This is a genomic window from Massilia rubra, assembly GCF_011682065.1.
GTDB lineage: Bacteria > Pseudomonadota > Gammaproteobacteria > Burkholderiales > Burkholderiaceae_D > Telluria_A > Telluria_A rubra.
In genome coordinates, this window is the sequence record NZ_VUYU01000038.1 from 1 (window position 1) to 56,524 (window position 56,524).

Annotated in this window: 52 protein-coding genes and 1 pseudogene (1 of these 53 cut by a window edge); 27 read left to right on the forward strand and 26 right to left on the reverse strand. The window is 65.5% G+C overall.

The window, feature by feature from the left end; all coding sequences use genetic code 11:
* Positions 1-143: 143 nt before the first annotated feature.
* On the reverse strand, positions 144-914 hold the full coding sequence (gene yaaA / locus F0185_RS31250) for a peroxide stress protein YaaA (RefSeq protein WP_167232161.1): 771 nt from the start codon (positions 912-914) through the stop codon (positions 144-146).
* Positions 915-951: 37 nt separating this feature from the next.
* Between yaaA and F0185_RS31255 the strand changes: the two genes are divergently transcribed.
* Positions 952-1,404 carry a putative toxin-antitoxin system toxin component, PIN family gene (locus F0185_RS31255; protein ID WP_167232163.1) on the forward strand — a complete coding sequence of 151 codons (453 nt, stop codon included), beginning with the start codon at positions 952-954 and terminating at the stop codon, positions 1,402-1,404.
* Between the two features lie 81 nt (positions 1,405-1,485).
* Here F0185_RS31255 and F0185_RS31260 read toward each other — a convergent pair whose 3' ends face one another.
* Entirely contained in the window at positions 1,486-2,553 is a 1,068-nt protein-coding gene (locus tag F0185_RS31260) for an NAD(P)/FAD-dependent oxidoreductase (protein WP_167232165.1), read from the reverse strand.
* Positions 2,554-2,586: 33 nt separating this feature from the next.
* A complete protein-coding gene (locus F0185_RS31265) occupies positions 2,587-3,618 on the reverse strand; it encodes a WD40/YVTN/BNR-like repeat-containing protein (RefSeq protein WP_167232167.1) in 1,032 nt (343 codons plus the stop codon).
* A gap of 145 nt (positions 3,619-3,763) precedes the next feature.
* Between F0185_RS31265 and F0185_RS31270 the strand changes: the two genes are divergently transcribed.
* From F0185_RS31270 to F0185_RS31285, 4 genes are all read left to right on the forward strand, one after another.
* Positions 3,764-4,921 (forward strand): pyridoxal phosphate-dependent aminotransferase, encoded by a 1,158-nt coding sequence (locus F0185_RS31270; RefSeq protein ID WP_167232169.1) that lies wholly within the window; start codon positions 3,764-3,766, stop codon positions 4,919-4,921.
* 111 nt (positions 4,922-5,032) lie between these two features.
* Entirely contained in the window at positions 5,033-5,479 is a 447-nt protein-coding gene (locus tag F0185_RS31275; RefSeq protein WP_167232171.1) for a hypothetical protein, read from the forward strand.
* Between the two features lie 20 nt (positions 5,480-5,499).
* Positions 5,500-6,039 (forward strand): pyridoxal phosphate-dependent aspartate aminotransferase family protein, encoded by a 540-nt coding sequence (locus F0185_RS35540; RefSeq protein ID WP_167232173.1) that lies wholly within the window; start codon positions 5,500-5,502, stop codon positions 6,037-6,039.
* Positions 5,964-7,040 (forward strand): HD-GYP domain-containing protein, encoded by a 1,077-nt coding sequence (locus F0185_RS31285; RefSeq protein ID WP_229477288.1) that lies wholly within the window; start codon positions 5,964-5,966, stop codon positions 7,038-7,040. The genes F0185_RS35540 and F0185_RS31285 overlap by 76 nt, the downstream gene beginning before the upstream one ends.
* Positions 7,041-7,061: 21 nt before the next feature.
* On the opposite strand, the gene F0185_RS31290 is transcribed toward F0185_RS31285, so the two are convergent.
* On the reverse strand, positions 7,062-7,979 hold the full coding sequence (locus F0185_RS31290) for a LysR substrate-binding domain-containing protein (protein ID WP_167232177.1): 918 nt from the start codon (positions 7,977-7,979) through the stop codon (positions 7,062-7,064).
* A 136-nt stretch (positions 7,980-8,115) separates the two neighbouring features.
* Here F0185_RS31290 and F0185_RS31295 point away from each other — a divergent pair, with 136 nt between their 5' ends.
* Positions 8,116-8,511: a RidA family protein gene (locus F0185_RS31295; RefSeq protein ID WP_167232179.1), complete on the forward strand. Its 396-nt coding sequence runs from the start codon at positions 8,116-8,118 to the stop codon at positions 8,509-8,511.
* Between the two features lie 41 nt (positions 8,512-8,552).
* Here F0185_RS31295 and F0185_RS35255 read toward each other — a convergent pair whose 3' ends face one another.
* The 16 genes from F0185_RS35255 to F0185_RS31375 form a co-directional block, all read right to left on the reverse strand.
* Positions 8,553-9,602, reverse strand: coding sequence for a tetratricopeptide repeat protein (locus tag F0185_RS35255; protein WP_167232181.1), 1,050 nt, complete (start codon positions 9,600-9,602; stop codon positions 8,553-8,555).
* Positions 9,599-10,489, reverse strand: a complete 891-nt coding sequence (locus F0185_RS31305) for an ExeA family protein (protein ID WP_167232183.1) — start codon at positions 10,487-10,489, stop codon at positions 9,599-9,601. The genes F0185_RS35255 and F0185_RS31305 overlap by 4 nt, the downstream gene beginning before the upstream one ends.
* A 1-nt stretch (position 10,490) precedes the next feature.
* Positions 10,491-12,284 (reverse strand): pilus (MSHA type) biogenesis protein MshL, encoded by a 1,794-nt coding sequence (gene mshL / locus F0185_RS31310; protein ID WP_441295237.1) that lies wholly within the window; start codon positions 12,282-12,284, stop codon positions 10,491-10,493.
* Positions 12,285-12,322: 38 nt separating this feature from the next.
* On the reverse strand, positions 12,323-12,691 hold the full coding sequence (locus F0185_RS31315) for a hypothetical protein (RefSeq protein ID WP_229477286.1): 369 nt from the start codon (positions 12,689-12,691) through the stop codon (positions 12,323-12,325).
* Positions 12,692-12,704: 13 nt separating this feature from the next.
* The gene (locus F0185_RS31320; RefSeq protein WP_167232185.1) at positions 12,705-13,391 is read right to left on the reverse strand and encodes a type II secretion system protein M; all 687 of its coding nucleotides are present in this window, start codon (positions 13,389-13,391) and stop codon (positions 12,705-12,707) included.
* Positions 13,388-14,113: a PilN domain-containing protein gene (locus F0185_RS31325; protein WP_187362701.1), complete on the reverse strand. Its 726-nt coding sequence runs from the start codon at positions 14,111-14,113 to the stop codon at positions 13,388-13,390. The genes F0185_RS31320 and F0185_RS31325 overlap by 4 nt, the downstream gene beginning before the upstream one ends.
* A complete protein-coding gene (locus F0185_RS31330; RefSeq protein WP_167232187.1) occupies positions 14,110-15,051 on the reverse strand; it encodes a type IV pilus biogenesis protein PilM in 942 nt (313 codons plus the stop codon). The genes F0185_RS31325 and F0185_RS31330 overlap by 4 nt, the downstream gene beginning before the upstream one ends.
* Positions 15,052-15,225: 174 nt before the next feature.
* Positions 15,226-18,363, reverse strand: a complete 3,138-nt coding sequence (locus tag F0185_RS31335; protein ID WP_167232189.1) for a DUF11 domain-containing protein — start codon at positions 18,361-18,363, stop codon at positions 15,226-15,228.
* Positions 18,360-18,833: a pilus assembly PilX N-terminal domain-containing protein gene (locus tag F0185_RS31340; protein ID WP_167232191.1), complete on the reverse strand. Its 474-nt coding sequence runs from the start codon at positions 18,831-18,833 to the stop codon at positions 18,360-18,362. Before F0185_RS31340 ends, F0185_RS31335 begins: the two co-directional genes overlap by 4 nt.
* The gene (locus F0185_RS31345; RefSeq protein WP_167232193.1) at positions 18,830-19,678 is read right to left on the reverse strand and encodes a type II secretion system protein; all 849 of its coding nucleotides are present in this window, start codon (positions 19,676-19,678) and stop codon (positions 18,830-18,832) included. Before F0185_RS31345 ends, F0185_RS31340 begins: the two co-directional genes overlap by 4 nt.
* A complete protein-coding gene (locus F0185_RS31350) occupies positions 19,675-20,289 on the reverse strand; it encodes a prepilin-type N-terminal cleavage/methylation domain-containing protein (RefSeq protein WP_167232195.1) in 615 nt (204 codons plus the stop codon). Before F0185_RS31350 ends, F0185_RS31345 begins: the two co-directional genes overlap by 4 nt.
* On the reverse strand, positions 20,279-20,821 hold the full coding sequence (locus F0185_RS31355; protein ID WP_167232197.1) for a pilus assembly FimT family protein: 543 nt from the start codon (positions 20,819-20,821) through the stop codon (positions 20,279-20,281). The genes F0185_RS31350 and F0185_RS31355 overlap by 11 nt, the downstream gene beginning before the upstream one ends.
* 97 nt (positions 20,822-20,918) lie before the next feature.
* A complete protein-coding gene (locus F0185_RS35370) occupies positions 20,919-21,443 on the reverse strand; it encodes a type II secretion system protein (protein WP_308624904.1) in 525 nt (174 codons plus the stop codon).
* Positions 21,444-21,522: 79 nt separating this feature from the next.
* Positions 21,523-22,044: a type II secretion system protein gene (locus F0185_RS31365; RefSeq protein ID WP_167232199.1), complete on the reverse strand. Its 522-nt coding sequence runs from the start codon at positions 22,042-22,044 to the stop codon at positions 21,523-21,525.
* A complete protein-coding gene (locus F0185_RS31370) occupies positions 22,041-23,273 on the reverse strand; it encodes a type II secretion system F family protein (RefSeq protein ID WP_167232201.1) in 1,233 nt (410 codons plus the stop codon). Before F0185_RS31370 ends, F0185_RS31365 begins: the two co-directional genes overlap by 4 nt.
* Before the next feature lie 3 nt (positions 23,274-23,276).
* Entirely contained in the window at positions 23,277-24,980 is a 1,704-nt protein-coding gene (locus F0185_RS31375; RefSeq protein ID WP_167232203.1) for a GspE/PulE family protein, read from the reverse strand.
* A 347-nt stretch (positions 24,981-25,327) separates the two neighbouring features.
* On the opposite strand from F0185_RS31375, the gene F0185_RS31380 reads away from it, so the two are divergent.
* The 18 genes from F0185_RS31380 (at position 25,328) to F0185_RS31465 (ending at position 47,935) form a co-directional block, all read left to right on the forward strand.
* Positions 25,328-26,044 carry an ABC transporter ATP-binding protein gene (locus F0185_RS31380; protein ID WP_167232205.1) on the forward strand — a complete coding sequence of 239 codons (717 nt, stop codon included), beginning with the start codon at positions 25,328-25,330 and terminating at the stop codon, positions 26,042-26,044.
* Positions 26,045-26,064: 20 nt separating this feature from the next.
* Complete coding sequence (locus F0185_RS31385) at positions 26,065-26,973, forward strand: ExeA family protein (protein ID WP_167232207.1); 909 nt, start codon at positions 26,065-26,067, stop codon at positions 26,971-26,973.
* Between the two features lie 67 nt (positions 26,974-27,040).
* On the forward strand, positions 27,041-28,921 hold the full coding sequence (gene mshL / locus F0185_RS31390) for a pilus (MSHA type) biogenesis protein MshL (RefSeq protein WP_167232209.1): 1,881 nt from the start codon (positions 27,041-27,043) through the stop codon (positions 28,919-28,921).
* Between the two features lies 1 nt (position 28,922).
* Positions 28,923-30,305, forward strand: coding sequence for a tetratricopeptide repeat protein (locus F0185_RS31395; protein WP_167232211.1), 1,383 nt, complete (start codon positions 28,923-28,925; stop codon positions 30,303-30,305).
* 4 nt (positions 30,306-30,309) lie between these two features.
* Complete coding sequence (locus tag F0185_RS31400; protein ID WP_167232213.1) at positions 30,310-32,013, forward strand: GspE/PulE family protein; 1,704 nt, start codon at positions 30,310-30,312, stop codon at positions 32,011-32,013.
* Entirely contained in the window at positions 32,013-33,218 is a 1,206-nt protein-coding gene (locus F0185_RS31405) for a type II secretion system F family protein (RefSeq protein WP_167232215.1), read from the forward strand. Before F0185_RS31400 ends, F0185_RS31405 begins: the two co-directional genes overlap by 1 nt.
* Positions 33,219-33,250: 32 nt before the next feature.
* Positions 33,251-34,807, forward strand: a complete 1,557-nt coding sequence (locus tag F0185_RS31410) for a hypothetical protein (RefSeq protein WP_167232217.1) — start codon at positions 33,251-33,253, stop codon at positions 34,805-34,807.
* Positions 34,807-35,448, forward strand: coding sequence for a hypothetical protein (locus tag F0185_RS31415; protein ID WP_167232219.1), 642 nt, complete (start codon positions 34,807-34,809; stop codon positions 35,446-35,448). Before F0185_RS31410 ends, F0185_RS31415 begins: the two co-directional genes overlap by 1 nt.
* Positions 35,445-35,834, forward strand: coding sequence for a hypothetical protein (locus F0185_RS31420; RefSeq protein ID WP_167232221.1), 390 nt, complete (start codon positions 35,445-35,447; stop codon positions 35,832-35,834). The genes F0185_RS31415 and F0185_RS31420 overlap by 4 nt, the downstream gene beginning before the upstream one ends.
* Positions 35,831-36,538 carry a prepilin-type N-terminal cleavage/methylation domain-containing protein gene (locus F0185_RS31425; RefSeq protein WP_167232223.1) on the forward strand — a complete coding sequence of 236 codons (708 nt, stop codon included), beginning with the start codon at positions 35,831-35,833 and terminating at the stop codon, positions 36,536-36,538. The genes F0185_RS31420 and F0185_RS31425 overlap by 4 nt, the downstream gene beginning before the upstream one ends.
* A gap of 3 nt (positions 36,539-36,541) precedes the next feature.
* Entirely contained in the window at positions 36,542-37,279 is a 738-nt protein-coding gene (locus F0185_RS31430; protein WP_167232225.1) for an ABC transporter permease, read from the forward strand.
* Complete coding sequence (locus F0185_RS31435; RefSeq protein ID WP_167232227.1) at positions 37,279-37,974, forward strand: hypothetical protein; 696 nt, start codon at positions 37,279-37,281, stop codon at positions 37,972-37,974. The genes F0185_RS31430 and F0185_RS31435 overlap by 1 nt, the downstream gene beginning before the upstream one ends.
* A 66-nt stretch (positions 37,975-38,040) precedes the next feature.
* A complete protein-coding gene (locus F0185_RS31440) occupies positions 38,041-38,592 on the forward strand; it encodes a prepilin-type N-terminal cleavage/methylation domain-containing protein (protein WP_167232229.1) in 552 nt (183 codons plus the stop codon).
* Between the two features lie 17 nt (positions 38,593-38,609).
* The gene (locus tag F0185_RS31445) at positions 38,610-39,311 is read left to right on the forward strand and encodes a histidine phosphatase family protein (protein WP_229477287.1); all 702 of its coding nucleotides are present in this window, start codon (positions 38,610-38,612) and stop codon (positions 39,309-39,311) included.
* A gap of 385 nt (positions 39,312-39,696) precedes the next feature.
* Positions 39,697-40,779 (forward strand): phosphotransferase, encoded by a 1,083-nt coding sequence (locus tag F0185_RS31450; protein WP_167232231.1) that lies wholly within the window; start codon positions 39,697-39,699, stop codon positions 40,777-40,779.
* A complete protein-coding gene (locus F0185_RS31455) occupies positions 40,779-42,038 on the forward strand; it encodes an acyl-CoA dehydrogenase family protein (protein WP_166885303.1) in 1,260 nt (419 codons plus the stop codon). Before F0185_RS31450 ends, F0185_RS31455 begins: the two co-directional genes overlap by 1 nt.
* Before the next feature lie 393 nt (positions 42,039-42,431).
* Positions 42,432-46,997, forward strand: coding sequence for a response regulator (locus F0185_RS31460; RefSeq protein WP_167232233.1), 4,566 nt, complete (start codon positions 42,432-42,434; stop codon positions 46,995-46,997).
* Positions 46,994-47,935, forward strand: a complete 942-nt coding sequence (locus F0185_RS31465) for a diguanylate cyclase (RefSeq protein WP_167232235.1) — start codon at positions 46,994-46,996, stop codon at positions 47,933-47,935. The genes F0185_RS31460 and F0185_RS31465 overlap by 4 nt, the downstream gene beginning before the upstream one ends.
* 7 nt (positions 47,936-47,942) lie before the next feature.
* Here the strand turns inward: F0185_RS31465 and F0185_RS31470 are convergent, their stop codons facing one another.
* The 6 genes from F0185_RS31470 to F0185_RS31495 form a co-directional block, all read right to left on the reverse strand.
* A complete protein-coding gene (locus F0185_RS31470; protein WP_167232237.1) occupies positions 47,943-49,580 on the reverse strand; it encodes a methyl-accepting chemotaxis protein in 1,638 nt (545 codons plus the stop codon).
* 248 nt (positions 49,581-49,828) lie between these two features.
* A complete protein-coding gene (locus F0185_RS31475; RefSeq protein ID WP_167232239.1) occupies positions 49,829-51,520 on the reverse strand; it encodes a methyl-accepting chemotaxis protein in 1,692 nt (563 codons plus the stop codon).
* Positions 51,521-51,681: 161 nt separating this feature from the next.
* Positions 51,682-52,134 carry a MaoC family dehydratase gene (locus F0185_RS31480; protein WP_167232241.1) on the reverse strand — a complete coding sequence of 151 codons (453 nt, stop codon included), beginning with the start codon at positions 52,132-52,134 and terminating at the stop codon, positions 51,682-51,684.
* On the reverse strand, positions 52,127-52,597 hold the full coding sequence (locus F0185_RS31485; RefSeq protein ID WP_167232243.1) for a MaoC family dehydratase: 471 nt from the start codon (positions 52,595-52,597) through the stop codon (positions 52,127-52,129). The genes F0185_RS31480 and F0185_RS31485 overlap by 8 nt, the downstream gene beginning before the upstream one ends.
* Positions 52,594-53,739: an acyl-CoA dehydrogenase family protein gene (locus tag F0185_RS31490; protein WP_167232245.1), complete on the reverse strand. Its 1,146-nt coding sequence runs from the start codon at positions 53,737-53,739 to the stop codon at positions 52,594-52,596. The genes F0185_RS31485 and F0185_RS31490 overlap by 4 nt, the downstream gene beginning before the upstream one ends.
* A 10-nt stretch (positions 53,740-53,749) precedes the next feature.
* Positions 53,750-54,940 carry an acyl-CoA dehydrogenase family protein gene (locus tag F0185_RS31495; protein WP_167232247.1) on the reverse strand — a complete coding sequence of 397 codons (1,191 nt, stop codon included), beginning with the start codon at positions 54,938-54,940 and terminating at the stop codon, positions 53,750-53,752.
* A 168-nt stretch (positions 54,941-55,108) separates the two neighbouring features.
* Here F0185_RS31495 and F0185_RS31500 point away from each other — a divergent pair, with 168 nt between their 5' ends.
* The 3 genes and pseudogenes from F0185_RS31500 to F0185_RS31510 form a co-directional block, all read left to right on the forward strand.
* The gene (locus F0185_RS31500) at positions 55,109-55,591 is read left to right on the forward strand and encodes an Rrf2 family transcriptional regulator (RefSeq protein WP_167232248.1); all 483 of its coding nucleotides are present in this window, start codon (positions 55,109-55,111) and stop codon (positions 55,589-55,591) included.
* A gap of 141 nt (positions 55,592-55,732) precedes the next feature.
* Positions 55,733-56,188, forward strand: coding sequence for a hypothetical protein (locus F0185_RS31505; protein ID WP_167232250.1), 456 nt, complete (start codon positions 55,733-55,735; stop codon positions 56,186-56,188).
* Positions 56,189-56,284: 96 nt separating this feature from the next.
* Positions 56,285-56,524 (forward strand): annotated as a pseudogene (locus F0185_RS31510) (IS5 family transposase); it runs 565 nt beyond the window's last position.

Below are 56,524 nucleotides of genomic sequence, written 5' to 3' on the forward strand. Positions count from 1 at the left end.
CGCCTGCTACGCAATCTTGCAAAACGCGCGGAACAGTTGGGCATGACACTTACCCCGGCTACCGCATGAACAACACCATGGCCGGGAGGGGGCGGCGGTGTTGTTTCTTAAGAGACCTGACACCGGCCGGCGGGAGAAGTTTGTTACTCCTCCACCTTGCGCCGGAAAATCCAGGTCCGCTCGTCCGAATCCTTCTTGTCGAACGCATATCCGTCCACCTTGAAGCCCTTGAGCTTGTCGGCGTCCACGATGCCCTTGACCGCCGCATAGCGCGCCATCAAGCCGCGCGCCCGCTTGGCGTAGAACGAAATGATCTTGTACTTGCCGCCTTTCCAGTCCTCGAACACGGGCGTGATCACCGGCACCGTCAACAACTTGGGCTTGACCGACTTGAAGTATTCTTCCGACGCCAGGTTGACCAGTACCCTGGCCTCCTTGTCGGCAATGGCGGCATTGAGCGCGCCCGTGACCGTCTCGCCCCAAAAAGCGTACAGGTCCTTGCCCGCCCCGGTGGCCAGCTTGGTGCCCATCTCCAGCCGGTGCGGGTGGATCAGGTCGAGCGGACGCAGCACGCCGTACAGGCCGGATAGAATACGCACGCTGCGTTGCGCATAGTCGAGCTGGCCCGGTTTGAGCGAACGGGCGTCGAAACCGGCGTACACGTCGCCATTGAAGGCCATGATCGCCTGGCGCGCTTCCTTGGTGTCAACGCTCCAGCTGGCATAACGGCCGACGTTGAGCACGGCCAGCGCGTCGGAAATGTGCATCAGGCTGCCCAACTCGGCCGGCGAATAGTGGCGCAGCACCTCGATCAGGGCGCTGGATCGGTCCAGGAAAGCGGGTGTACTGTGGAGTTTGGTGGTCGGGGGCGTGTCCAGGTCCAGCGATTTGGCGGGCGACAAAACAATCAGCATAAGATTCAATCAACTTACTACGAATAAACAGACCAATATGATACCCGCTCCAGCCAAACGCATCGTGCTCGACACCAATGTCTGCCTCGACCTGTTCGTCTTCCACGATCCCCGCTGGGCCAGCCTGCTGGCCGCCATCGACAGCGGCTCGGTCGAGGCCGTCACGCGCGCCGATTGTCGCGAAGAATACCTGGTGGTGCTGCACTACAAGCACCTGCCGCTCGACGAGGCCAGCCGCCCGCTAGCAGCCGCGCGCTTCGACGCCCTCATCACCGTGGTCGCGCCCGACGCCAAACCGGTGCGCCTGCCGGTGTGCACCGACCGCGACGACCAGAAATTCCTCGAGCTGGCGCGCGACGCCGGCGCCGACATTCTCATCACTAAGGACAAGGCCCTGCTGAAACTGGCGCGCAAGACGGCCCAGGCCGGCATGTTCCGCATCATGCTGCCGGAAGCCTGGGTCAAGCTGGCCGCTGCCGAGGCCGTCTGAACCGTGTGCAGATGCGCCTGTTTTGTACTGCGCACGATGCCAAAATCACACGCCCGCCGACAGCGCGCCGGGCTGGCAATGTCAGGTCGCCGGACTGGCCAGAAAACGTTCCGGACCGCATGGGCCGAGGGCTGCCGATCGCTCGCCATCCATGATCTCCTCGCTCGCAAGGCGGCCAGCGATCGCCGCCAAGGTCACTCCCGGATGCATCGTGCAAACATACAGGCCTGCGACAGCGGGCAGATAGCCAATGATGGGAATCCCATCGGCCGGCATGGGGCGCAGGCCAACGCAGGCCCATGCCGGCTTGATCTCGCCAGCCCCGTCGAGTTCATTGCCGATTGCGCCAGCAGTGCGTAGCGCCATGGCCAATGGCTGGTTGCCGACAGTATCATCGAGAAAATCCTCGGCCGCGAACAAGGTCCCATCCGCGCCTTGCCGCACCTCCATTGCAGCGCTGGAGATGATGGTGCGAACAAGACCGGGCCGGGATGTGTAGCGCATGAATACCGCCGGGGAAGATACGATTGGAAGCGAGACATGCAATTTGTCGGTCAGTCGTCCGATGCCGGTGCCGGCTGCCAGCACCACCGTGTCTGCGTCGATCGTGCCGCTGCCCGTCTCGATCCCCGTCACCCGCGCGCCCTCGACTGCAAGGGCGAGAACCGGCGTCTGCGTGAGTATCGTCGCCCCATGCTCCCTGGCGCCTGCGATCAATGCCTGCGTCGCCACCACCGCATCGAGCGCGCCCTGCCTTGGCGCGTAGGCGGCCTGGCTGGGCGGGTTCCTGAGATGCGGTTCCAGCCGGGCTATGCGAAACCGGTCCACCAGTACCGTGCCAGGCGGCATGGCTTCCCCTGCGTCGAGGCCATACGACAGGGCGCCCGTCCATTGAATCTTCAGTCCAGGCAGCTGCGTTTCCAGGTGGCGGTACGCATCGATGGCGGCACCGCGCAATTGCGCAATGGGATCGGGACTCATGGCGGACGTATTAATCCATGCGAATGATCGCCCGGTCACGCCGGAGGCGATGGCGCCGGCCTCGACGACCGTGACCTGCGCGCCCTTGCGCGCCAGGTGGTACGCGAGCGATGCCCCGACAATGCCCGCGCCGACGATAACGATACGTTTCTGTTCATGGTGATTCATATAACGGCCTCGATCTTCCTGTCAGTGTTCAATTCAGCTCGCATGGCGCAGTGGAGGATTATCCGGAAACGCCACACGCGTCCATGTCGTTCCATCGAAGCACGCCAGGTCCTTGAATCCGAACGACCACAGCACGCCATCGTGCACGTCCAGCACGTTGGCGTCGGCAATGTCCGGAACCAGGCCGGTGCGCAAGCGCTCGATGTGTTCACCGTTGAAGGTGAACAGGCCGCTTTCCGAAGCGAGATAGACGGTATCGCCAAACACGGCGACGCTGGAAAAGATCTCATCGGCATCGCCAGCACCGACTGCGGCGAAGCCCTCTTTCCAATTGCCGTGCAGCAGGGTGCCATGATAGCCGCACACCCACACCGCGTCCGCGCTGGCGCAGCAGACGGCGAGCAGTATGGCATCCGTATCGCACCGGACCGGACGCCAGGCCGTTCCGTCATGGTGAAAAATCCTGCCTGAATCGCCGACCGTGTAGATATCCGCCTCACTGATACCGTTGATATCGCTGAGCATCATGGTGTCCGCGAACAAGTTGTCGATGTCGCTGAGATCGCCCGCGTGCAGTCGGGCCAGCATGGCATCGACGCTGCTGGACGACTGCAGCAAACCGTGGTCGGCATGCACCCAGGTGTCATGCTCGCGGCGATACACCTGCCCCATGCCGCCGCACACGTACAGCCGCTGGCCGATTTCACGAATGGCGCTAACATAGCCGTACTTGTCCGCCTCGGGCGTGCTCAAGCCGGCGTCGGCAATCTGCTCGATGATCTCGCCGCCCACGTATTCGAGGCGCACCTGCCCTTCGCTGGACAGGGTGCAATACATACGGCGCGGGCCGGCCCTGGCAACGCACACCGAAACACCTGTCCAACCGGGTAAGTCGAGGTGAACCCATTGATCCTGCGCTTGTTGATTGTCGAAGAAGAGGACACGGGAATACCGGTCTTCGGGGTCGAGACTGTCTAGCTCTGCGCACAGATAGATATAGTCCTTCTCGATCACGCATCCGGTCATGAAAGTGAGCGCTGCGTCGTATTTCTGCTTTTTCGCCATCCGTTTTCCTGTTTTTCTTTGCTAACAACCGGAATGAACCCTCCGGTGAGCCACCATACCAGCCCTCCGCTGGTTCCCATCCGGCCGGCGGGTGGCAACGCGCGCCTGCGCTAGAATAGCTGTCCGCTTAACTTTCCGATCGCCCATGTCCACTCCCGTCCTGCACACCCGCCTGCCCGCCGTCGGCACCACCGTTTTTTCGCTGATGTCGGCGCTGGCCAGCGAGCATGGGGCGGTCAACCTGGGCCAGGGCTTTCCCGACTTTGCCTGCGAGCCGGCCCTGCTCGATCATGTCGACGCCGCCATGCGCGCCGGCCACAACCAGTATCCGATGATGACCGGCGTGCCCGCCCTGCGCGCCGCCATCGCGGCCAAGATCGCGACCGTGTACGGCGCGCGCTACGATGCCGCCAGCGAAATCACCGTCACCGCCGGCGCCACCCAGGCCCTGACCACCGCCATCTTCTGCTGCGTGCATCCGGGCGACGAGGTGATCGTCATCGAACCGGCCTACGACAGCTATTTGCCGGCCATCGCCCTGGCCGGCGGCGTGCCGGTGCCGGTCGCGATGGAGCTCGGCGAGCAAGGCTACACCGTGCCGTGGGACCGGCTCGCAGCAGCGGTCACGCCGCGCACGCGCCTGATCGTCATCAACACTCCGCACAACCCGACCGGCTCGGTGCTGCGCGCGGCCGACCTGCAAGCGCTGGCCGACATCGTGCGCGGCAGCGACATACTGATCCTGTCGGACGAGGTGTACGAGCACATGGTCTACGACGGCGCGCGCCACGAGTCGGTGAGCCGTTATCCGGAGCTGGCCGAACGCAGCTTCGTGGTATCGAGCTTTGGCAAGACGTATCACGTCACTGGCTGGAAAATCGGCTACGTCGCCGCCCCGGCCAGCCTGATGGCGGAATTTCGCAAGGTACATCAATACAATGTCTTCAGCGTCAACACGCCGATGCAGCATGGCCTGGCGAGCTACATGGCCGACCCCGCGCCTTACCTGGACTTGCCGGCGTTTTACCAGCGCAAGCGCGACCTGTTCCGCGATGGCTTGAAGGGCTCCCGCTTCACCTTGTTGCCAGCCGACGGCACCTATTTTCAGTGTGTCCGGTACGACGCGATGTCGCCGATGCCGGAGTCCGAATTTGCACAATGGCTCACCACCGAGATCAAGGTCGCCGCCATTCCCGTGTCCGCGTTTTACAGCAAGGGCCAGGAATCGGGCATCGTGCGCTTTTGCTTCGCCAAGCAAGACGACACCTTGCGCCTGGCGCTGGAGCGCCTCGCCAGGCTGTGATGGAGCGCGGACCCCAGGTCCCCGCTCCCGAACAACATTGTACAAAAATACATTCAACGCTAAAATGCAACAAGCGCGTCGATCGTTCACGACGCTCATCTGGCGCGCGGCTTGGAAAGCTTTCACACAGTTCACACCTTCGTCGGAAGGAACGCTTTCACTCAATTAACGGGAGATCAAAAAGTGCCATTCCATAACACGCGACATTTTATACAACGAGTTTATGGCGACCGCATCGTCTGGACCGCCAATCATCGCGAGGTTTCCGCTCAAGACGTCGAAAAGGTGGTTGAGCAATACCGCCATGAAGGCAGATTGACGATCTACAGCGGGACCCATGGCGACCCGGAGGGCAACTTCAGCGGTATCGACTATGCTGTTCGTGATTTTGCCATTGAGGACAGGGAAACGTCCAATTCGAATCCGAGGATACGTGTTGTTAATGTCGGCAGAGTCAAAATCAACATCCCCGACACGATTGCCAATGCCACTACCGATATCATGTTCGCGTGGTGCTTCAGCCACGCTTCAATTACCCACAAATCCCCGTACGTCTGAACCGCCCGTGCAAGCGGTGGGTGTGGCACGTCCTGCGCTGCGCCGTCGCGGCCAGGATCGCCAATGTGTGCGGCGCGCGCGGTCATGCCGCGCACGCGCCTGATCGTCATCATGCCCCGCACGACCCGACCGCCCCGGTACTGCGCGCGGCCGACATGCAGGACTTTTACCGGCGCAAGCGTGACCTGTTCCGCGAGGGCCTGACAGGCTCGCGCTGCACGTTGTTGCCATCCGACGCGACCTATTTTCAATGTGTCATGGTCGAGGCAATTTCGCCTATACTGGAGTCGGAATTCGCACAATGGCTGACCACCGTGATCAAGGTCGCCGCCCTTCCCGTGTCCGCGTTGTACAGCAATGGCCGGGCATCGGACATTGTGCGTTTTTGCTTCGCCAAGCAAGACGACACCTGGCGCTGGAGCGTCTGGCCAGATTGTGATCTACCGGAGCTGGAACCAACATCATGGCAATCAGGCGCATCACCATGGCAGACCTGGCGTTCGGCGAACCCTTGCGCTGGGATGTTTTCAGCACGCCGTCGGCCGCCCGTCCGCTGCTGAAAAAGGGCCAGGTGCTCGCGCCCGGCGAATTGGACGACTGGCTCGCGGCCGGCCTGTACGCCGAAGCGTCGGCGCCGGTGTCGGTGCTGCAATCGCTCAACCAGATCAACCGCGGCCTCGAACGCACCCTGATGGACTTGCGCGACCAGGGCGGCGCCGACCGCGAACTGCGCGCCGCCGCCGCCGAGCTGATCGCCACCGTCGAACGCGGCGGCGACGTGGCGCTGGCCGCCATTTTCCTGAACCAGATTGCCGGTGCCTACGCGGTGCGCCATTGCACCGAGGCGGCCGTGATCGCCTGCCTGATCGCGCGCGCGATGGGCAAGTCGCCGGCCGAAGTGCTGGTGGTCACGGCGGCCGCGCTGAGCATGAACGTGGGCATGGTGCGCCAGGCCGAACTGTTCCAGAACAAGGATGGCGCGCTGTCGCATGAAGAACGGGCGCTGGTGCGGCGCCATCCGTCGGCCAGCGTCGAGATGCTGCGCTGGGCCGGCGTGCACGACGAGGCATGGCTCGACCTGGTGTTGCTGCATCATGAAAATGATGACGGCAGCGGCTATCCGGCCGGCAAACTCGGCGATGAGATTTCGCAGAACGCCAAGCTGATCGGGCTGGCCGACCGCTACTGCGCCTTCGTTTCAGCGCGCAATTACCGGCGCTCCCTGCTGCCGCCGCAGGCGCTGGAACGGCTGGGGGCGGGCAACGAGATGCCGTACGACCAGATCGTGCTGGGCCACTTCGCCACGCAGATCGGGGCCTATCCTCCGGGGACGCTGGTACGGCTCGAGAATGCCGAACTGGGCGTGGTGTCGCACCGCGCCCAAGATGGCGCGGGAGTCGGCGTGCATGTGCTGCGCACGGCCGATGGCAAGAGCCCGGGCGAGGCGCGCGAGCGTGTCACCAGCGAGCCGGGCTGCGCGATTACGGAAGCCTTGCATGAGGATCATGCGAAGTTAAGGTTTCCGATGAAGCAGATTTGGGGAGAGTTGGCGAGTTTGTAGCTAACGCGTCGTTCCCCTGCCTCACCCGGTGGGTCCGGGCAGCGCGACAGGGCTGGTCGGTGCATCGGCCTGGCTGCGCAACCATTCCCATGCCGCGTCGACATGTGGCCCGTGCCGCTGTCCCGCACTGCGGACCAGATGATACGCATGCCCCGCCATGCTCGGGCCGAACGGCTGCGCCAGGCGCCCTGCCGCGATGTCGGCGGCCACCAGTTCCAGGCTCAGAAGCGCAATTCCCTGGCCGGCCAGCGCCGCCTGGATCGCATGGTCTTCACCAGAAAAAAGTAGCTGGCCGTGATGTGACTTCCACGGCAAGCCCGCTTGTGCGAACCAGTTCTTCCAGGTCGGGTTGAGCGGATGCGCGTGGCTCCACTTGAAATCGATCAACGGGACCTGGTCCAGGTCCGCCAGTGTCAACAGGCCAAGCTGGGGGCCGGACACCGGCGCGAAGCGGTCGGCGAACAGCGGCTGCGCGACCATGCCCGAATACGGCCCGCGCCCGTAGCGAATCGCTATGTCGGCACGGTCGGACCCGAGCTCGACTGCCTGATCGGATGCATGCAGCTCCAGATCGATGTCCGGGTACATCTGTCGAAAGTGCGCCACCCGGGGCGCGAGCCAGCGCGCCATGAACGCATTGGTCGCCGAGATGACGACCCGGCGCCGCGCCTGCGCCGTCTCGAGGCGCTGCAAGACCGTTTCGAATGCGTTGAAACCGTCACGCAGCACCGGATACAGCTCCACCCCGGCGTCGGTCAGGACGACTTTGCGCACCTGCCGCTCGAACAGGGTCAATCCGGTCAATTCCTCGAGAGCGCGAATCTGATGGCTGATCGCGGTCGGCGTGACGGCGAGTTCATTGGCGGCTTGCTTGAAGCTGCCATGCCGGGCTGCCGCTTCGAACGCGCGTAGTGCCGAAAGTGGGGGAAGTCGCCGCATTGCGCCTACAGGTGAAATGAACTCATCTTATGCCTGACAAATGAGCGTTTGTCAACGTCACGGCGCACGCCTATCTTCTCCCTGCGGCACCGCTGGCGCCGCACCCGCATCCCCTACCGTGACCAAGGAGTCAACCATGCTCGAACGAATCATCACCCAGCCGGACAATTACGAACCCTTCCTGCTTTCCCAAGCGATCAAATGGGGCGACCTGCTCTTCGTCTCCGGGCAGGCGGGCGCCGGCGACGATGGGAAAATCGTCGACGGCGGTTTCCGCGCCCAGGGCGAACAGGCTTTCGCCAACCTCAAGCGCGTGCTCGACGCCGGCGGCTCGGGCCTCGACGCCGTCGTCAAGGTCACGATCTTCGTGACCGACATGGGCAACTTCAAGGAGGTGGTGGAACTGCGTCGCCGGTTCTTCACGGCGCCCTACCCGGCCGATACCATCGCCGAAGTCAAGGCCCTGTACGATCCGGCGGCCATGATAGAAATCGAGGCCATCGCCGCGGTGCGTCCAAACACCGGGAATTGATCGGCCGACTGGGCGGGGAGCCGGGCGTGCCTGGGAACCGGTCAGCGTCCCAGCGCCCCCACCTTGCGCTCGACAAAGCCTTGCAGCTCCGGCGACAGGTTGCCCGCCGCCCTGGCGCGCTGGAACGCCGCCAGCGCCTCCGGCAGGCGCTTCTCGGCCTCCAGCGACATCCCCAGCCCCATCCACCAGACGCCATTGTCCGGCGCACTGCGCAGCGCCGCCTGATACTGCTCCACCGCCTCCTGGTGGCGCCGTTCGCGCTGCAAGGCGCCGGCCAGGAAGGCGCGGTACTCGCCATTGCCGCCGGCCGCCGGCAAACTTGCCATCAAGGTATCCACGCCGGACGCGCCGCCGTCGATCTGCATGCGCGCCAGCAGCATGGCCATGGCCGGCTGCCTGGCGTCGAGCGCCAGGCCGGCTTGCAGCAAACGCATCGCCTCGACCGTGCGGCCCTGTTCGATCTGGATCCCGACCAGGGTCTGGCGCGCCGCCTCATGGCGCGGATCGGCCGCCAGCGCCTGCTCCAGCTGCGCCACCGCGTCGCTCACGCGCCCGTCCTGCAGGCTGGCCAGGCTGCGCCGGTAGACACCCTCCGCGCCCTGCCCGCCCGCCGCCTGGCGGCCGGCCTGCGGCGCGGTCGCCTCATCGCTCGCAACCGTCCTGGCGCGGCGGGCCGGCTTGTCCGCTTGCGGCGCCGGCTTCTCCACCTGCGCTGCCGCAACGCGCTCGCGTGGCGGCGCGGCTGGCGTCGGTTCCACCGGCAGCGCCGGCTTGGGCTGCGCCAGCGGCGCCGTGGCCACGGCCGCCACCTGCGGCGCCGGCAACGGTTGCGGCGGAGTGATCACAGCCTGTTGAATCGGCGTGGCCGGCGTCACCAGCGCCACCGGCGCCACGGCCGGCTGGTGCAGCACGCGCCAGCCATACACGCCGCCCACCGAGAGGATCAGCACGCCGGCCAGCGCCCCCATCACCAGCGGGGCCGGCACGGCGCGTTCGCCACGCCCGACCGGGCGCACTTCGGACTGCGCCGCATCACCGCCCTGCGAGCCGCGCGCGTCGAGGTCTTGCAGCATCTTGTTGATCAGACTCATGTGTTCAAGGCCCAGGTAAGTCCGCCGCCCGCCGCCAGGGCCAGCGCCAGCGCGGCGAGCCAGGGCCACCGACGGCGCCTGGCGGAAATCGTATCGCGCACCGCCGCGCTCACGTGGCGCCGGCTCACTTGCTGCTTGCCTTGCCCGTAGCACAGCATCAGCGCCTTGTGCGCGAGAATGTTAACCAGCCGCGGAATGCCGCCGCTGGCCGCGTACAAGGCGCCCACGGCCGGCCGGCTGAACAGCCGCGCACCGCTAAATCCGGCCACGCGCAGCCGGTGCGCCAGGTAATACTCGACGTCGTCGCGCGTCAACGGCCCCAGATGGTAGTGAAAGGTGATGCGCTGGGCCAGCTGGCGGATCGATTGCAGCGCCAGGTTGCGGTTCAGCTCGGGCTGGCCGAACAGCACGATCTGCAACAGCTTGCGCTTTTCGGTTTCCAGGTTGGTCAAGAGGCGCAGCGCTTCCAGGCTCTCGATCGGAATCGCCTGCGCTTCGTCCAGGCACAGCAGCACGCGCTTGCCCTCGCTCGCCAGCGCCATCAGCCTCTGGGTGATGGCCTTGAGCAGCTGGTGCTGGTCGACATCTTTGTCGAGCACCAGTGCCAGTTCGTCGGCCAGCGCCAGCATCAGGGTGCGCGGTTCAAGGTAGGGATTGGGAATGTAGGCGGTGACGAAGCCGTCGCCCAGGGTCGCCATGAACTTGCGGCACAGCAGCGTCTTGCCGGTGCCGACTTCGCCCGTGATCTTGATGAAACCTTCGCCATTCCTGGCCGCCACCAGCAGGGTGTTGAGCGCTTCCTGCGAATGCGGGCTGGTGAAAAAGAAACTCGTGTCCGGCGTGATGCCGAACGGGACTTCGCGCAGGCCGAAGTGCGAGGTGTACATGCTAGCGTTGTCCCGCCGCGCGCGGATCGAGTTCGTCGAAGCGGCGGCTGGTGTCGATCAGGTCCTGGTTCCAGCTGTTGGCGCCGTCGACGATGGTCGGCTTGATCAGCACCACCAGTTCGCGCTTCTGGTTGACGTTGCTCTTGTTGCGAAACAGGTTGCCGAGCACCGGGATATTGCCCGCGCCCGGGATCTGGTTGCCGTCGGCGGTCGAGGACTGGCGCATCAGGCCGCCAATGGCCACCACCCGCCCATCCTGCCCGCGCACCATGCTGTCGATTTCCGACGTGGACGAGGCCGCCAGCGGCAGGCTCAGGTTGCCGGCACTGCCCAGGTTGACCGACTTGCTGACCGTGCTGACCTGGCTGACCGACGGGTGCACGTGCAGCAAAATATTGCCCTTCTCATCGATCTGCGGGGTCACGTCGAGCACCACGCCCGAAAAGAACGGTTGCAGGGTCACGCTCGGGCTGACGGTATTGTTGTTGTCGCCGGTGCTGGTCGTGGTCGAGACGCCGGTCACGTAAAACTCGTCGGTGCCGATCTTGAGCACGGCTTTCTGGTTGTTGATCGTGGCAATGCGCGGGCTCGACAGCACGTGCACGGTGCCCTGCGATTCCAGGAATGAAATCAGGGCGGCGAAATTGCTGGTCTGGAAAGCCAGGCCGAACATCGATCCGGCCGAGGCCGCCGCATTCGAGAGCAGGAAACCGGTGCTGGCCGTCAGGGACTTCGCGTCGCCGATGACCGCCGGCTGGCCGCCGTTATACGGCAGCGGCGCCAGCGAGGTGCCCGGCTGCAGGAAACCGGTCGAGACGCGGTTGCCGTGCGCGCCTCGGAACGAGGCGAACGAGGCCCAGTTGATGCCGCTCTGGAAGCTGTCGTTCAGTTCCACCTCGAGGATCTTGGCTTCCAGGATGACCTGGCGCCCGACCGAGAGCTGGGTCGCCTTGAGGAACATGTCGACATTGCGCAGTTCCTCCGGCATGGCGCGGATCACCACCACGCCCGATTGCGGATTGACCACCACGCTGCGCCCCAGCTCCTTGGAGCCGACGATCGCCGCGAGCGAGGTCTTCAGTTCGAGCCAGAAGTCGCTGTCCGAGGTGGTGCTGACGTTGGTGCTGTCGCTTGGCCCGTTGTTGCCGCTATTGTTGTTGCCACCCTCCTGGCCATTGTTGTTGCCGCCGTTGTTGCCGCCGTTGTTGTTGCCGCCGCTGTTATTGCCGCCGTTATTGCCGCCACTGTTGCCGCCGTTGTTCTGGCTGTTGCTGGCGCTGTTGGTGACCGAGGTGGAGGTCACGCGCAGGTTCGACTTGCCCCTGCGGTTGCCGACCAGGTAATTCACCTGGAAGATGCGGGTCTGCATCGTGAGCGGCTTGACCGAGACCCGGTTGCCCTCGATCCGGAAATCGTAGCCGTACATTTCGCGCACGGCGTCGAGCGCTTCGGCCAGGGTCACGTCCTTCAGGTTGGCGGTGATGTTGCCGCTCACCTCGGGATGGACCAGCATGTTGTAGCGCGTGCCGGTGGCGATCGAGTGGAAGAACTGCTGCGCCGGCACATTGTTGAAGCTGACGTTGAAGCGTTCTTCCAGCGCCTGGCGCGACTTGGGCAGTTGCCCGGCCAGCGCCGCGACCGGCGGCAGCAGGGCCGCGCTGACCGCTTCGTCGAGCGGCGGCGGCGTGCGCCTGGCGGCCACCGCCATCGCGGCGGTGATGTTGTCGTACGTGTCGCGCTTGGGCGCGCTGTTGCAGCCGGCCAGGGTCAGGGCGCTTGCGATCATTGATGCCATCACGAGGTGGTCCACACGGTGTTTGTGCATGCTCTTTGTCAGTCTCTCTCGTTAAGCCGCTGAGGGGATGGCGTGCGCGGGAACAGGCGCAAGACGCGCTGCTCCCTGCCTTTCACCAGTACAACTTCATTGTCCGTCATCCGGGCCACGCGCGCACCCCGGAATTGCTCGCCCAGGCGCACCGTCTGGCCGTCGATCACGGCCACGTGGCGCCCGCCCGCATGACGCGCGATCAGCACCGACTGCAACTGCGGCTCCATGCTCTGCGGCGCCGCCGCAGCGTCGTCGGCCGGGGTGTACAGGCGCGCCGGCGGGCGGGTCGGGTCGGGCAGCGGCCCGGCGGCGCCGGCCGGCCCCACCCACACCAGCGCCAGCGACACCGCGCTCAGCCATCGGCGCGCGCTCATAAAGTGATCCCGCTCATAAGGTGATCCATTTCTTGTCCAGGCTCAAGGTGTACAAGGTCAGGCTCAGGCGCGCGTCGGGATAGGTCTCGACCTCGAGCTGGGCCTTGCCCCAGAACAGCTGGACCGGCATGCTTTCGAGCGCGTCCATGTAGTTGACCATATCCAGGTAATTGCCGCGCACCGTCACTTCGACGCCGTGCGCGTAGATGGCGCGGCCCGCGCCGGGCGCCGGCGCTGCGGCCTCCTCCAGGCCCGGCTCGGGGTCGAACGAGCCGGCGAACGGAATCGCCGGCAAGCTTTTCACGCCCACCAGGCGCAGCCGGCCGTTGGCCTTGAGAATGCGTTCGAGCAGCGGCGCGATGCTTTCGGGCGTGACCAGGCTGTTGTGCGCGGTGCGCAGGCTGTCCGACAACCTGGCGCTGGCGCCCTTGATCACCGCCAGCCGCGCGCGGTTGTCGCGGTCGGGGTCGACCGCGTTCGATTGCGCCATGGCCGTGATTTCGGCATCGATGCCGAGCATATTGTTTTGCTGCTGGCTGATCTGGTTGCGCAACGTCTTCTGGCGCGCGAACAGGGGATCGAACAGGAGGGCGAACAGCACGAACACGACCACGCCGACCGTGGCGCCGAACACCATGGCGCGCTCGCGCACGCTCATGGCGTCGATTTTCATTTGCAGCTTGAGCAGGCGCGCTTTCATTTGGCGGCCTCCGCTTTGATGCTGGCCGCCACCTGCTTCATGTCGGGCGGCGTGGCGTCGGCGGCGCGCGGCGCGGCGGCCACGCGGGCCGGCGCCACGTCCTGCAGGGTGAAATCGATATACGGCGCCATCTGGCCCGGGTCTGGCGCATCCTTGCCGTCAAGCCGCAGGCGCGCCCGGCTCATTTGCAAGCTGGAAAAATTCTTGCCCTGCATGGCCGGTTCGCGCGCCAGGCGGGTGACGAAGGCCGGCACCAGGCTGGCGTCGAGCGCCCTGCCCTGCAAGCCGATATGGTGGCCATCGCCGCCGATGCGCACCCCGGTCAGCCACAGGTCGCCGCCGCCCTGGCGCGCCAGCGCCTTGAAGTAGCGCGCATACCCCTTGCGCGCCACGACCAGGGTTTGTCCGCCCAGCACCTTCGAGACATCGTGCAAGGAAGCGAGGTCGGCTTCGGCGCGGGCGATCTCCAGCTCGAGCTCGCGGCTTTTCTGGCGCGGGGCGAATTCGGCGATGACCCTGGCCTGGCGCTCCTTTTTCAACGCCAGCTGGTCGGCGCCGGCGGCCGCTTCGGCTTCCAGCCGGCCGATGCTGTGGCGGCCCACCATCACCATGGCCAGCGCGCCGGCCACCAGCACGCCGAGCGCGAGCAGCATGTTGCTGGACGTAAAAATCTTCTTCTGCTTGAGAAACTCCGGGTTGAACAGATTGATTTGCTGGCTCAAGAGGCAACCTCCTCTTGCCGCAGGGCCGCGCCCAGGGTCAGGAAAAAGCGCTGCTGCTGCGCGGCGGCGGCCAGTTCCGGCACCGCGTCCAGGTCCAGCACGCTGGCCAGGTCGAGCGACTCGACCTTGGTGTACAGGTTGCTGGACAGGTATTCGTCGAGCCCGCTCGCGCCGGTCGGCGCCAGCACCAGTTTCGAGACGTTGATGAAGTTGTACTGGCGGTCGAAATGGTCGAGCGAACGTTGCAATTCAAGCGTGATCTTGTCGTAGCACACGTGCTTGCGATCATGGTCGCTGTCGAGCAATTGTTCGAGTGTCACGTCGATCCGGCGCGCCAGGTACAGCTCGGCGTTGTAGGTGACAGTCAGCAAGCCGCCCTCGCTGCCGAACGAGAGCACGGCCACGCCGCGCCCTTCCGGTTCGAGCAGGGCCGAGATATTCCGTTGCGCCATTTCGGGAATGTCGATCACCGCCAGCGGCACGCCGGCGTTGACGAAGCGGTTCTGGCGGCTTTCGATCAGGCTGTTGCGCGCGGCCACCGCGAACAGCGATTGGCTGCGGCCCTGGGCCTTGTCGGTGGGAATGTCGAGCACGTCGATGCCGGCCTGGTCGGGCGGGAAATCGAGCATGTCTTTCAGGCGCCAGCGCACGGCGGTGCGCAGCTCGTCGGCCGGCACGTTGGGCGCCTCGACCGAAAGCAACTGGTATTCACCGGCGCCGAGCACGGTTGAGCAGCGAAAACTGTTCGCGTGCAAGTCCTTGCCGGTCTTTTCCAGCATGTCCGGACCGGCGCTTTTGTCGGCCGCATAAAACGCGGCCAGGGTGACGCGCGGCTTGCCCCCGGCCTGGTGCTTGACGCGCGCCGCGAACACGCCCTCGCCATGCAGGGCGATGACCAGCAAACCATCCTTCTTCTTTGATCTCGAGAAAAATCCCATGCCCGCAATCTATATCAATACCGCGCGCGAAGGTCGTGCGGTAGCTTCTTGATTATATTCAAGTTTCATCGCGATTTAACACGAAATTTGCGATCAGCAACTGAAAGCGTCGGATTTCCACCGCATAGTGATAGCAGTATGGAATGTTCCTTAGCTGTTCCCCCGGCGCGCCCATCAGAAAATCTCGCGGATGTAGATCAGCGGCGTGGTTTTGTACACGCCGAAGGTGAGCCTGCCGGGCGTGGACGGCAGCCACGCGGGCAGGTTGAGGGCGGCGTCGACGCTGCCGGTCTTGCCGGTCGGCGCCAGCTTGAACTTGAGCACGCCCTCCTTCATGTACGCCGTGCCGAGCGTGGCCTTGGGGTCCGGAAAGGGCGCGAGGCCATTACAGCTCGTCATATTGCCCTTGCATTGGGTGTAACTGAGCCGCAATTGGGCGCCGGCGACGCTGTGCGGCAAGGTCACCTGGCCGGAGCCGGCTTCCGGTGGCGGCGGGATGCTGATGGCGTCGCTGGCGCTGCCGACCCAGCGGCCATTGGTGGCGGTGGTGCCGGTCCAGTATTGGGCGCGCATGGTCACCGCCAGCGGCAGCAGTTCCGAACCGAAGGCGTTTTCGACCAGCATCCGGCCGCGCACGATTTTCGTGCCGCCCTCGACCGACAAGCCCGCGCGGCCCGAGGTGACCAGGTCGGCGTCGCTGGCGCGCAGGTAGATGTCGAGCGGCTCGTAGGTGATGGCGGCATAGTCGTAGCTCGGCCAGGTGGTGGCCACGCCCTGGATGAATACCGTCTGCGCATCGGTGATCGCACTGGGCGTGAGCGTGCCCTTGGTGGCCTGGGCCCCACCGCCCATCGTGGTGAACGGCAGCAGCTTGGGCGACTTGACGAACTTGCCCTGGTAGAACTTGGTGATTTGTCCGACGGCATTAAAAGCGCGCACGACGGTCTGGATCGGTTGCTTCGAATAATGCAAGCCAATATTGTTGCAGGCGAGCGGATGCGGCGCGGCGCAATACATGATGATCGGCACTTCGGTCTGGAAGTAGCTCGGGTAAAAGCGGCCCAGCGCGATACCGTTGCTGGTGACGTCGGCTGTATCGAGATAGGCCGAACCTTGCATGTGCGCGCGCACATTGACGATGCCGGCGTCGGCGAAGGTAAAGTTGGCGCCGGTGGCGGTCCCGCCGCTGAACGGCGCAAACTCCCCTTCCACCTGGGGAAACGGATCGCCGTTGAAAACCTCCATGTCGGCGAACGCCAGCGTTTCCGAGGTGGGGTCGCCCGGCTCGGCGAAGTTTTGCGAATCGATGGCGACCGTGGTGATCAGGTCGACCATCTGCGGCGTGGTTTCCCTGCCAAAATTGGGGGTCGGAAGGCCGTCGAAGTTTTGCGCGATCACATCGAGGGTGAAGCCGGCGCCGGCCTTCCAGAAGCGGCCGATATCGGCCGTCATCTTGGTCTGCTCGACCAGGCCGGCCGGATTGGCCAGCGGCGTGCTCAAGGCGAATTTGTACGGCCGCACGACGAACTGGCCGCTGGTGCTCACCTGCGCCAGCGCCGAGGCGGTCTCGGCCATCAGCAGTTCGACCTGGCCGACGTCCGAGTACACGAACGACACCGGCAGCGAGGTGGCCGAATTCGGATCGAAGGTCAGCGCAATGGCTTGCCACTGGGTCGCGCTTTGCGGCGCGGACGCCCCGATGCACGCTTTCAGGGCAATGTTCTTGAGCTTGGCGACGCCGCCGGCGCCCGTGGTCGGGTTGACGCACTTCATCGAAAACTGCAGGGTCGGCGTGGTGGTGGGCGGCACCACGGTCTTGAAATTGAGGTCGAGCGCGGTGTTGTCGATCGCCGTGATGTACACCGTGCCGTTCACCGCGGCCTGCTGGGTCGGCATGCTCAGGTAATTGCACTGGCCGACGCTGCCGGGCGTGATGCCGGTCCGGCACGGTCCGTCGGTAAACACATACCTGGCGCTGGAAAAGCTGATGGTCTTGCTGGCGCTGTTGTTGGCCAGGTCGTTATCGAACTGCAAGCCGCCGACGCTGGCGTTGGCGGTCATGCTGCCCGGCGCGGTCAAGGCGATCCGGGTGCTGATGGTCAGGGCCGGCGCCACCTCGCCCACCGCCAGCTGCTCGGGCGAGACGCAGGTGACCACCTGGCCCGAGCGCGAGCAGGTCCAGTCGGTGCCGCCGGCCGAGATGAAATCTAGCCCGGTCGGCAAGGTGTGCTTGACGGTGATCGGGCCGGCGTCCGGCAAGGGGCCGTTGTTGCTCACCGCGTGGATCAGGTTCATGACGCTGCCGCGCGCCGGCGTGCCGCTGGACGTGATCGCCAGCGACAGGTCGGCCACGTCGACGTTCGGCACCGAGACGATTTCGGCGTTGAGCAAGACCATGTCCTGGCCCGACTCGTACAGCATGTTGGCGGTGGTCTGGCCGGCGAACAGCTTGGGGCTGGCCAGCACGTAGGAATCGAAGTCGATGCCGTAGGAAGCGTTGTCGACGGAGGCGCCGATATTGCTGGTCGAATTGAACTGGTTGCCGGACGGATTGGCCGAATCGACCATCTCGGCGCCGTTGAACTTGAGGTTTTCGCCGCCGCCCGAGAGCGTGGTGTCGCCCTCCCAGGTCACGTGGGCGATGCGCCCGGTGGCCGTGCCGAGCGGCGATGGCGTCTTGAAGTTGCTCAGGTTCAGGTTGACTTTGATGTTGTCGGCGCCGTAGGTGCGGATGTACTGGAAACCCTCGTACAGATTAAGCACACGAAACGTTTCTCCGGGCGCTGGCACGGAGTAGATCGCCAGCAGCGAAAACCCGCCCAGCACGCCCTCCACCCCGCAATAGGTGCTGCCGTTGTCGATCGACAGGCCGCCGAAGGTATACGTGGCGTTGCGCTTGGCCGTGACCTGGGCGGTGACGTCGGCCGCGCCCGAAAAATAGTTGTAGCCGATGGTGGCGGTGGTAAAGCGCCGGTTGCTCGCCGCGCTGACCGAGGCGCCGTCCATCAGCACCGTGTAGTCGGGGGTGGAGCCCGAACCGGCCCAGTACAGGTGGGCGCTGACGATCTTGGCGGTCGATGGAATGCCGGCCAGGGTGGCGCTCAGCGTGCCGGTATTGATGGCGCACGGATTGTTGCCGTTCGAGCCAGTGCGCATGGTCTTCTGGACGCCGGTAAAGTTCAAGCGTCCGGCGTAACTCTTGAACAGCGAAATCGGCGTATCGGCGCGCGCCGGCAGGCTCGCCAGCAGCAGGCCGGCCGCGCACAGGGCGCCCAGCGCGGCGTTCCACGATGATGGAAAACGCGGCGTCATGGTTCCTCCGTCGACGCGCTGAATTCGACGTGCACCACGCGCTGCACGTAATCGACGCTGTTGCCGAAATTCGGACAGCCGCTTGCGCCCGGACTGTTGCAGGCGGTGCTGCGCACGGTATAGCGGGCTTGCTGGGTCGCGCTGTCGATGGTGCGCAGGCACACCACCGTCACCGTCATGCGCGCCAGGCCGCCGTCGCCCGGCAGCGCGAAGGTGCTGATGCTGGCCTCGCCCGAGGCCGCGGTGGTGCACGCCCCTTTCGCGCGCGTGACCTGGTACACGCCCCACTCGGTGCCGGCGCGCGCGGCCAGGTAGGCGCGCGTGCCCTGCACGTCCAGCATGGAACTGGTGTGCGCGGTGGTGGACAGGGTCACCATCGCCACCGCCAGGCCGGATAGCACCACCAGCAGGAAGATGGCGGTGACCAGGCTCACGCCGCGCATATGGCGCAAGGTCGGGCGGGCGATCATGGATTATTGTCCACGTGGACTTGCTGCGTCATGCTGATCGGTCCATCGCGCCCGTCCGGCCGGCGCAAGGTCAAGCTCAGCCGCACCAGCGCCGCGCGCGTGTTGCCGATCAGGGTGTAATTGAATTCGCAGGACGCGACATTGGCCGCCAGCAGCGCCGGCGCGGCGCTCGGATAGCTGTTCTGGGTCGCATTGAAACCGTAGTTGGCATGGCGCACCAGCACGCCGTTGGCGCAACTGTAGGTGACCGGCTGGCCGGTCACCTGGAAGCGGTGCATCGGATGGGCCATCGGCGGGTTCTGGACGGCGAAGGGATTGGCCTTGAGCGTGATCACCTTGCTGGCGGCGTCGACCGCCGCCACTTCGGCGCGGTTGGTGGGCACGGCCGCGTATACGTTGGCGGCGTCGCCGCTGATCATCAGGTTGTTGACCACCACCAGGTCGCCGGCGGCGATTTGCTGGGGGCCTTCCTGCAGCGGCCCGAGCACGCGGAAAGTCAGGTCGGCCGGGTCGACGAAGTTCAGGTGGTCGCCGGCCGGATTGTTGGCCGGCACCAGCGTATCTTCGGCCGCCAGGTAGCGCCCGCCGGTCTTGGTCGGCACGAATTCGATGGCGTTGCCCGACACCCGCACCGTGTTCGGCAGGGCCAGGCGGATTTCGCGCACCATGCGCCGCACCGCCGTATCGGCCGTGTCGGCCAGTTCGGCGCGCCCGGCGCTGTCGACATAATTTTGCACCGGCAGGCGCAGGAAGGTGGCGACGATGGCGCCCAGGATGCCGGTGATGACGATCACCACGATCGCTTCGATCAGGGTAAAGCCGTGCTGGCGGGCGCGCGCGCTCATGGCGGCGCATTCGGTGCGTAGCGCACGCGGTAGCCTTCCAGCACCACGCTTTCCACGTTGTTGAAATAGACGGCGATGCGGATCGCCAGCGCTTCGGTCTGCGGCACTTGCCGCCCCACCGGGCCGAGGGCGCCGGTGGGCGTGACGGTCAGCATGACCGTATAGCCGGGCAAGGCGATTTCCTGGCCGGCGGCGTCGCTCAGCCTGCCCGCATTGAGGAAGGCGGCGCTCGGGGCGCCGTAGGCGGCCACGTAATCGTTGACGTTGTCGAAGGGACGCGTGGCGCCGGCCTCGTTGCCGACGTTCTCGACCAGGCTGGCGCAGTTCTCGCCGCCCAGGGCCGGCGCCTTGGCCTCCTCGACCCTGGCGTCGGTCGCGTCGCAAAAGGTGAAGCGGGCCAGCTGGACTTCTTCCATCAAGCCTTCGGCCAGCATCAGCGCCTGCTTGCGCACCAGCGGATCGGCGCTGGTGCGGGTGGTCAGGTTCATGGCGCTGAGGATGCCGGCCAGACCGACCCCGATGATCACCATGAAGATGATCAGTTCGACAAAGCTGATGCCGCGCTGGCGCGCCAGCGTGGGGCGATGCAGGCGTGGGGGCTCAATGTACATAGCCGGTCTCGGCTTCGACCACCAGGCTGGCGCTGTTGGCGCCGGCCTTGACCGTCATGGTCATTTTTGAAAAACCGGCCCCGCCCACGCCCGGACGGCCCAGCGAATCGAAAGAAAACATGGCGGTGGCGGGACTGGTGACGTAGCTAACGCCGCCCAAGGTGCCTTCGCAAGCCCAGATTGCGGACTGGTCGCAGCGGTTCAGGGTGGTTTTTTCGCCGCTGTTGCTGCCGGAAGCGGCCGGCACGCGTCGGTTGACCGGACACGCGGCGGCGTCGGCGAAGCACAGCGCCACGCTGGCGCCGTCGAGGCGCACGAAGACGGAACGGTTCTGGGCCACGGCCACTTTCTGGCCATAGCGGATCAGGGCTTTTGCCTGCTCGGTGAAGGCGGGTGCGTCATACCCGGCGCGGTCGAACCAGCGGGTCGCCGCGGCGGCGCCGAGGATGCCGACGATCACCATCACGGTGATCAGCTCGACCAGCGTAAAGCCTTGCTGGCCGCTGCGCTGGCGTGGGACCTGCTTGCTCATGGGGGTGTTGCAGGATGGACTGGCGCGATGGGGTGCGGCCGTGGCCGCGCTACCCATGCTGCGATGCGCCAGTCGGTCAGTCACGCTCGGCGACTGCTTAGCAGGACGTGATCTTGACGGTGATCACAGGCGGCGTTGCATCGGTGGCAGGCGCCACTGCGGCAACGGCTGGTTTGTAGTGCACGTAGCAGTTCAGGCCCTTGACGGTGCCCTTCACGCTCAGCGGCACGATGGCCACTTCGCCAGCCGCGGTGGTCGGCGCGTTGGTGCCGCCGCCGGCGGTGGTGATGAGTTCGTAGTCGGTGTCTTTCAGGCCGGCAGCTTCGAGCAGCGCGGCGTTACCGGTAGGATAGCCGTTGGTCACGCCCACCTGGGTGCCTTCGAGCGACACGGTGGCCGTCGGGGCGATCAGGAACTTGCCGTGCACCATGGCCGACACCGCTTCCAGCGAACCCTTGCCCGCCTTCATGGTGGCGCCGCGGGCGTCGCCGCCGAGATCGGCGAATTTCGGCAAGGCGGTGGCCGCCAAGATGCCGAGGATGACGATGACGACGATCAGTTCGATCAGGGTGAAACCAGCTTGGGTGGCGTGGCGGAACTTACCGATGGATTGCATTTTCATGTGAATCTCCAATTCGTTTTAAGCAGTGAACAATGAGGTGCGTAACAGAAACACGAGTACCGTATTCTTTAACGGCGGTTTATCTATTAACTTGAGTAAGGGCAACGGTCCGTGCTTCTGGCGTACCACTCTGCTTGGCGGGGATTGTGGGCAAGCGAGATAATTCTACCTTGAAACTTATGCGTTTCGCGGTGCCTTGTGGAAATTTCTTTTCCCTGCTTATCAAGTACACCAGCGTTTTCGTCTTGCGGTCGAAATACCAGTTGCCGGGAGCGACCTGCTCCGGGGTGGGCGTGAAGTATTCGCCGGCATAATTGCGCGGTTTTTCGGCGAGCAAGTCGATCGGGTTTTTCCCGGCGAGCGAGGCGATTTCCGCCTCTTTGCCACGCACCTGCAACTGGCCGACCTTCAACACCAGCGCGGTGCGCAGCACCCCGGCGAGCTGCTCGACGGCGGCCAGTTCGGCCCGTTCGCGGTAGTCCAGCAAGCGTTGTAAAAGCACCCCCGTGAGTATCGCCACCACCACCGCGCACACCGCCAGTTCCAGCAGCGAAAAGCCACGCGCACCTGACAACGTTGATGGGGTGGCAATCTGTCTCATTTATGCAAAGCGGCTTTGCCCAGGTCCCAGATCGGCAAGAAAATGCCGAGCGCCAGCACCAGCACCATCGCCCCCAGGAACACGATCATGATCGGCTCGATCTGGGCCGACAAGGTTTTCAGTTCGTAATCGACCTCGCGCTCGTACATTTGACCGATTTCATCCATCAGGTCGTCGAGCGAGCCGGTTTCTTCGCCCACGGCGATCATCTGCAGCACGATCGGCGTAAATACCCCGGCCGCCACCGCCGTGCGCAAGATGCTCTCGCCGCGTTCGACGCCATCGCGCATCGATTCCACGCGCGAGGACAAGTAGGCGTTGTCGACCGTTTGCGAGACCACCGTGAGCGCCTGCACCATCGGCACCCCGCTCTTCATCGACAGCGCGAAACTGCGCGCAAAGCGCGCCATGGTGCCTTTCAGGATGATCTTGCCGGCGATCGGGAGGCGCAGGCGCACCCGGTCCCACCACATGCGCCCTTCCACCGAGTTGATATACGTGCGCCAGCCGAAGAAACCCATCAGCGAGCCCACCAGCAGCGCCGGCCAGAAACGCACCATGAAGTTCGAGCTGCCGATCAGGATGCGGGTCATCAGCGGCAGTTGCGAATTGAAGCTTTCGAACACCTTCACGAACTGAGGAATGACGAAAATGTTCACCACGATCATCGCCAGCAGCATCGCGATCATGACAAAGGTCGGGTAGCGGGTGGCGGTCTTGACCCGTTCGCGCATGTCGCGGTCGAATTCCAGATGGTCGAACAGGCGCAGGAACACGTCTTCCAGGCGCCCGGTCATCTCGCCCACGCGCACCATCGACAGGTAAAAGTTCGAAAACACGGTCGGATGGCGGCGCATCGCGGCCGACAGTTCGCGCCCGGAGTCGAGCGACTCGCGCAAGTCCTTGATGACCTTGCCGAACGACTTGCTGATGGCCGATTCCTGCAACCCGGCCAGGCCGCGCATGATCGGCACGCCCGACTTGAGCAGGGTGTAGAGTTGACGGCTGAACAACTGGACGTCCATCGAGGTGACTTTTTTCTCGAACAGGCGCTCGAAAAAGCCTTCCTCGACGCCGGTCGTGACCGCGCGGCTGGTCTGGGTGATATCGAGCGGGGTGACGCCGTTGCCGAACAACTGGTCGGCCACGGCCCCGCTGTCGGCGCCTTCCAGCACGCCTTGCATCAGCTCGCCTTTGGCATTACGTCCCTTGTAGGCGAAAAACGGCACGGTTTATTCCTCGATCTGATTACTGATGCGCATCGCTTCGGACACCGTGGTGCGGCCCTGGACCGCCAGTTGCACAGCGTGGCGGCGCAAGGTTTCGCCCTGCATTTCGGCGTGCGCGGCCTTGAGGAAGTGGGCCGGGTCGGGATGGTTGGCGGCGTCCACCACGGCGGACGTCATTTCCAGCAGTTCGTACACGCCGGTCCGGCCGCGGTAGCCCATGCCGTTGCAATGCGAGCAACCTTTGCCGTGATAGAACTGGGTGGTCTCGGCCAGCTCGCGCAGTTCGGCGCGCAGCCATTGGCGCTCGGTCGGCGTGGTTTGATAGGTGGTGCTGCAACTTTCGCAGATCACCCGCACCAGGCGCTGCGCCAGCACCGCTTGCAGGGAACTGCCCACCATGTAGCGCGGCACGCCCATGTCCATCAGGCGCAGCGGGGTGCTGGCGGCGTCGTTGGTGTGCAGGGTCGAGAGCACCAGGTGACCCGTCATCGCGGCGCGCAGGCCGATCTGGGCAGTTTCCTGGTCGCGCATCTCGCCCACCAGGACGATGTCGGGATCCTGGCGCAGCGCCGAGCGCAGCACGCGCGCGAACGTGAGCTCGATCTTGTCGTTGACCTGCACCTGGTTAATGCCGGGCAAGCGGTACTCGACCGGATCTTCGACCGTGATCAGCTTTTTCTCGACGGAATTGAGTTCCGACAAGGCGCTGTACAGGGTGGTGGTCTTGCCGCTACCGGTCGGGCCGGTGACCAGCACCAGGCCGTTGGGGCGCTGCACGATGGCGCGGAATTTTTCCACCAGGCGCGCCGGCATGCCGATCGCGTCCAGGCGCAGGGTGGTGCCGCCCTGGTTCAAGAGCCGCATGACCACCGATTCGCCGTACTGGGTCGGCATGGTCGAAATCCGCACGTCGATGCGCTGCTGCTTGACCTTGACGGCGAAGCGGCCATCCTGCGGCAAGCGCTTTTCGGAAATGTCGAGGTCGGACATGAGTTTCAGGCGCAGCGCCAGCGGCGTGGCGATCTTGATATCGGCCTCGGTTTGCAGGTGCAGCACGCCGTCGATGCGGAAACGGATTTGCAGCCGCGTTTCCTGCGGTTCGATGTGGATATCCGAGGCGCGCACCTGGGTGGCGTCGTCGAACACCGATTGCAGCAGCTTGACGATGGGCGCTTCTTCCAGGCCCGGATTGGCGGCCAGGGTGCCGAAGTCGACGAAGGTGTCGCCCAGGTCCTGTTCGAGTTCGCGCGCGAAGTCGGTGATCTCGTCGGTGCGGCGGTAGATGCGGTCGATCGCGGCCAGCACTTCGGTCTCGTTGACCACGGCCAGTTCGATATTGCGTTTGACCAGGCGCGCGATCTCGTCGTAGGCGAACAGGTCGGTCGGGTCGGACATGCCGATCAGCAGGACGCCGCGGCGGTCTTCCAGGGCGATGGCGCGGAAGCGCCGGGCCTGGGTTTCCGGCAACTGGCGCACGATGTCCGGATTGGTGTTGTAGAACTTGAGGTTAATGTAGGGAATATCGAGCTGCTTGGCGAGCGCGCCCGAGATCTGTTCCTCGGTGACGAAACCGTTTTCGATGAACACGCGGCCGAGTTTGCGGCCGGTGCGCTTTTGGTCTTGCAACGCCGCACCCAATTGCTCTTCGGATAACAGCTTTTGCTGGACGAGGATTTCGCCGAGGCGGACTTTTTCTGGCCGTGCCATGAAGACCCTTGTTGAATGCTTGTCGAGAGAATAAGACGGCGGCTGCGCCTGACGCCCACCGCACTTAGCGCCGTCATTCCCGCGCAGGCGGGAATCCAAGCGCTGCTCGCTAAGCGAAGATGCCTTGGATTCCCGCCTGCGCGGGAATGACGGTTTTAGAGTTAGCGGCATTTGCATTCGCGCGCGCAAGACCGTCGAACTATTCTATTCCAGAAACACTCGTTTTTTACAATCGCAATGATTTTGTGTCGTACTAACGTGCAAGCATTGTGCAAGCGATACTGAATAGGCTACAGTCGGAGCCTCATCCCCTGCTCAACCTTGCCAAACTCGCCAACATTGCCAACATGAGCACACCCGCGCTGCGCTTTCGCCAGCTAGTCAAACGCTACGCCGGCACGCCGGTGCTGGAAGGTATCGACCTCGACATCGCGCCCGGCGAATGCGTGGGCCTGGTCGGCGTCAACGGCGCCGGAAAAACCAGCCTGCTCAAATGCCTGTTCGATTTCGTGCGCGTCGACAGCGGCAGCATCGACATCTTTGGCCGCAGCCACCGCGAACCCGGCGCGCGCCGCCCGCTGGCCTTCCTGCCCGAACGCTTCATGCCGCCCTATTACCTCAGCGGCGCCGAATTCCTCGCCTACATGGCCAAACTGCACGGCAACCGCTACGACAGCGCCGAGGCCCACGCCATGCTTGACGCCCTGGACCTCGACCACGCGGCCCTCGCCATGCCCGCACGCAAGCAATCGAAAGGCATGACCCAAAAGCTCGGCCTGGCCGCCTGCTTCCTGGCCAACAAACAAGCCTACGTGCTCGACGAACCCATGAGCGGCCTCGATCCCAAGGCGCGCGCCCGCCTGAAAGAGCGCCTGCAACACGCGCGCGCCCAGGGCGCCACCGTGTTTTTCAGCTCGCACGCGCTGGCCGACATCGAGGAACTGTGCGACCGCATGGCCATCCTGCACGGCGGCCGGCTGCGCTTCATCGGCACCCCGGCGGCCTGCCGCGCCGCCTACGATGCGGCCACGCTGGAACAGGCCTTCCTCGCATGCGTGCACTGAATCCCCGGAATCAACAACTTATGTATCACCAACATTTCGGCCTGCACCAGTCGCCCTTCGGCATCACGCCCAACCCGGCCTTCTTCTACGCGGGCAACACGCGCGGCGAGATCCTCGACGCCCTGCTCTACGCGGTCGAGCACGGCGAAGGCATTGTCAAGGTGACCGGTGAAGTAGGCAGCGGCAAAACCATGCTGTGCCGCATGCTGGAAAACCAGTTGCCGAAGCACATAGACGTGATCTACCTGGCCAACCCGACCCTGAAAAACACCGAAGTCGCCTACGCCATCGCCGGCGAACTCGAACTCGATGTGAGCGGCAAGCGCATCGATGAAGTCACGCGCATGCTGCAAGCGGACCTGATCGCCCGCCACAGCGCCGGCAAGCAGGTGGTGCTGCTGGTCGAGGAAGCCCAGGCCATGCCCCTGGAAACGCTGGAAGAAGTGCGCCTGTTCTCTAACCTGGAAACGGCGCGCCACAAGCTGCTGCAGATCGTGCTGTTCGGACAACCCGAGCTCGACGCGCACCTGAACCTGGCCAGCATGCGCCAGTTCAAGGAGCGCATCACCCACAACTTCGTGGTGCCGGCCATGCCGCCCGATGTGATTCCCGACTTCCTGGCATTCCGCCTGCATGCGGCCGGCTACAACGGCCCGGCCGTGTTCAGCGCCGCCGCCACCAGGCACATCGCGCGCGTGTCGCAAGGGATCGTGCGCCGCATCAACATCCTGGCCGACAAAGCCCTGATGGCGGCCTACATCGACGAGTCCGGCCGGGTCGAAGCGCGCCACGCCAGGGCGGCAATCGCCGACTGCGCCTTTGCCAGCCCACGCAGGGCCGCCGGCAAGACGCTGGCAATGGCCGTTGTCGGCATGACCACGCTATCGTTGCTGGCGTGGCTTGTTTCGCGCAGCATCTTCTTCCATTAGACGTGCGGCAATTGCCCCAGGCTTACTTTTCCGCCATTATTGTGCCTTGGCACTCAAGAGCGCACCAATGACCCTGAAAAAACCTGTTTTTCCGCTGAGCACTGCCGGCAGCGCCATTGCCTGCGTCGTCTTGAGCGCGTGCGCCACGCCCACCATGACCGGTTCGCCCTCGCATGTGACGGAAACGCCGCGCGCCGCCGGCCGCATTCCCGATCCGGTGCTGCACAGTGCGCCGCTGCCGCCGCCCAAAGCCACGCCCAAGGTCGAGACCTACAGCGTGACGGTGCACAAGGTGCCGGTGCAGTCGCTGCTGTTCGCGCTGGCGCGCGACGCCCGCCTGAACGTGGACATCCACCCCGGCATTGAAGGCACGGTCACCCTGAACGCGCTCGACCAGACCCTGCCGCAATTGCTGACCCGCATCGCGCGCCAGGTCGACATGCGCTACGAGATCGACGGCGCCACCCTGACCGTGCTGCCGGACACGCCGGTGTGGCGTAATTACAAGGTCGATTATGTGAACATGGCGCGCAGCACCAATAGCAGCGTCAACATCGCCACCCAGATTTCGACCGCCGGCGGCGGGTCGAGTTCCCCGACCCTGACCAACGCCAACGGCTCCACCAGCGGCGGCGCGGCGGCGGGCAATACCGGGTCGGGCAATAACAATTCAACCACCTCGGTCACCAACCGCTCGGAAAACAACTTCTGGGGCAGCCTGGAAAAGAATATCCGCGACATGCTGCGCGAAACGACGCTGGGCGACGCGCCGAGCACGATCTCGTCGGCGCCGCCGGCAGCGGTGCAGGCGGCGCCAGGCGCGGCCCCGGTCGCGCCCAATCAACCAGCGCAGGCGACCCAGCCCGTGCCCGTGCCCGACAACGTGCTGGCCGCCTTCAACGCCTCATCGGGCGAGCGCCAGCGCAACGCGCCCTCGGTGATCGTCAACGCCGAAGCGGGTTTACTGGCCGTGCGCGCCAGCGGCCGCCAGCACGAAAAAATCCAGCAATTCCTCGACATCGTGCTCGGCAGCGCCAAGCGCCAGGTGCTGATCGAAGCGACCATCATCGAAGTGCGCCTGTCCGACCAGTATCAGCAAGGCATCAACTGGAGCCGCGTGCGCGACGGCGTCTCGGGCGGCCTGTCGCTGACGCAAAGACAGGTCGGCACCGCGCCGCTATCGTCGAACGTGGTGGTGGGCGCCACGCCCGGCATCTTCGCCCTCAATTACGTCAATCCGACCTCGGCGCTGGGCAACATCACCGCCGCGATCCAGTTGCTCGAATCGTTCGGCAAGGTCAAGGTGTTGTCCAGCCCCAAGATCAGCGTGCTGAACAACCAGACCGCGATGCTGAAGGTGGTCGACAACAACGTCTTCTTCACCATCAAGGTCACGCCCGCCGTGATCGGCGTGAACGGCAACGTCACCACCCCGGCCACCTACGAATCGCGGCTCGAGACGGTGCCGGTCGGCTTTGTCATGAGCGTCACGCCGCAGATTGCCGACAACGACGAAGTCACGCTCAACGTGCGCCCGACCATCACCCGCATCGTCGACTACGTGCAAGACCCGAATCCGGCCCTGGCCGCCGAAAAAGTGACCAGCCGGGTGCCGGTGATCCAGGCGCGCGAAATCGAATCCATCCTCAAGGTCTACAGCGGCGATATTTCCGTGCTGGGCGGGCTGATGCAGGACTCGGTCGACAACGCCAAGGACGCCGTGCCGGGCGCGGGCCAGGTGCCGATCTTCGGCAACCTGTTCTCGTACCGTAACGAAAAAGTCAGCAAGACCGAACTGGTGATCTTCATCCGTCCGGTGGTGGTCAAGAACGCCAGCGTGAATGGCGACTACAAGGATTACCGTTACCTGCTGCCGGACAGCACCGGCGCAGCTTCGGCGCCATACGCCGAGCCGTACTCCGAACCCGTGCGCGTAAAGGTGAACTGACATGAGCCTGTTGATGCAGGCGCTCAAGAAAGCCGAGCGCGCCAAGCAAAACCATGTGCCGGACGAGGAACTGGCCAAGCCCTCCGAAGCCTACGACGAGGTGCTGGCGCTCTCACCGCAGGAGGACGCCAGGGCCGCCGAGCCGCTGACCCTGTCGCCGCTGGACGCCGCGCCGGCCGAAGCTTCGGCTAGCGCGTCGGCTGCCGCGCCGGCTGGCGCGCGCACCGGGCCGGCCATCGACTTCGCCCCCGAGGCGCCGCGCATGGCCACGCCCGATCCGCAGGCCGAACCGCCGCGCCGCTCGCGCAACGCCCCGCCGCCAGCGCCGCCCCGGGTCAAGGCCCAGAAGCGCGCCATGGCGGCGCGCATCGACGCGCGCACCATCCGCATCGCCGTGCTCGGCAGCATCGCCGTGCTGATAGCCGCCGTGTTCGGCTATATCTACTGGCACGCCGTGTACGGCCCCGGTTCCAGCCGCGGCTTGCCGATGGTGCCGATGCCGGGCCAGAACCAGCCGCTGGCAAGCGCTCCCGACGCCGGCGTGGCCGGGGTGCAAGTGGTTGCCGCCCAAGCCGGCATGGAAGCGCCGGCGTCGCAGCCGGTCCAGGCGTATGCGCCGTCAACGCCGGCGCCCTCCTCGCGCGAGCAGATGCCGCCGGATGAAGCGATGCGCCTGGCGCAGCTGCAACAGCAGGCGCCGCCGCAAGCGGCCGCACCCGCGCCCGTGCCAAACAGCGCCAGTGCCCGCACCGTGGCGGCGGCCGATACGAGCGGCATCCGCGTGGCCCGGGTCGCCAAGCCGGAGCAAGTGAACCCCTCGCTCCAGAACGGCTTTACGGCCTACAACAACGGCGACCTGCCGGCCGCGCGCCAGAGCTACCAGTCGGTGCTGCGGCAAGACCCGAACAACCGCGACGCCCTGCTCGGCATGGCCGCGCTCGCCGCGCGCGACAACCAGGCCGAGCAAGCCGCCGGCATCTACGCGCGCCTGCTCGAGCTCGATCCGAACGACAACGACGCGCTGGCCGGCCTGTCCAGCGTGCGCCAGGGCGACCCCGGCCAGTCCGAAGGGCGCCTGCGCCGCATGGCCGAGCGCAATCCCGAATCCGGCCCCTTGCTGTTCGCGCTGGGCAACCTGTACGCGCGCCAGGGCCGCTGGCCGGAAGCCCAGCAGCACTACTTCCGCGCCTATTCGGCCAACCCGAACAACGCCGACTACGCCTTCAACCTGGCCATTGGCCTGGACCGCCTGAACCAGGGCAAGCTGGCATTGACGTACTACCAGCGCGCGCTGGAGCTGGCGCCGCGCGGCGCCGTCAATTTCGACCGCGACGCGGCGGCCACGCGCGCGCGCGAACTGGGCGCGCAAGTGGGCGGACCATAAGCGCATGACGGAACACGCAAAATTCCCCCTCGGTAAACTGCTGATCCAGAAAGGGGTCATCAGCGAAGACCAGCTGCGCATCGCCCTGATCGAGCAAAAACGCTCAAGCGAGCCGCTCGGCAAACTGCTCATCACGCTCGGTTTCGTCACCGAAGCGACAGTGCGCGAAGCGCTGTCCGAAAACCTGAACCAGCAAAGCGCCGACCTCACCAGCCTGGTGGTCGACGCCATCGCCTTGAAACTGATCCCGAAAGACGTGGCCAAGCGCTACCGCGTCTTCCCGATCGTGTACGAGCGCGATACCGACAACCTGATCCTGGCCATGGCCGACACCAGCAACATCGTTGCACTCGACCAGATCAGCGCCATGCTGGTCAAGGGCATCACGATCGAGGCCATGCTGGTCAACGAATCGGACATCACGCGCGCCATCGACCAGTACTACGGCTTCGAACTGTCGATCGACGGCATCTTGCTGGAGATTGAAACCGGCGAAGTCAATTACGCCGCCATGGCCGCCACCACCGACGAATACAGCCAGCCGATGGTGCGCCTGATGGACGCGCTGCTGGCCGACGCGGTGCAGAACGGCGCCTCCGACATCCACTTCGAGCCGGAACAGAGCTTCCTGCGCATCCGCTACCGCATCGACGGCATCCTGCGCCAGATCCGCAGCCTGCACAAGTCGTACTGGCCGGCGATGGCGGTGCGCCTGAAGGTGATGAGCAACATGAACATCGCCGAATCGCGCGCGCCGCAGGACGGGCGCATCTCGATCAAGTTCTCGGGCCGCCAGATCGACTTTCGCGCCTCCGCGCAACCGACCACGCACGGCGAAAATTTTGTGCTGCGCGTGCTCGATCGCCAGAAAGGCCTGGTGCCGCTGGACGGGCTGGGACTGGGCGAGGACGAACTGCACTTATTGAAACTGATGATCGCGCGCCCGCACGGCGTGATCCTGGTGACCGGGCCGACCGGTAGCGGCAAGACCACCACCCTGTACTCGATCCTGAACCACATCAACACCGAGAGCGTGAACATCATGACCTTGGAAGACCCGGTCGAGTACCCGATGAACATGATCCGCCAGACCTCGATCAACGAATCGGCCAAGATGGGCTTCGCCGAAGGCATCCGCTCGATGATGCGGCAGGACCCGGACATCATCCTGGTCGGCGAAGTGCGCGACAAGGAGACCGCCGAGATGGCGTTTTCGGCCGCCATGACCGGGCACCAGGTGTACACCACCCTGCACACCAATTCGGCCATCGGCTCGGTCTCGCGCCTGCTCGACATCGGCATCCTGCCCGACATCATGGCCGGGAACATCATCGGCATCATCGCCCAGCGCCTGGTGCGGCGCCTGTGCCAGTCATGCAAGACCGAGTCGATCGCGGACGCGACGGAGCGGCGCCTGCTTGGATTGAAACAGGAAGACCCGCCGGCCACCATCTGCCAAGCGGCCGGCTGCGAAGCCTGCGGCCACCAGGGCTACAAGGGCCGCATGGCGATCATGGAACTGCTCAAGGTGAACGCCGACATCGACGAAGCCATCGCCCGCCGCGCCTCGCTGCGCGAACTGAAAGAGACGGCGCGCGCCGCGGGCTTTCGCTCGCTGGTGGACGACGGCGTGCGCCGCGTGCTGGAGGGCGCCACCTCGCTCGACGAAGTGGCGCGCGTGGTCGACCTGACCGACAGGCTGGCCTGATGCCGCTGTACGCCTACCGCGCAATGGACCTGGCCGGCCAGATGGTGCCCGGCGCCATGGACGCGACCAACAGCGCCGACCTGGAACTGCGCCTGCGCCGCATGGATCTGGACCTGATTGACTTTCGCGTGGCGGGCCAGAGGGCGGTCGCTTTCGGCAAGCGCGTGGTGCGGCGCACGGACCTGATCAACTTCTGCTTCCACATGGAGCAGCTGACCGCCGCCGGCGTGCCGATCCTCGACGGCCTGGGCGACCTGCGCGACTCACTCGACCACCCGCGCTTTCGCGAGATCGTCACCGACCTGATCGAGTCGATCGAAGGCGGCTTGACCCTGTCCGAAGCGCTGCGCCACCACGACGAAGTGTTCGACAACACCTTTACCAGCCTGATTACGGCGGGCGAATCGAGCGGCAAGCTGGCCGAGGTCTTCCGCAACCTGTCGGAAAGCCTGAAATGGCAGGATGAACTGGCCGCCCAGACCAAGAAAATCATCACCTACCCGATCGTGGTCGCGGTGGTGGTGCTGGCCGTGACCTTCTTCCTGATGATCGTGCTGGTGCCGCAACTGACCTCCTTCATCAAGAACATGGGTGGCGAGCTGCCGTTCCATACCAGGGCGCTGATCGCGGTATCGAATGTGTTCATCCACTACTGGGCCATCTTGCTCGCCCTGCCGCTGCTGGCCTGGTTCGGGGGGCGCGCGTGGCTGCGCCGCAGCGACAGCGCGCGCATGCTGGCCGACGGGCTCAAACTGCGCCTGCCGCTGATCGGCCCCGTGCTGCACAAGATCATCCTGGCGCGCTTCGCCACCTTTTTCGGGCTGATGTACGGCTCCGGCATCACCATCCTCGAATGCATCCGCCTGTCCGAAGGCATTGTCGCCAACCGCGTGGTGGCGGCTGGCCTGCAACGCGCGGCGCATTTGATCTCGGACGGCCAGAGCGTGACCCTGGCGTTCCAGAACAGCGGCATCTTTCCGCCGCTGGTGCTGCGCATGCTGCGCGTGGGCGAATCCACCGGCTCGCTCGAGAGCGCGCTGCGCAACGTCAGCTACTTCTATAATCGCGAAGTGAAGGAAATGATCGAGCGCGTGCAGTCGCTGATCGAACCGGCCATGACGGTCACGCTTGGCCTGCTGCTCGGATGGATCATGCTGTCCGTGCTGGGACCGATCTACGACACCATGAGCCAGTTGAAAACCTAAGGACGGGTGTGCTGCCTAAACAATTATTCTACGTGACGAACGACCGGCTGTGCGCCTTCGACTGGCGCGCCGGCACGCTCACGCCCGGCCCCTGCTTTGGCGCCGACCGGGATGGCATGGACGCCTTCGCGCGTCATCTCGATGGCGCGCAACAGGCGCGCGCCTACCTGGTCGCCGACCTGGTCGAAGAAGACTTCGCGCGCTGCCTACTGCCGCACGTGCGTGGCCGGGCCGGGCGCAGCCTGGTCGAACGGCGCCTCTCGCACGCCTACCGCGACACCCCGTTCCGCCACGCCGAGATCCAGGACCGCGACAGCGAAGGCCGGCGCGACGACCATACCCTGTTCTCGGCCCTGACCAACGCCGCCATGGTGCAGCCGTGGGTGGCGCTGATGGAGCAGAACAAAGTCCCGCTGGCGGGGCTGTATTCGGCGGCGCACCTGTCGGCGCAGCTGGTGCGGCGGATGGGCATCGCCCAGGAACACCTGCTGCTGATCGCCGAACAAGGCGGCGGCCTGCGCCAGAGCTATTTCCAGGGTCCTCACCTCAAATTTTCGCGCCTGACGGTGCTCGCCGCGCACGACAACGTGGTCGAAGCGACAGCCTCCGAGACGGCCAAGATGCAGCAGTTCCTGACCAGCACCCGCCTGCTGGGACGAGGCCAGATGCTGCACGTGGTGGTGCTCGCGCCCCTGGCGCGCGTGGAAGCGCTGGAACAGCGCTGCGAGGACGACCATGAACTGGCCTTTCACTTCGTCGACATCGACAGCGCCTGCGCGCGCCTCAAGCTGGCCGGGGACGTGGAGACGGCCGAACAGCTGTTACTAAGCCTCTTGGGGCGCGACGCGCCACCGGGCCAGTACCCGCCTGGCGCGGCCGGACGCTTTTACCAGCTCTGGCGCGCGCGCCTGGCGCTCAACTGCGCCAGCGCCGCGATCGCGTTGGTGGGCGCGCTGTGGCTGCTGGCCAGCGTGTGGGGCGGCGTGCGCGACGACCAGGAAGGAACGCGCCTGCTGGTCGAGGCGGCGCAACTGGACGCGCGCTACCGCGCCATCATGGCGAGCCTGCCGCCGACGGCGGCGCGCAGCGCCAACATGAAGGCCGCGGTGCAGCTCGACGGCCTGCTCGCCGCCACAGCGCCCGCCCCCGCGCCGCTGGTGACGCTGGTGAGCCGCTCGCTCGAACGCGCACCGGCGATCCGCCTGCTGGCATTGGACTGGCAAGTGCAGCTGGCGCCGCAAACGGCGCAAGCGCCAATTGCGCAGCCGGGGCTCGACGCCGGTGCGCTGAAACAGGGCGACGGCGGCGCCGAACCGATCACCGCCAGCGTGGTCGGGCTGCCGGGGGCGCCGCAGCAGGTGCTGCGCATCGACGGCGAAGTCGAATTCGGACCATCGGACTACCGCGCCATCGTCGACAGCGTGAACCAGTTCGCGCGCGACATGGCGGCCAACCCCGGCGTGGCCGTGCACATCGTCGAAGCGCCGGTCGACGTGCGCCAGAGCGTCAAGTTAAGCGGCAAGACCGACAGCGGCGATGCCGCTTCCGTCAAGCCCCGCTTTGCCATCAACGTGACCTGGAAACCATGATGGCCAAGCCGAAACCCGCGCGCGGCAAGCAGGCCGACGCCAGCACGCCGGGCTGGCGCGATGAACTGGACTTGATCGGCGCGCCGGCCAGGCTGTGCGCCGGGGTGCTGCTCGGCGCCGCACTGCTGGTGGGCGCCGCGTCGTGGCACGCTGCACAGCAGGCGGGCGAACTGGCGCAAGCGGCCCGGGTGCGCGCCGCCGCGTCCAGCCGCTTCCAGAACGTCGAATCGGAAAAACAGGACATCGCCATCTACCAGCCGCGCTTCGTGGAACTGCAGGCCGGGGGATTGATCGGCGACGAAAACCGGCTGGCGTGGATCGAAGCGATCAAGGCGATCCAGGGCAACCGTAAACTGATATCGGCCAGTTACGAGATCGAACCGCAGCAGGCGCTGGTGCTGGCAAGCCCGATGGCGCTGGGCGACTACCAACTGCGCGGCAGCCGCATGCGCGTCGAGCTGGGGCTGGTGCACGAACTCGACCTGTTCCACTTCATCGACGACCTGCGCGGCGCCGGGCGCTTCACGGTCCAGGACTGCAAAATGAAACGCACCGACGCACCGGCCGAATCGGTCGGCGTGGCGCGCCTGAGCGCCAACTGCACGCTGGTGTTCCTGACGCTTGCCAAAGGAACGCCATGAAATTGATGATCAGCGCCTGCATCCTGCTCGGCGCAGCCATGACTGCCCAGGCCCAGGCCCAAATTGGGCGCCTGTTCACCACGCCGGCCGAACGCCAGCAGCTCGACATCGCGCGCGGCCTGGTGGCGCCCCCGCCACCGCCCCCGGTGCTGGCGGGGCCGCCCGCGCCGCAGCCGATGACCGTCAACGGCTTCGTGCGGCGCAGCGGCGGCAAGTCCACCGTGTGGGTCAACAACGAGGCGCAGGATGGCGCGCGCAACCGCTTGAGCGGGCCGGCGCAGGCGCCGCGCGTGACGGTGACGTTGCCCTCGGGCCGGGAGGTGAGCGTCAAGCCGGGACAGAGCGTCGACGCCAACGCCGGCACTGTCAGCGAGCACCAGCCATGAAGCGCGCGCAGGCAGGATTCAGCCTGGTCGAAATGGCGGTGGTGCTGGTCATCGCCGGCCTGATGATCGGCGGCTTGCTCACGCCGCTGGCGGTGCAGATGGAGCAGCGCAAAATCAGCGACACCCAGAAAACCATGGACGAAGCGCGCGAAGCGCTGATGGGTTTCGCGCTGCGCAATGGCTACCTGCCGTGCCCCGCCGTCTCGCCGGTCAACGGCCTGGAAGACCGCAGCGGCGCCACCTGCCGCGACGGCAAGCGCCAGGGCGTGCTGCCTTGGGCCACGCTCGGCCTGCCCAAGCTCGATAGCTGGGGGCGCGCATTCCACTACAGCGTGGCGCCAGCCTACAGCAACAGCGGCGCCATGTTCACGCTGCAAAGCCCGCGCGACATCACCATCGGCACGCGCGATGCGCGTGGCAACCTGGTGGCGGCGACCGCCATCAACGACATCCCGGCGGTAATCGTCTCGCACGGGAAGAACGGCGCCGGCGGCTTTGGCGACACCGGCATCCGCACTCTCGATAACAGCACCACCAACGTCGACGAACGCACCAACGCCAACAGCACCGGGATCGCTTTCGTGGCGCGCACCCCGAGCGAGCGTCCCACCGCGCCGGGCGGCGAGTACGACGACCTGGTGATCTGGTTGTCGCCGAACGTGCTGTTCAACCGCATGGTTGCCGCCGGCACGCTGCCGCGCTAATCCATGTCGGGTCCGATTTTCACCATCGCCACGTACACCCTGCTCGAAGCGCTGCGCAACCGCCTGGCCTGGGTACTGGGCCTGCTTGCCATCGGCGCGGTGGCGCTGGGCGGCTTTCTGGGCCAACTGGCGCTCACCGAAAGCGGCGCACTGCAAGCGGCCCTGCTGGCGGCCCTGCTGCGCGTGTGCTGCGTGCTGCTGGTCGCGGGCTTTGTCGCCACCAGCGTGGTGCGCGAAACGGTCGACAAAGGCCAGGAACTGCTGCTTGCGCTGGCGCTGCCGCGCGCGGCATATGTGCTGGGCAAACTGGCGGGCTTCGCACTGGTGGCGCTGCTGCCCGCGCTGCTGTTTGGAGCGATGGCATTGACGCTGGCGCCGGCCCCCTGGTGCGCCGCGTGGGCGCTGTCGCTCTGGTGCGAACTGTGCATCGTCGCCGCATTTGCGCTGCTGTGCGTACTCACGTTCGGGCAGGTGCTTGCGGCGCTGGCGGCCACGCTGGCCTTCTATGTGCTGGCGCGCGCCATCGGTGCCCTGCAGGCGATGGCGCAGGATGCGGCGGCGCTGCCGCGCATCGCCATCGACGCGCTGTCGGCCGTGCTGCCGCATCTCGACCAGTTCACGCGCGGCGAATGGCTGGTGTACGGCGGCGCCCAGGTGACGCCGCTGCTGGCGCAAACGGCGATCTATGTGACCTTGCTGGGCGCCGCCGCGCTGTTCGACTTTTACCGCAAGGACCTGTGATGGCCTCGCGCGTGCCGCTGCCCGTCACGCTGCTGCTGCTTGGCGCGCTGGCGCTGCAGGTGAGCTACCAGGCCACGCGCGCGCCCCGGCAGCGCGCCCTGGCGACCCTGGCCCAGGCGCCACCGCTGGACGTGCTGCGCCTGGCCAGCCTGGGCGAACCGGTGGCGCTGGCCAAGGCCATGACGCTGCACGCGCAAGGCCAGGACGCGGCCGATACACCGCTCAACAGCATCGATTACGCGGCCTTGCGCAGCTGGTTCGAACGCATCGTCGACCTCGATCCGCGCGGGCAGGCGCCCTTGCTGGCCGCCAGCCAGGTGTACGCCGCCAGCACCGACCCGGCGCGCATGCGCATCATGCTCGATTTTGTCTACCGGCGATTTGGCGAAGACCCCGACCGGCGCTGGCCATGGCTGGCGCATGCGGCGCTGGTGGCGCGCCACCGGCTGCACGATGCGGCGCTGGCGCGCCACTATGCGCAAGCCATCCGCACGCGCACCACGCCTGGCGTGCTGCCCGCGTGGGCGCGCCAGATGGAACTGTTCATCCTCGACGACATGGGCGAGGACGACAGCGCCAAAGCGCTGATCGGCGCCATGCTGGCCACCGGCCAGGTCAGCGATCCGCGCGAACTGGCGTTGCTGGAACGGCGCCTGCACGACATTTCGGCGCGCCAGCGCCAGGCCCATCCTTGATAGGCTAGAATAATGTGCAGGAATACATGTGCACGAATAATGCGCCGCCACCACAGAGAGAATTCCATGCAACGACAACAAGGCTTTACCCTCGTCGAAATCGCCATCGTGCTGGTGATCATCGGCTTGCTGCTTGGCGGCGTGCTCAAGGGCCAGGGGCTGATCGACAGCGCCAAGGTCAAGAACATCATCCAGCAATCGAACTCGCTGTCGGCGGCGGTGAACGCCTACCAGGATAAATTCCGCGCGCTGCCGGGCGACGACGTGCTGGCCACCACCCATGTGGCGGGCGCGACAGCGAACGGCAACGGCGACGGCCAGATCACCGAATACTTGGCGGCGCCGCAGCACCTCGCCTTGTCCGGCTTCATTACCGGCGCCTACAACGGCACCACCGACTTCATGACCAGCGCCCAGGGCGGCGCGGTATACATCTACAACGACGCCGTGGGCGGGCGCAGCGGCAATGGTTTGCGCTTCGACAACCTGCCCGACTCCTTCGCCCAGCAGCTCGACAGCAAGCTCGACGACGGCGTCGCCAGCACCGGCGCCGTGCGCGCGACCGCCCCGTACACCAACACCGGCAGCATCGTCACCCGCACCGCCTTGTTTTTCTGACCCTACCGCAAGGACCCATGTTTCCTACCTCCCAGCGCCGGCGCGTGTTCTTGATGCGCCATGGCAGCGTTACCTATTTTGACGCCAGCGGCAAGCCCGTCCTTCCGGAAACCGTAGCGCTCAACGAGCAAGGCTGCGCCCAAGCCAGTGCCGCCGGACACGCCTTTGCCGCCGAAGGCATCCACTTCGACCGGGTGATCGTTTCCGGCCTGCCGCGCACGGTCGAAACGGCCACGCGCGTGCTCGCTGCGACAGGACAAGGGATAGACATCGAAATCTGGCCGGAGTTCGAAGAAATTCGCGGCGGGCGCCTGTCGACCATTGCCGATGCCGACCTGAAAGACGCGTTCACGGGGGCGTTCGAAGGCATGGTTGGAGAAGACAAGCGCTTTTTGGGAGGCGAATCGGTGGGCGAGCTGATGGACCGGATCCACCCGGCGGTAACGCGCCTGCGCGGCCAGGATGACTGGGACACGGTGCTGCTGGTGCTCCATGGCGGCGTGAACTGCGCGATTCTGTCGCTGGCGCTAACGGGGCAGCGCATGTTCCTGGGCGGGCTATCGCAAACGGCCGGCTGCATCAACGCGATCGACGTCGGTGAAGCCGAGGGCGACTGGGTGGTCCGTTTCGTCAACTACTCCCCGCCGGCCCCGCTACAAACGAGCACCCGCAGCACCACGATGGAACAACTGTACGAGCAATACCGCCTTTCTCGCTGACCATAAGATCACCACCACCCCTCAACCGGGGTCAGAGCTTTAACTTGAAACATTTCTCAATTGAGGTCAGACCCCGGTTGTAGGGATTGTGGAAGATATCGAGGGAAATTGGCGAAGGATTGCAGTAGGAATTCGCTTCAGAGCATCCTTGCGCGCGTCGCCTTCCCTCTGAAAAGACGTACATCATTGGCCAAACAAATGTCCTGATAGCAAAACCGGGGTCTGACCTCTGATTCGCAATGTTCCGTCGATTTCCACGTTTTATCGCTACCTGTGCAACTATTGCTAGTTAAAGCTCTGACCCCGGTTGTAGGGAAAGCAGAAATTAGTACGATCGTTCTATTCATGAGCTAGAATAGATCTCACATAACCAGCAGGAGACAAGATGTTCGAGGAAATGATGGGGACCAAGCCGGTCTCGGAGCGCCAGAAATTCGACGTCGATGCCCTCGACGCTTATCTGCGCGCGCATGTGCAGGGCTATCCTGGCGGCCCGCTGGAGGTCGTGCAGTTCAAGGGCGGCCAGTCCAATCCGACCTTCAAGATCAGCGCCGGCGGCCAGCATTATGTGTTACGCACCAAGCCCGGCCCGGCCGCCAAGTTGTTGCCGTCCGCTCACGCCATCGAGCGCGAATTTCGCGTCATGGATGCCTTGCAGAAAGCCGGCTTTCCCGCCGCCCGCCAGTATGCGCTGTGCACCGACGAGTCGGTCATCGGGCGCGCCTTCTATGTCATGGAATTCGTCGACGGCCGCGTGCTGTGGGACCAGTCCCTGCCCGGCATGACGCCAGCCGAACGCGGCGCCATCTACGACGAATTGAACCGTGTCATCGCCACCCTGCACACGGTCGACTACGCCGCCATCGGCCTGGCCGATTACGGCAAGCCCGGCAACTATTTCGCGCGCCAGATCGAACGCTGGACGCGCCAGTACCAGGCCTCTGTCACCGAACCCATCGAGGCCATGGACCAGCTGATCGCTTGGCTGCCGCATCACATTCCGCCAGGCGACGATACCGCCATCGTACATGGCGACTTCCGCCTCGACAATATGATCTTCCACCCGACCGAGCCGCGCATCCTCGCCGTGCTCGACTGGGAACTGTCGACCCTGGGCCATCCGGCGGCGGATTTTTCCTACCATTGCATGAGCTGGCACATTGCACCCGGCCAGTTCCGCGGCATCGCCGGACTCGACCTGGACGCACTCGGCATTCCCACCCAGGAAGCCTACATCGCGGCGTACGCGGCGCGCACCGGCAAGATCATCCGCATCGAGGATTTCAATTTTTACCTGGCCTACAATATGTTCCGCCTGGCCGGCATCATGCAAGGCATCATGAAACGCTACGTCGACGGCACCGCATCGAGCGCCCAGGCCCTCGAGAACGGCAAGGCCGCCCGCCCCATGGCCGAACTCGGTTGGCAGTATGCGCAGCGCGCCATTTCTCTTTCCAAGGAAAACTAATGAACTTCGATTACTCCGACCGCTGCAAAGAGTTGCAGGCGCGCCTGCTCGCCTTCATGGACCAGCACGTCTATCCGAACGAGAATGCCTTCAGGCAGGAAGTCGACAATAACGGCACCCAGAAGGGCAACCGCTGGATTCCGACCGCGTTGATCGAGCGGCTCAAGCCGCTGGCGCGCGAACAGGGCCTGTGGAATCTGTTCCTGCCGAAATCGGTGCGCGCGCCGGAAGGGTTGTCGAACCTCGACTACGCGCCGCTGTGCGAGATCATGGGCCGGGTCGGCTGGGCGCCGGAAGTGTTCAACTGCGCCGCGCCCGACACGGGCAATATGGAAACGATCGAACGCTACGGCAGCGAAGAACACAAGCAAACCTGGCTCGAACCCTTGCTGCGCGGCGAGATCCGCTCGGCCTTCGCCATGACCGAACCGGCCGTGGCCTCGTCCGATGCGACCAATATCGAAACCCGCATCGAACGAGATGGCGGCGATTACGTGATCAACGGGCGCAAGTGGTGGATTTCGGGCGCGGGCGATCCGCGCTGCAAGATTTTCATCGTCATGGGCAAGACCGACCCGGAAGCGGCGCGCCATGCCCAGCAATCGATGATCCTGGTTCCCGCCGACACGCCCGGCATCACCATCGTCCGCCCGCTGCCGGTATTCGGCTACGACGACGCCCCGCACGGCCATTGCGAAATCCTGTTCGAAAACGTGCGCGTGCCGGCGTCCTCCCTGCTGCTGGGCGAGGGGCGCGGCTTCGAAATCGCCCAGGGCCGCCTGGGACCGGGCCGTATCCACCATTGCATGCGCGCCATCGGGGTGGCCGAGCGCGCGCTGGAGCTGATGTGCCTGCGCCTGAACAGCCGGGTTGCTTTCGGCAAAAAGATATCCGACCAGGGGGTGTGGCGCGAGCGCATCGCCGAGTCGCGCATCCAGATCGACACGGCACGCCTGCTGACGCTCAAGACCGCGGCGTTGATGGATACCGTGGGCAACAAGCACGCCCAGGCGGAAATCGCCATGATCAAGGTGCTGGCGCCGAACGTGGCCCAGCAGGTGCTGGACTGGGCGATCCAGGCGCACGGCGCGGCGGGCGTGTCGGACGAGTTCCCGCTGGCCTACCAATGGGCCGGCAACCGCACCCTGCGCCTGGCCGACGGGCCGGACGAAGTGCACCGCAACGCCATCGCCAAGATCGAACTGGCCAAGCATGTCAAGCTGGGCGAAGACCTGGCGCTGCCGATCACCCGCTCCTGAGCCGCGGCCATCGCGCCGGCAACAGGTCTTGACCACCTCTCAACCGGGGTCTGACCTCAATTAAGAAACGTTTCTTAATTGAGGTCAGACCCCGGTTAAGTAAGTGTGCAGAAATTTTTTTGATTTTTAGCGAACAGAAGCGGATGCCATGCAAGGCGCACGCCGCGACGCAGTGCGAGCACTGCTAGCGGTGGGCAACACAGCAAGGCGCTGCTTATGGAAGCTGTAAATTACAAGAATTTATGCGCACTTACTTAGGTGTTGCTGGCCGCTATGGCGAGTGCAAAGCCGCGCACGACTGGCGTAAAGTGCTTTGAAGAAAACGCCTGCTCGGCTACCATCGTTCCCAGAGCGGTGCGTGGCGCCGCGTTTGATGCGACGAAAGGTTCGGCAGTGTCGTTTTCATCGCGTTCCCCCCTCCCCTCGATCCGCTCGAAGACCGCCACCCTGGTCCTCGCCTGCGCCGTGCCGACCCTGGTCGGCTTTGCCGCCCTGTCCTACGATTCCTTCCGGCGCGAACGGGCCGGCCTGCTGGGCGATGCCGAACGGCTGGCGCAAAACGTGCTCATGGCCGTCGAACGCGATCTCGATGCCGGCGAAACCGCCGCCCGCGCGCTGGCCAGTTCGCCCAGCCTGACCCGCGCCGACCTGGCCGAGTTCCACCACCAGGCGCGCTCCATCCTCGGCCCCGAGTTCCCCGGCGACGCCTTCGTGCTGAGCGACCTCGATGGCAAGCCCCTGCTCAACACCCGCGTCGCGCACGGCCTGCCCCTGCCGCCCAACGGCAACGCCGAAACCATCCGCCAGGTGGCCCGCAGCGGCCAGGCCGCCACCTCGGACCTGTACCGCGCCAGCCCCAGCGCCCCCTACACCGTGTCGGTCGAGGTGCCGGTGCGGCGCCAGGGCGAGGTGGTGTACGTGCTGTCGGCCCAGCTGCGCCCCGAGCGCTTTAACCAGTTGCTGGCCGAGCAGCGCCTGCCGCTGCGCTGGAACGCGCAGGTGTTCGACGGGCGCGACATCTTCGTCGCGCGCAGCATCGCCCCCGACAAATTCATCGGCTCGCTGGCCCGTCCCGAAATGGCCGCGCTGGCGCGGCGCGCCAACGCCGGCACGCTCGAACTGACCGCGCGCGAGGGCCAGCGCGTCATCTCCAGCCTGCAGCGCTCTCCCAAGCGTGGCTGGTACGCCACCGTGGCCCTGCCGCGCGACGCCGCCTACGAGGCCATGCGCGAGGCGCTGGCCAGCATGTTCCTCAGCGTGGCCGCGCTGCTGGTGGTCGGCTTCGGCGCCGCCTGGACCATCGGCGGCGTGATCGGGCGCTCGGTGCGCTCGCTGTGCGCGCCGGCGGCGGCGCTCGGGCGCGGCGAGCCGATGGTGCTGCCGCCGATGCGGATCCGCGAAGTGGCCGAGGTGGCCGGCGCCCTCAAGCACATGGACGGCGAGCTGCAACGCTACCGCAACAACCTCGAAACCCTGGTCGCCGAACGCACCGGCGAACTGCAACGCGCCAACGCCCTGCTCGAAACGGTCTACGCAACCGCGCCGGTGGGCCTGGCCCTGCTCGATACCGACCTGCGCGTGGTGATGGTCAACGACTACCTGGCCGCCATCAACGCCATTCCGGTGGCCGATCACCTGGGGCGCACCCTGCCCGAGCTGCTCGGCCCCATCGGCGTGGAGTACGAGCAGGCCTACCGCCAGGTGCGCGATACCGGCCTGCCGATCCAGTCGGTGCACGAATCGCGTTCGGTGCCCGGCTCGCCCGATGTGGAGAGCCACTGGGTGGTCAGCTACCATCCGGTGTTCGGGCCCGACCACGCGCTGGTCGGCATCAGCGCCGTGGTGCTCGATGTCAGCGAACGCAAGCTGCTGTCGGAGCGCCTGCGCGACGTCAACGAGCAGTTCCGCGCGCTGTACGAAATGTCGGGCGACGCCCATATGCTGATCGCCCAGGGCGCCGGTTTCATCGGCGGCAACCAGGCCGCCGTGCGCATCTTCGGCTGCACCGGCATCGAGCAATTCCTGACCCTGTCGCTGGCCACTACCTCGCCCGAATTCCAGCCCGACGGACGGCGCTCGGCCGACAAGGCCGAACAGTTCATCCGCTACGCGATCGAGACCGGCAGCCATCACTTCGAGTGGCTGCACATGCGCCGCGACGGCGCCCTGTTCAACGCCGATGTGCTGCTCACCAGCGTCAACATCGGCGGCAAGGGCATCTTGCAGTCGACCGTGCGCGATATCAGCGAGCGCGTGGCCGCCGAAAAAGCGCTGCGCGCCACCAGCGAACGGCTGGAGCAGAGCGAGCGCTTCATCCGCACCGTCACCGACAACGTGCCCGGCATGGTCGCCTACTGGGATGCGGAACTGCGCTGCCAGTTCGCCAACCGCCTGTACCTGGAACTGTGCGGGCGCAGCGCCGCCGCAATGGCCGGCGCCAGCATGGACGATGTGCTCGGCCCCGACACCATGGCCGACATCGCGCCCCACCTGCGCGAGGTCCTGGCCGGCAAGGCCACCCACTTCGCGCGCGAGCTCACCTCGGCCTCCGGCGAGCTGCGCCACACCTGGGCCAACTATATCCCCGACTTCGATGAAGATGGCGCGGTGCGCGGCTTTTATGTACTGATCTCCGACGTGTCGGAACTGAAACGCACCGAGTTGCGCCTGCAGTCGCTCAACGAGCAGTTGATCGGCGCGCTGGAACGGGCGGAATCGGCCAGCAGCGCGAAAAGCGAGTTCCTGGCCAATATGAGCCACGAAATCCGCACCCCGATGAACGCCATCATGGGCCTGGCGCGCCTGCTCGAAGAGAGTTCGCTGGAACGGCGCGAGCGCAGTTATGTCGCCAAGATCAAGATGTCGACCCGCTCGCTGATGGGCATCCTCTCCGACGTGCTCGATTTTTCCAAGATCGAGGCGGGCCAGCTGGCGCTGGAAGCGGCGCCTTTCAGGCTGTGCCAGGTCCTCGACAGCATGTCGGTGCTGTTGTCGGCCAACGCCTGGGGCAAGGGCGTGGAGCTGGTGTACGCGGTGGCGCCCGATGTGCCGCTCTGGGTGGTGGGCGACGCGCTGCGGCTCGAGCAGGTGCTGCTGAACCTGATCGGCAATGCGATCAAGTTTACCGAACAGGGCGAAGTGGTGTTGTCGATTACCCGCCGCAGCGAGGACGAGGGCGTGCTGGTGCTCGATTTTTCGGTGCGCGACAGCGGCATCGGCATCGCGCATGAGCAGCAGGAGCACATGTTCGACGCCTTCTCGCAGGGCGACAGCTCGACCAGCCGCAAATACGGCGGGACCGGCCTGGGGCTGGCGATCTGCCGCCGCCTGGTCGGCCTGATGGGCGGCGCCCTGGGCGTGCGCAGCGAACTTGGCGCCGGGGCCGAGCTGTATTTCGATGCGGCCTTCGGCGTGGCCGCCCCCGACGACGCGGCCGTGCCGTCCGAGCTTCCCGACTTGCCCGGCGGCGCCGTCCTGTCGGTGCTGGTGGTGGACGACAACCGCAGCGCGCGCGCCGCCATTGCGCAGATGTGCGCCGGTGTCGGCTGGCGCGTCGACACCGCCGCCAGCGGCGCCGAGGCGCTCGAACGCTTGCGCGTGTCGAGCCGCGCCGGCGCGCCCTACGACCTGATGTTCCTCGATACGGCGATGGCGGAACTGGACGGCATCGCCGTGTTGACCTACGCGCGCGCCGATCCGGCCATCGCCATGCCGCGCTGCGCGCTGATGGTGGCCGAGAGCGCACGCGAGCAGCTGGTCGGCCTGCAGGATGACCTCAAGCTCGACGCCATCCTCAGTAAACCGGTGACGCGGCTGGCGCTGGTGGCGGCGGCGCTCGAACTGCGCACCGGGAAGGCCGCTCCCGACGCCAGCTCCGGGACGCCGCTGGCCGGGCGCCTGAAGGGGATGTACGTACTGCTGGTCGAGGACAACCCGATCAACCAGGAGGTGGCCAAGTACATCCTGCTGCACGCCGGCGCCGCGGTCGATATCGCGGCCAACGGGCGCATCGCGGTGAGCATGCTGGCCGACGCGCCGAGCCGCTACGATGCGGTGCTGATGGATATCCAGATGCCGGTGATGAACGGTTACGAGGCGGCCGAGGCGATCCGGCGCATGGGCATCGCGGCGCTGCCGATCATCGCGATGACCGCCAACGCGATGGAGGAAGACCGCCGCCACGCGGTCGCGGCCGGCATGAACGCCCATGTGGCCAAGCCGATCGATGTGGATGACATGGTCGATACCCTGATCCGGGTGTGCGCGCGCAGCGAGTTGCGCGATGCCGGCCACGATGCGGGCAACCTCGCGGCGACGCCCGGCGGCGGGCACGCGGGCCGCGCCACGCCGCCCGCCAGCGCGCCGCGCATCGACATCCCCGGCATCGACCTGGCATCGACCTTGCCGCGTTTCGGTGGTCATCTCGACAATTTTGTCACTTTGTTCAAGCGTTTCGAGAGTTCCCAGGGGCAGACCCTGGACGAGGTGCGCGCCCTGCTGCGCGGCGAGCGGCGCCAGGAGGCGATCCAGCTGGTGCACCGCTTGCGCGGCGTGGCGGCCAACCTGGGGGCGAGCGAGCTGGCGGCGCTGGCGTTCGACTTTGAACAAGCCTTGCGCAGCGCCGGCAGCGCCGAGCTGACGGTGCGCCTGGGCGCCCTCGACAAGGCGTTGCAGGCGGTGTTCGAGACGGCGCGCGCCCTGCCCGCGCCGGCCATCGCCGGCGTGCGGCCGGGGACACAAGACCCCGCACAACTCGACGCGGCGCTGGCGGAACTGCTTGGTTTGCTTCAGAATAACAACCTAAAGGCGATGTCGGCTTTCGATGCCCTGCGTCCGGTCCTGGACGCGACCCTGGCCCCGGCCGTGGTGGGCGCGCTGGGCGACGCTGTCGCCACGCTCGGTTTTGCCAACGCCGCGCTGCAGGTGCAGGAGATTTTGAAACGAAGGGACCATGCATGAGTTGGACCGATATGGCAAGGAACGGACGGATCCTGATCGTCGACGACGCGATGGAAAACATCCAGATCCTGCACCAGGCCTTGCAGGACGAGCACGAGGTGGTGTTTGCGATGAACGGCGCCAAGGCGCTGCATATCGCCCAGACCCAGCGTCCCGACCTGATCCTGCTCGACGCGATGATGCCCGACATGGACGGCTACGCGGTGTGCCGGGCCTTGCGCGAGTCGGGCGCGACACGCGACATCCCGATCATTTTTGTCACCGCCCTCAAGACGCCCGAGGATGAAACGCGCGCCCTGGAAGCCGGCGCGGCCGACTTCATCACCAAGCCGGTCAACGCGGCGGTGGTGCGGGCGCGGGTGCGCACGCAGCTGACCGTCAAGCGCCAGAGCGACGCGCTGCGCGAGCTGACCCTGACCGACGGCCTGACCGGGGTCGCCAACCGGCGCGGCTTCGACGAGGCCATGGATACCGAATGGCGGCGCTGCGCGCGCGCCAAGACGCCGCTGGCGCTGATCATCGCCGACATCGACCATTTCAAGGCGTACAACGACGCCTACGGACACCAGGCTGGCGACGACAGCCTGGTGCGGGTGGGCGCGGCGATGCGGCGCGCGGCGGCGCGGCCGCAGGATCTGGTGGCGCGTTATGGCGGCGAGGAGTTCGTCATTTTGCTGCCGCAGGAAGACAAGCGCGGCGCTGAGGTGGTGGCCAGGAAGCTGCTCGACGAAATGGCCCAGCTGGCCATTCCGCACGAAAAATCGGGCGCGTCGCCCTGGCTGACCCTGAGCATGGGCGTGGCCAGCCTGATGCCGGCCGACGGACTGAGCGCCGGCGGCCTGATAAAAACAGCCGATGCGCTGCTGTACCAGGCCAAGGCGGGTGGGCGCAACCGGTATTGTTTGCAGGCCGATCAGGCGCCCACCCCGCTACCGTAGCGCTAGCTCAGGCCCAGGCCAGGCGTTCCAGCGGCGCCCTCCCCGTGGCCTCGGCCCTGGCCGTCCCCGGCGCCGGCCCGCGCCCGCCGTTCACCACGCGCGCCGGCAGCTTGAACACGCTGACCATATCGGCCAGCGCCCCCGCCTGATCCTGCAAGGCCCCCGCCGCCGCCGCGGCTTGCTCCACCAGCGCCGCGTTCTGCTGCGTCACCTCGTCCATCTGCGCGATGGCCTGGTTGATCTGCTCGATCCCGGCGGTCTGCTCCCCACTGGCCGTCGTGATCTCGCCCATCATGCCGGTCACGCTGTCAATACTCGTCACGATGGCCTGCATCGTGGTTCCGGCCCGGTCCACCAATGCGGCGCCCTGCGCGACCTTCTCCACCGAGTCGCCGATCAGCATCTTGATTTCCTTGGCCGCCGCCGCCGAGCGCTGCGCCAGGTTGCGCACCTCGCTGGCGACGACCGCAAAGCCGCGTCCCTGCTCGCCGGCGCGCGCCGCTTCCACCGCCGCATTCAACGCCAGGATATTGGTCTGGAACGCGATCGATTCGATCACGCCGATGATATCGACAATCTTGCGCGACGATTGGTTGATCGACCCCATGGTCTCGACCACCTGCGCCACCACGGCCCCGCCCTGCTGCGCCACCTGCGACGCGCTCAATGCCAGCTGGTTGGCCTGGCGCGCATTGTCGGCATTCTGCTTGACGGTCGATGTCAGTTCTTCCATCGACGACGCGGTCTGCTCCAGCGAACTGGCCTGGTGCTCGGTGCGCGCCGATAAATCCATATTGCCGCTGGCGATCTGGCCGGATGCCGTCGCAATGGCGTCGGTGCCGCCGCGCACCTGGCCGACGATATTTTGCAGGCTGCCGTTCATGTCGCGCAGCGCCTGCATCAATTGCCCCGTTTCGTCACCCGAGACCACAGCGATGTCGCTGGTCAGGTCGCCCGCGGCGACCGTCTTCGCAAGTTGCACCGCCCGGCCGATCGGCACGGTGATGGAACGGGTGATCCACCAGCCGGACAAGGCGCCGGTCACCAGCGCGGCCAGGCCCAGCACCAGCATGGCCTGGCGCGCCAGGACCACGCTCGCTTCGATGCGCCGGCCGGCCTCGCCCACCAGCGTCTTTTGCAGGCCGGCCAGCCGCGTCACCGAGCCTTGCAGGGTGTCGAGCGCGGGCAGGGTCTGGCCCAGCATGGTGGCGACGGCTTCGTCGCGTTCCTGCGCGGCGAGACGCTTGCCGACGGTGCCGAACGAGGCGACATAGGCCGCACGCTGCACCTTGATTTGGGCCAGCAGGGCGCGCCCTTCGGCGCTGCTGGCCAGCTGCTCGAGTACCGCGATGGCGCCGGTAATGTCCTTCTTGTTCGCCTCGATCTTTTCGCGCACCCTGGCGCTGTAGGCGGCGTCGGGCGCGATGAACAATTCGAGCGTGGCGCGCGCGTTGGCGCGGGTGGTGACGTTGATGACGTTGGCCGCATCGGCCTGCACCATGTCGCGCTCCATCATGGTGGTGCTGTCGGCGCTGATGTTGGCCAGCAGTGTGAGCGCGCTGGCGATCAGCGCCGCCATGATCAGCAGGATGACGCCGAACGCGCCGCCGAGGCGCGCCCCAATTCGTAAGTTTGCAATGTTCATGCTGTTACCCAGGGTGATGCGGGCGCGCCGGCGCTGGCCGGACGCCGCGCAATGAATGGAAGTGACGCGTGTGCGATGCCGCGCGAAGGGCTTGGGCAGGCGCGGATTGGAGGTGCATCGCCAACGCCGTGCGCGCGGCAGTCATGGAACGCACTTGATGTTTCTATGTGGCAATGGTATGCCGCTTGAGCGACCCGCGTCAACCAACGCAGATCAAGGAAATCGATCTTCGCGGCCAGGAAGCTGTTTCAGAACTCTTCCCAGTCGTCCGGACCGGCGGCGGCCACTTCACGCGTGCGTCCGACGGCCGGCGCGACCGCTCGCGTGGCGCTTTCCCCGGGCGCGCGCGTCGCCAGCGCGCGCGGCGCGGGCCGGGGGCCGGTTTGCTCCGCGCCGGCCGGCAGCTTGAACACGCTGACCACGCCCGCCAGCGTTCCGGCCTGGTCCTGCAGCGCACCGGCGGCGGCGGCGGCTTGCTCGACCAGCGCGGCGTTTTGCTGCGTCACCTCGTCCATCTGCGTGATGGCCTGGTTAATCTGCTCGATGCCGGCCGTCTGCTCCACGCTCGCCGCCGTGATCTCGCCCATCATGTCGGCCACGCTCTTGATGCTCGTGACAATCGCCTGCATCGTCGTTCCGGCCCGGTCGACCAGCTCACTGCCCTGGGCCACCTTCTCTACCGAATCGTCGATCAGCATCTTGATTTCCTTGGCCGCCGCCGCCGAGCGTTGCGCCAGGTTGCGCACTTCGCTGGCGACGACCGCAAAGCCGCGCCCCTGCTCGCCGGCGCGCGCCGCCTCCACGGCGGCATTGAGCGCGAGGATATTGGTCTGGAACGCGATCCCTTCGATCACGCTGATGATCTCGACGATCTTGTGCGACGATTCATTGATCGACCCCATGGTGTCGACCACCTGCGCCACCACCGAACCGCCCTGCACCGCCACGTGCGAGGCCGAAATGGCCAGCTGGTTGGCCTGGCGCGCATTGTCGGCATTCTGCTTGACGGTCGATGTGAGTTCTTCCATCGACGACGCGGTCTCCTCCAGCGAGCTCGCCTGCTGCTCGGTGCGCGCCGACAGATCCATGTTCCCGCTGGCGATCTGGTTCGACGCGGTGGCAATCGCATCGGTCCCGTTGCGCACCTGGCTGACGATATTGCGCAGGCCTGCGTTCATCTCGCCCAGGGCCTCGAGCAGTTGCCCGGTCTCGCTGGACGAACCGGGCGCGATGCGGGCGCTCAGGTCGCCCGCCGCTACCGTCCTGGCCACCCGCACCGCGTCGTTGATCGGCAGCGTGATCGAGCGCGTGATCCACCAAGCGGCCAGCACCCCGATCACCAGCGCCGCCGCGCCCTGCCACAGCATCAGGGTGCGCGCGCTGGCGATGCTGCGGCCGACGTCGGCGCTGGCCTCTTCGACCAGCCGCTTCTGCAAGGCGCCCAGGGCGGTGATCGAGTTTTGCAGGGTATCGAGCGCGGGCAGGCCTTCGGCGCGCATCAGGGCCGCCGCGTCATCGCGCTTGCCCTCGGCCATCAGCTTGTCGACGCGCGAATACGCGGCCACATAGACGGCCCGCTCGCGCGTGACCCGCTCCAGCAGATCGCGCCCTTCGCGCGACTCGATCAGTTTGTCGAGCGTCGCCAGCGCGGCGACGATCGACTTTTTGTTCACTTCGATGCGGGCGCGGATATTGGCCAGTTGCGCAGGATCGGTGACGATGAACAGTTCGAGCGTGCGGCGCGCATTGGCGCGCGTGCCGACATTGATCTCGTTGGCGGCCTCGGCCTTGACCCATTCGTGGTCGACCATGCGCCTGGTGCTGGCGCCGGCGCTGTTGAGCAGGGTAATGCCGGTGGCGATCAGGGCCGCCATCAACAGCAAAACGAGGCCGAAACCGGTTCCCAGACGAACGCCGATTTTCAAGTTCGCAATTTTCATCCGTGCTCCTGGCTGATGACCGTACGACGACAGGTTACCCGTCAGTTCATACTAGTCTCATCGGGCGCGCCATGCGGCCAGGATTACCCCATGATTCCTGCTAGGTGCGATGGCAAGGGCGGTGGTGTAGGCGGGGCCGGGCGGCCCCGCCGGGTGCGGCATCAGTAGCGCCGGATCAGCAGTTCGGCCACGCAGACCGGCTTGGCGCCGCCCTCGCGCTCGACGATGACGCTCCATTCGAGCTGGGCGCCGCCGTCGATCGGCTCGACCCGCTGCAGCGTGAGGCGCGCGCGCACGCGGCTGCCGACCGGCACCGGCGCCGGAAAGCGCACCTTGTTCAGGCCATAATTGACCACCATGCTGGCGTCGACCATGCGCAGCGCCCGGTCGAACAGGCCGGAAATGAGCGACAGGGTCAGGAAACCATGCGCGACCGGGCCGCCGAAAGGCGACTCGCGCGCGCAGCGTTCCAGGTCGACGTGGATCCACTGGTGGTCGTCGGTGGCGTCGGCGAACTGGTTCACGCGTTGCTGGGTGATCTCGACCCAGTCCGACACCGCCAGTTCCTGCCCCACCAGCGCCTGCATCTCGGCCAGGCTGGAAAATTCACGCATCGTCATTCTCCTGCGGGCGGCGCCCCAGCATGCCCATGCCTTCGATGATGCAGGCGACGTCGCCATGCTGGTTCACCGCCTGCCATGTCGACCAGACCACGCCTCGGTCGGGGCGCGACTGTGAGGGCTTGACCGCCGTGGTGAGGTAGCTGACGGTGAGGGTGTCGCCGGCGCGCACCGGCTGCGGCCAACGCACCTTGTCCAGGCCCGGCGAACCCATGCCGGCCGCCCCGCTCCACAGGCCGTCGACCACCATGCGCATCATCATGCTGCAGGTGTGCCAGCCGCTGGCGATCACGCCGCCGAAGATGGACGCCGCGGCCGCGTCATGATCGACGTGGAAAGGCTGCGGGTCGAACTGGGTGGCGAAGGCGATGATTTCTTCTTCCGTGACGGTGCGGCTGCCGAGCGCGATCTCCTGGCCGACATAAAAATCCTCGAAATACCATGTGCTCTTCTTCATGCCATGGCGCCCGTCGCGAAACCCGGCTGCGCGATGAAGCGCTGCAGGTGGTGGTCGGAGTCGCCCAGCGACAGCTCGATCATGGTCAGGCGCTTGAAGTGGTGCGCGGCCGGCAGTTCGTCGGTCACGCCCATGCCGCCGTGCAGCTGGACCGCCTGCTGGCCGACGAACCTGAGCGCCTGGCCGACGCGGAACTTGGCCGCCGAGACGGTGCGACGGCGTTCTTCCACATCGGAAGAGGCCAGGCGCACCGCGGCCAGCAGCGCCATCGAGCGCGCCTGCTCCAGGTGGATGTACATGTCGGCCATGCGGTGCTGCAGCGCCTGGAATTTGCCGATCGGCGCGCCGAACTGGGTGCGCGTCTTGACGTAGTCGAGCGTGGCGGCGAAGATCGCTTCCATCGCCCCCAGCGCTTCGGCGCACAGCAAGCCCGCGCCGTAGTCGGCGCCGGCGTCGAGCAAATCCCAGCCCTGGCCCTCGACGCCGATCAGGCTCCCAGGCGACACCTGGACATTGGCGAAAGTGACGTCGGCGGCGCGCTGGCCGTCGAGGGTGCGATAGTCGCGCACGGCCACACCAAGCGCGTCGAGCGGCACCACGAACAGCGACACGCCGTCCGCGCCGCGTTGTTCGCCGCCGCTGCGCGCCGAGACAATCAGGCTGCCGGCCTGGCCGCCGTGCACCACCACGCTCTTGTGGCCATTGAGGACGTAGCCGCCGGCGGTGGCGACGGCGGTGGTGGCGATGTCCGACAGGTCATGGCGCGCCTGTTTTTCGGCCAGCGCGCAGGCCAGTTTGAGTTCGCCGCCGGCCACTTGCGCCAGCAGCCCGGGATGCTGGCCGCCCAGCGCCAGGAAATGCGCACCGAGCACGGTGGCGAAATACGGTTCGACCACCAGGCCACGCCCGAGCTCCCGCATGACGACGAACATGTCGACCGCCGTGCCGTTGAAGCCGCCCTGCTCTTCCGGCACCGGCAGCGCCAGCATGCCCAGTTCGGCCAGCGCGGCCCACGCGGCGGCGGAGGTGCCCTCGCTTGAATGAACGATTTTTTTACGCGCCTCGAAGCTGTAGTCCTTGGTCACCCAGCGCTTGAGGGCATCGGCGAAGGCCAGCTGTTCTTCCTTGAAGTTGAAATCCATGTTCAGTCCCTCACAGGCCCAGGATCATCTGGGTGATGATATTGCGTTGAATCTCGTTCGAGCCGCCATAGATGGAGGTCTTGCGGAGATTGAAGTAGTGCGCGGCCAGCGGCGCGGCGTCGTCATCGTCAAACACGCTGTGCGGCGTTTCCGATTCGAGGTAGGCGGCATCGAACGGCAGCGCCATCGGGCCGACCGCTTCGACCATCAGTTCCGTGAGCGTCTGCTGGATTTCGGTGCCGCGCACCTTGAGCACCGACGCTTCCGGTCCGGGCGCCTTGTGTTCCTGCGCCAGCACGCGCATGACGGTCATCTCCAGCGCCATCAGTTCGATCTCGAGCGTGGCGACCTTGGCGGCGAACAGCGGGTCCGCGATCAGCGGCTTGCCGTTCTTGTTGCGCGTGGCGGACAAGCGCTTGAGCGAGGCCAGTTCGCGCTTCGAGCGGCCGACGGCGGCAATCCCGGTGCGTTCGTGGCCGAGCAGGTATTTGGCGTAGGTCCAGCCCTTGTTTTCCTTGCCGACCAGGTTCTGCACCGGCACGCGCACGTTGTCGAAGAAGACTTCGTTCACTTCGTGGTCTTCGTCGAGCATGATGATCGGACGGACCGTCACGCCGGGGCTGTGCATGTCGATCAGCAGAAAAGAAATGCCTTCCTGTTTGCGCACGCCGCTGTCGGTGCGCACCAGGCAGAAGATCATGTCGGCATGCTGGGCCAGGGTGGTCCAGGTTTTCTGGCCGTTGACGACATAAAAGTCGCCATCGCGTTCGGCGCTGGTCTTGAGCGATGCCAGGTCGGAGCCGGCGCCCGGTTCCGAGTAGCCCTGGCACCACCAGTCCTCGCACGAGAGGATGCGCGGCAGGAAGTGGGCTTTTTGTTCGTCGCTGCCGAAGGCCATGATGACCGGGGCGACCATGTTCACGCCGAACGGCAGGATCGGCGGGGTGCCGGCGCGCGCGCATTCGTCGTCCCAGATGTGGCGCTGCACGGCGCTCCACCCAGGGCCGCCGAATTCGGCCGGCCAGCCCGGCGCCACCCAGCCTTGTGCGGCCAGGATGCGGTGCCAGCGCACGTAATCGTCCTTCGCCAGGCGCAGGTGCTTGCGCACCTTTTGCTGCAGATCGGCCGGCAGCTTGGCGTCGAGGAAGGCGCGCGCCTGGTCGCGGAACGCCAGGTCCTCGCTCGTATAGTTCAGGTCCATACAGTCTCCTTTGTTATTATCGTCCAAAAATAGCACGACCGTTCACAATGATTGTACCTGAAAAGATCGCACTGGGAAGGTGGCTTTTGCCGGTGCAATTTGGATGCACGGGCAGTGTCGGGAGGCGGTAAACTGTGGGCCCCGGATCACCTTTTATCGCCCCATTCAATGAGAACAGACAGCCGCCTTTCCCGCGTGCTCCATGTGCTGCTGCACATGGCCAGGCACGACGGACCGATGACATCGGAACACATCGCCAAAATGCTCGATACCAATCCGGTGGTGGTGCGGCGCACCATGGCCGGCTTGCGCGAGGCCGGGTATGTGACGTCCGGCGCGGGCAAGCACGGCGGCTGGTCGATGGCCTGCGACTTGCGCGCGGTGACCCTGCTCGACATCCATCGCGCGGTGGGCGGACCGCATTTGTTCGCCATTGGAGTCGATAACGCGCATCCCGACTGCGCTGTTGAAAAGGTGGTCAACCAGGCGCTGGGCGACGCGCTGCAACGGGCCGAAGCGATCCTGATCGAGAGCCTGGGCAATGTGGTGCTGGCCGACCTGGCGCGGCAGTTCGATCAGTTGTGCGTGGCCGGTGGGCGGGAGAAGGCGGCGCGGCACGGCGATAACAGCGCGAACGACAAAAGTGCCTAACAAAACCGGTCACTAGTCCTGGGAGCAACAACGGCGTACAGTGAGCTACTGCGACCGGTCGCTTTCGGGCGGCAGCTGTCGGCGGCATTGAACCGTGACTGCGAGCAGTGATGACCATATGGCAGCGATGCAAGGAAGCAAATGAATCTCATCCTCGAAAAGACTGATCAGGTTCGCTGGTACACCAACATGCGCGATGTGTTTGAGGCTGCCAACATCGCGCCACAAGACTACGACTGGTACGTCAGCGACATCGAAACAAACTGGAGGCCACCTGGGTTCTCGCCCGATAATCAATGGTTTTCGGGGGATGATCTCGCGGCTTTCCTCGGAACGTACGAGGTCCAGTTCATCTGGGCAGTCTTCAGCGCGGCACCCAAGGGCGTTCGTTCGACACCTGCTATGGCGCCATACGTTGAGGATAATCCGCAGTATTGGGACGGTACCGAACCGGGGCCACAGCTCGAAGGCGCGTTGTTCGAAATCGCGTGCTGGGACAGTAGTGGAACCATTCTGATTAACCTACCTGTGCCGGCCATCCATTCGTTCATTACGCGATATAAGGACGCCAAGCCGTTAGCAACCGCACGCGTGTGAAGATCGTCAGAATGTCCGCTAAGGGGCGGAAGCTCTCGTACCTGCCCACGGTCCGGGCGCTAGGATGACGGCCGTATTCGCAGACAGACCGATGCCATGGCCCAAGCGCTTCTTCCCGAAGACCTTTGGTCGCTTATAGAAACTCATCTTCCAACTCACAGTGGATCGCCGAAAGGTGGGCGACCGCGCATCAACGATCGTGCGACCCTGACGGGAATCCTGTTTGTCCTCAGAGCCGGAATACCTTGAGCGTACCTGCCGCGTGAACTCGGGTGCGGGAGCGGCATGACGTGCTGGCGTTGCCTTCACGAATGGATACAAGCAGGTGTTTGGCAG

Bases quoted from the DNA above. Each gene is read 5' to 3' on its own strand.
- yaaA (WP_167232161.1), bottom strand. From the start codon at position 914: ATGCTGATTGTTTTGTCGCCCGCCAAATCGCTGGACCTGGACACGCCC.
- F0185_RS31255 (WP_167232163.1), top strand. From the start codon at position 952: ATGATACCCGCTCCAGCCAAACGCATCGTGCTCGACACCAATGTCTGC.
- F0185_RS31260 (WP_167232165.1), bottom strand. From the start codon at position 2,553: ATGAATCACCATGAACAGAAACGTATCGTTATCGTCGGCGCGGGCATT.
- F0185_RS31265 (WP_167232167.1), bottom strand. From the start codon at position 3,618: ATGGCGAAAAAGCAGAAATACGACGCAGCGCTCACTTTCATGACCGGA.
- F0185_RS31270 (WP_167232169.1), top strand. From the start codon at position 3,764: ATGTCCACTCCCGTCCTGCACACCCGCCTGCCCGCCGTCGGCACCACC.
- F0185_RS31285 (WP_229477288.1), top strand. From the start codon at position 5,964: ATGGCAGACCTGGCGTTCGGCGAACCCTTGCGCTGGGATGTTTTCAGC.
- F0185_RS31290 (WP_167232177.1), bottom strand. From the start codon at position 7,979: ATGCGGCGACTTCCCCCACTTTCGGCACTACGCGCGTTCGAAGCGGCA.
- F0185_RS31295 (WP_167232179.1), top strand. From the start codon at position 8,116: ATGCTCGAACGAATCATCACCCAGCCGGACAATTACGAACCCTTCCTG.
- F0185_RS35255 (WP_167232181.1), bottom strand. From the start codon at position 9,602: ATGAGTCTGATCAACAAGATGCTGCAAGACCTCGACGCGCGCGGCTCG.
- F0185_RS31305 (WP_167232183.1), bottom strand. From the start codon at position 10,489: ATGTACACCTCGCACTTCGGCCTGCGCGAAGTCCCGTTCGGCATCACG.
- mshL (WP_441295237.1), bottom strand. From the start codon at position 12,284: ATGGCATCAATGATCGCAAGCGCCCTGACCCTGGCCGGCTGCAACAGC.
- F0185_RS31315 (WP_229477286.1), bottom strand. From the start codon at position 12,691: ATGAGCGCGCGCCGATGGCTGAGCGCGGTGTCGCTGGCGCTGGTGTGG.
- F0185_RS31320 (WP_167232185.1), bottom strand. From the start codon at position 13,391: ATGAAAGCGCGCCTGCTCAAGCTGCAAATGAAAATCGACGCCATGAGC.
- F0185_RS31330 (WP_167232187.1), bottom strand. From the start codon at position 15,051: ATGGGATTTTTCTCGAGATCAAAGAAGAAGGATGGTTTGCTGGTCATC.
- F0185_RS31335 (WP_167232189.1), bottom strand. From the start codon at position 18,363: ATGACGCCGCGTTTTCCATCATCGTGGAACGCCGCGCTGGGCGCCCTG.
- F0185_RS31340 (WP_167232191.1), bottom strand. From the start codon at position 18,833: ATGATCGCCCGCCCGACCTTGCGCCATATGCGCGGCGTGAGCCTGGTC.
- F0185_RS31345 (WP_167232193.1), bottom strand. From the start codon at position 19,678: ATGAGCGCGCGCGCCCGCCAGCACGGCTTTACCCTGATCGAAGCGATC.
- F0185_RS31350 (WP_167232195.1), bottom strand. From the start codon at position 20,289: ATGTACATTGAGCCCCCACGCCTGCATCGCCCCACGCTGGCGCGCCAG.
- F0185_RS31355 (WP_167232197.1), bottom strand. From the start codon at position 20,821: ATGAGCAAGCAGGTCCCACGCCAGCGCAGCGGCCAGCAAGGCTTTACG.
- F0185_RS35370 (WP_308624904.1), bottom strand. From the start codon at position 21,443: ATGAAAATGCAATCCATCGGTAAGTTCCGCCACGCCACCCAAGCTGGT.
- F0185_RS31365 (WP_167232199.1), bottom strand. From the start codon at position 22,044: ATGAGACAGATTGCCACCCCATCAACGTTGTCAGGTGCGCGTGGCTTT.
- F0185_RS31375 (WP_167232203.1), bottom strand. From the start codon at position 24,980: ATGGCACGGCCAGAAAAAGTCCGCCTCGGCGAAATCCTCGTCCAGCAA.
- F0185_RS31380 (WP_167232205.1), top strand. From the start codon at position 25,328: ATGAGCACACCCGCGCTGCGCTTTCGCCAGCTAGTCAAACGCTACGCC.
- F0185_RS31385 (WP_167232207.1), top strand. From the start codon at position 26,065: ATGTATCACCAACATTTCGGCCTGCACCAGTCGCCCTTCGGCATCACG.
- mshL (WP_167232209.1), top strand. From the start codon at position 27,041: ATGACCCTGAAAAAACCTGTTTTTCCGCTGAGCACTGCCGGCAGCGCC.
- F0185_RS31395 (WP_167232211.1), top strand. From the start codon at position 28,923: ATGAGCCTGTTGATGCAGGCGCTCAAGAAAGCCGAGCGCGCCAAGCAA.
- F0185_RS31400 (WP_167232213.1), top strand. From the start codon at position 30,310: ATGACGGAACACGCAAAATTCCCCCTCGGTAAACTGCTGATCCAGAAA.
- F0185_RS31405 (WP_167232215.1), top strand. From the start codon at position 32,013: ATGCCGCTGTACGCCTACCGCGCAATGGACCTGGCCGGCCAGATGGTG.
- F0185_RS31415 (WP_167232219.1), top strand. From the start codon at position 34,807: ATGGCCAAGCCGAAACCCGCGCGCGGCAAGCAGGCCGACGCCAGCACG.
- F0185_RS31420 (WP_167232221.1), top strand. From the start codon at position 35,445: ATGAAATTGATGATCAGCGCCTGCATCCTGCTCGGCGCAGCCATGACT.
- F0185_RS31425 (WP_167232223.1), top strand. From the start codon at position 35,831: ATGAAGCGCGCGCAGGCAGGATTCAGCCTGGTCGAAATGGCGGTGGTG.
- F0185_RS31430 (WP_167232225.1), top strand. From the start codon at position 36,542: ATGTCGGGTCCGATTTTCACCATCGCCACGTACACCCTGCTCGAAGCG.
- F0185_RS31435 (WP_167232227.1), top strand. From the start codon at position 37,279: ATGGCCTCGCGCGTGCCGCTGCCCGTCACGCTGCTGCTGCTTGGCGCG.
- F0185_RS31440 (WP_167232229.1), top strand. From the start codon at position 38,041: ATGCAACGACAACAAGGCTTTACCCTCGTCGAAATCGCCATCGTGCTG.
- F0185_RS31445 (WP_229477287.1), top strand. From the start codon at position 38,610: ATGTTTCCTACCTCCCAGCGCCGGCGCGTGTTCTTGATGCGCCATGGC.
- F0185_RS31450 (WP_167232231.1), top strand. From the start codon at position 39,697: ATGTTCGAGGAAATGATGGGGACCAAGCCGGTCTCGGAGCGCCAGAAA.
- F0185_RS31455 (WP_166885303.1), top strand. From the start codon at position 40,779: ATGAACTTCGATTACTCCGACCGCTGCAAAGAGTTGCAGGCGCGCCTG.
- F0185_RS31465 (WP_167232235.1), top strand. From the start codon at position 46,994: ATGAGTTGGACCGATATGGCAAGGAACGGACGGATCCTGATCGTCGAC.
- F0185_RS31470 (WP_167232237.1), bottom strand. From the start codon at position 49,580: ATGAACATTGCAAACTTACGAATTGGGGCGCGCCTCGGCGGCGCGTTC.
- F0185_RS31475 (WP_167232239.1), bottom strand. From the start codon at position 51,520: ATGAAAATTGCGAACTTGAAAATCGGCGTTCGTCTGGGAACCGGTTTC.
- F0185_RS31480 (WP_167232241.1), bottom strand. From the start codon at position 52,134: ATGCGTGAATTTTCCAGCCTGGCCGAGATGCAGGCGCTGGTGGGGCAG.
- F0185_RS31485 (WP_167232243.1), bottom strand. From the start codon at position 52,597: ATGAAGAAGAGCACATGGTATTTCGAGGATTTTTATGTCGGCCAGGAG.
- F0185_RS31490 (WP_167232245.1), bottom strand. From the start codon at position 53,739: ATGGATTTCAACTTCAAGGAAGAACAGCTGGCCTTCGCCGATGCCCTC.
- F0185_RS31495 (WP_167232247.1), bottom strand. From the start codon at position 54,940: ATGGACCTGAACTATACGAGCGAGGACCTGGCGTTCCGCGACCAGGCG.
- F0185_RS31500 (WP_167232248.1), top strand. From the start codon at position 55,109: ATGAGAACAGACAGCCGCCTTTCCCGCGTGCTCCATGTGCTGCTGCAC.
- F0185_RS31505 (WP_167232250.1), top strand. From the start codon at position 55,733: ATGAATCTCATCCTCGAAAAGACTGATCAGGTTCGCTGGTACACCAAC.